Source organism: Secundilactobacillus silagei JCM 19001 (assembly GCF_002217945.1).
Lineage (GTDB): Bacteria > Bacillota > Bacilli > Lactobacillales > Lactobacillaceae > Secundilactobacillus > Secundilactobacillus silagei.
Genome location: NZ_BCMG01000014.1, coordinates 1 through 57671, shown reverse-complemented (window position 1 = coordinate 57671; position 57671 = coordinate 1). Strand labels below are relative to the sequence as shown.

Below are 57671 nucleotides of genomic sequence, written 5' to 3'. Positions count from 1 at the left end.
CACCGCGGTACAGGCGGTTAATTTAAGATAGTCACCGATATCGGCAATCTTTCCTGTATGTAAAATTCGTTTCACGAAATCATTTCGCCTCCCTCTTCATAATGCTATTGTAAAGTAATTTATCATTTAGATAAACGTCCCATAACGCAAAAAGCAGCGTCATTCGCTAACGAATGACGCTGCTTACCTTTAATTTAATGACAGCTAATTATTCTCACGTCTGTAAGCTAACAGTTGCTTACTGATGCCCTTGGTCTGATCATAAACCTGCGCGTAGATCTGATGCAGCTGATCATACTTCTTAGCATTATCAGGATTGGGTACGTAAGTCTTGCCAAAGTGGACAAATTTTTCCGCACACTCCTGGAAGTTCTTGAACCAGCCGAGACCAACAGCGGCAATCATGGCAGCACCCATACCGGGACCCTGTTCGTTAGTTAAGCTAACCACTTTTTTATTAAAGATGTCAGCTTGAATTTGCAGCCAGAGTGGACTCTTGGCACCACCGCCAATGGCAACGACCGTATCAAACTCCTTATCGTTTTCATCATAAATATCCATGATATCTTTGAATGAGAAGATAATGCCTTCCAATACGGCGCGGACAAAGTCGACCTTCTTGTGAGTGCCGTCAACTCCTGTAAAACTCCCCCGGATATCGGCATCTGGGTGCGGTGCCCGTTCGCCAACAATGTATGGCGTATAAAGTAACCCGTTAGCCCCCACTGTCGACTTAGCCGCACTATCGACCATGTCGTCAAAGGATTCGTCACTGGCAAAGGTCTTCTTAAACCAGTTCAGCGAATATCCCGCTGCCAGCGTCACACCCATTGAGTAGTATGAATCCGGAATGGCGTGATCTTCAAATTGGAGCACCCCATGATAATCAACCGTTGGATCTTCTTCATACTTTAAAACAACACCGGAAGTTCCAATACTTGAAAGGACCATGTTAGGTGATAGGATACCGGCACCAACCGCCCCAGCAGCATTATCAGCAGCACCGCCAAAGACTTCGGTATGCGTATCTAGACCGGAGAAAGTAGCGAAACTGCTGGAGATCTTACCAGCTGAGTCAATGGATCGCATCAGTGGTGGGCACATGGACATTGGAATATCGAAGGCATCACAGATTTTTTGACTCCATTGGCCATTTTTAACGTCTAGCAAAACGGTCCCGGTAGCATCCGAATAATCCATGCCCAACTTACCCGTCATCCGATACCGCACGTAATCCTTTGGCAGCAAGAAGGTCTTAGCCTGTTTCCAGATGTCGGGTTCATTTTCCTTGACCCACAGCATCTTCGGCAACGTAAAGCCTTCCAGTGGCTGATTCTTCGTAATATCGACAAACTCGGAACCCATCTTGGCTTTAATTTCTTGACACTGCTTCGCCGTCCGGGTATCGTTCCAGAGAATGGCTGGGCGCAAAACCTGGTCATTTTCACCCAACAGAACTAACCCATGCATTTGACCGGAAAAACTGATCCCAGAAATTTCTTCGGGCTTAATGTGATCATCCAAAATCAATCTCACGATAGCGACAGTCGTTCCTGAAACCCAGTCTTCGGGATTCTGTTCACTGTAACCTGGCTTGGCCTGAATCAGTGGGTAATCGAATGCCTGCTGAGCGACGATTTCGCCGTCCCGGTTCATAGCGGAAACTTTAACGGCGCTGGTTCCCAAATCAACGCCTAATACGTATTCGTTCATAGTAAATTACTCCTTTATACCATTATACCAACAAAGAAGCAGTCAGCAGACAATCGGTCCACTGGCTGCTTCTTTTTAAAATTACATTATTTTAAATCGGCTTATTTGCCTAAAACGTTAACAATGTAATGGTTGATCGTATCCTTGATTTGTTCCAAGTGATCTGAAGAAGTTGCGGCACGTAATTCAGCTTGGGTCTTGTCAAGTGAGTAATCTTCAAGGGTCTTGAAGGTTGCCTTACCACTTTCGATGTCGGCACCAATACCTGAATCGTATGAGCTGTAACGTTCCTTAACGATGTTTTCAAGAACACCGTCTTCCTTCATCTTCATAGCAACACGCAGGCCGGCAGCAAAGCTATCCATACCTACAACGTGGCCATAGAAGAGGTCGTTTGGTTCAAATGATGAACGACGAGGCTTAGCATCAAAGTTCAAGCCACCACGAGGGCCGATACCGCCGTTTTCAACAACTTCGTACATTGCAGCAGTTGTTTCGTAAAGGTTTGAAGGATATTCATCAATATCCCAGCCGATCAGCTTATCACCCTGGTTGGCATCCAATGAACCAAGTAAGCCAGCTTCACGAGCAACACGGATTTCGTGTTGGTAAGTATGGCCAGCTAAGTTAGCATGGTTACCTTCCAAGTTCAACTTGAAGTCTTTGTCCAAGTCGTATGTCTTCATAAAGGCAATGGTGGTAGCTGCATCAAAGTCGTATTGATGAGTTGTTGGTTCCTTAGGCTTTGGTTCGAGCAGCATTTGTGCATCGAAGCCAATTTCGTTGGCGTAATCCTTAGCCATATGGAACATCTTAGCAGCATGTTCTTGTTCCAACTTCATGTTGGTGTTCCAGAGTGATTCGTAACCTTCACGGCCGCCCCAGAAGACATAGTTTTCAGAACCGACACGCTTACCAATTTCTAGACTGTGCTTCAACTGAGCAGCAGAGTAAGCAAAGATGTCAGCGTATGGTGAAGTACCAGCACCAGCAACGAAACGAGGGTTAGTGAACAGGTTCGATGTGTTCCATAAGACCTTTAAGCCACTAGTCTTTTGGTAATCCACGATCCGGTCAACGACTTTGTCCAAGTTCTTGTTGGTTTCACGTAAGGTGTCACCTTCAGGAGCTAAGTCACGATCATGGAAGCAAATGAAGTCGTTCCCTAATTTTTGATAGAATTCAAAAGCATATTCAACCTTAGCTAAGGCGTTGTCCATTGGATCAGTGTACTTGTCGTATGGACGCATTGCAGTACCATCACCGAATGGGTCTACCAAACGTTGATCAAATGTGTGCCAGTAAGCAACGGCGAACCGCAGCCAGTCACGCATCTTTTTACCGCCGATAACTTCGTCTGGGTTGTAATAGTGAAATTCAGCACCAGAACCTAAACTAGAATTACCAACATACTTAATCTTATCCATGTCCCATTTCTGTTCAGCCATGAAGAAGCCTCCTAAAATATATTTAAATCAAAACTTAAAATCAAATTAGATTAGTTTGTTCAAACAACCAACTCACAAGTCTTAGTATAGCGCTTACATTCTAGAATGCAACCCCTTTTAGATTTAAATCACATGAACTACACCCTTAATCCCCAGAATACCAGGTTTAAATGACCACAAAAAAATTCAGGATCATTAAGCGATCCTGAATCTAACTCTATAAGATGACGGTCTGTGCACCAAAATTCAATTTGGCATCTTCCATCCCTAAAACTTCCCGAGTGACTAATGCACAGCCACCCAGCAAAGTCGCGTAATGGGAATTTTTAGTTAATTTGATTGGTACCCGTATTGACGGTGCCATTTGCGCGTAGAAGCTTTCAATTTGCGGTTCTAGTTCCGGCAAAGCTTCTATTAATGGTGAGTTCAAGAAAATCACATCTGGATCGAAGTTATTTGCTACGTTATAGATAATGCCGGCAACGTTTCTAACGAAACCCCTTAAAGCTGACTTAGTTACCTGATCATCTGCTTTGAACAGTCTGACCACATCTTCACGGGTCATGTTATCAGCATGTTTCTTGTCCTGAATTTGAGTAATAATTGCATCTTCAGAACAGTAATCTTCAACTTTTCTTGGTTCTCCATCCCAATTGCCATCAATGGAAACTGACCGGCCGATTTCACCTGCCTCACCATGGATTCCTCGATGAAGATTTTGATGAATGATCAGACCAGCACCAATCCCACGGTGAATGCTGATCGTTACCATATTAGACAACTGCTCGTTAGCCTTATTAAAATCCCGCTCGTAGACAGCAGAAACGTTGGCTTCGTTCTCCAGCAAAACCGGCACTTGAAACTTCTGTGTATAATAATCTTCCAAATCCACTTGGCTCATATCCAAGAATGGTGAATAAGTTACTTTATTATGATCAACCGTTCCGTGAATGGCAAAGCTGATGCCTAAAAGTCCATGGCTTGAGTGATCGTTAGTTGATATATTTTCTAACTCAGCATCAATTAATGGTAAAATTTGTTTAAGCGTCAGTCCCTTAACGTTAACTTGCTTATAAGATAACACATCACCAGTTACATTATTTTGCATAGCATGTAGATGACGGTACCCAAAATCAAAGTTCATGGTATAGCCGTATTTTCGGTTGACCGCCAGCAGTACGGGTTTCCGGCCGCCGACGTTTGACGCGTCGCCCTCACCAAGTTCTTCAACGTACCCCTGGTCTTTTAAATCTCGGTATAGAGCAGAAACCGTTGACTTGTTAAGTGCTAGATTCCGTGAAATTTCAATTCTCGAAATTGGCTGATGGTTGAATACTTCGGCAAAGACTGATTGAATATTTTGTTGATGAAGCTGCATTCGATTACGAACTGCACTCGACATTTTGTTTCCCCCCTTTGGTACTAACGCTATTTTATTGTACACTATTGTTAATTAAGTCTACAACTGGGGTCTAAATACCCTGAAAATAACACATTAACGTTCTTCATTTTAATAACCATAACATATTCTTAATAACGAAAAAAAGGAGTTTTTCATGAAAATCGCAGAATTTGGTGTCGAATCCTGGCTTAATCAGTGGGAAAAAAGCGCCAAGTATGACATTTCTCAAAGCACGATCGATTCAATGACCATTACCGAACTACTTAAAATGACGGGTGATGATCCCAGCGTCCTTTACGACCAGTTATCACACGTCAAGATGAACTATGGCTGGATCGAAGGCTCACCAGAATTCAAAGCCCAGGTCAGCAGTCTTTATGACCATGTGAAACCAAACCAGGTCCTGCAGACCAACGGTGCAACTGGTGCCAATTACCTCGCCCTTTATTCACTGATTGAACCTGGTGATCACGTTATTAGTGAATACTCTTCCTATCAACAATTGTACGATATTCCGCGCTCACTGGGAGCTGAAGTCGACTTTTGGCACATCCATGAAGCCGATAACTGGTATCCAGACATTAATGAACTGAAGCGGCTCATCCGGCCAAATACCAAAATGATCTGTTTGAACAACGCCAACAATCCAACTGGTACTCTGCTAGACAAAAATTTCTTACAGCAAGTGGTTGCTTTAGCGAAAACGGTTGGTGCCTATATCCTCATCGATGAAGTCTATCAGCCGTTGGACCATCCGGAAAACTTTACGTCCATCGTCGATCTTTACGACCGTGGTATCGCCACTAACTCGCTGTCAAAGACCTATTCATTTCCTGGTGTCCGCATTGGCTGGACCGTCGCCAGTGATGCAGTTTCAGATTTATTTAGAAAATACCGCGACTACACCATGATCTGCGGTGGCGTCTGGAACGATATTTTAGCCGTCTACATTCTGCAGCATAAAAACGTCGTGCTTGCCCGCAACCGCAAGCTGGTTTTACGCAACCTGGAAATCTTTAAAAACTGGGTAGCATCCGAGCCGCGGGTCAGTGTTGTGCTCCCTCAAGCCGTTTCCACATCGTGTGTTAAATTCGACATTCCCGAAACCACTGAAAGTTTTTGCTTACGACTGCTAAAAGAAACCGGCGTGCTATTAGTTCCAGGGGAGCGTTTTGACTTGCCAGGACACGCTCGTTTAGGGTATTGTACTGATGAAACAACTTTAAGAATCGGACTCAAAAAATTGTCGCAATTTTTACGCCAATTTGATTAAACCTTACGGAGGCAAAATATGGCAGCAAATGAAGCGTTACTCATTATTGATTACACGAATGATTTTGTGCATGATAAGGGTGCTCTCACCTGTGGCGGGCCGGGCCAAGTGCTGGAACCAGCCATCATCAAGCTAGCCAATCAATTTGAAGCAGACGGCAGCTGGGTCATTTTACCCACTGACGTTCACACGCCAAACGACCCGTACCATCCAGAAACCAAGTTATTCCCACCTCACAATGTGCGTGGCACTTGGGGCCGGGAGTTCTACGGCGAACTTAAGCCGTGGTTTGAAACACACCAAAACGATGACAAGGTTTATATGTATGATAAAACCCGCTACAGCGCGTTTGCTGGTACCGATCTTGATCTGCGTTTACGCGAGCGTCATGTGGATACCGTCCATCTAGTGGGGGTCTGCACCGATATTTGCGTGCTGCATACCGCCGTGGATGCCTATAATTTAAACTATAATATCGTGGTTCACAAGGATGGCGTGGCAGCCCTGACGCCAGCTGGACAGGAATGGGCATTAGGTCATTTTGAACACGTTCTTGGGGCTAAAATTGAGTAGAAAAGAGTTTTTCGATGCAACCGTACTTCAACAAAGTTACTCAGGCTGGTTATGATAAAATTGCAGCTGAAATTGAAGCTGCTAAACAGGATCGACCCGGTAAAATCAAAGCACTTTCAGACGCCCGGGCGCTGGGCGACCTGTCAGAAAACGCGGAATACAGTGCCGCTAAGCGTGACCTGCGCCACCTTGAAAGTCGTCTACGCTATTTAAAAAAGCAGCTCAAATACGCGCAGGTCTATGAACCAGCAGATAACGCGGTGATTGAGATTGGTAAAAGCGTCACGCTGCAGTTTGAGGATGACCAGTCTAAAGAAGTGTTTGAACTGGTGGGTAATCCTGAAGCTGATATTGCCAATAATAAGATCTCGCTGTCTTCCCCCATTGGTCAAGCACTGCTAGACCATACTACTGATGACGTGGTAACGATCAGTTCACCGAATGGCGATTATCAGGTAAAAATTTTAGCTGTTAAAAAAGTGATTAGTTGATAAAAATCGAAAATAGCCAGTCAAATCATTCCTAACTGAAAATGATTTGGCTGGTTTTTTTGATTATTTTTCTCTAATTTACCTGTCAAACACAATATGTAAAACCATTATACAAAATATCTTTACTTTTTGTACGATATTACGCAATTATGTATTGTTCAAAAAAAATACAGTGTTACGATTAAGTTAGTGTAACCGCTAACAATTTTACACATCTAACGATTTGAAAGAAGGAATTTGAATATGGAAGCAATTGTAATTAAACAATTTGGTTCAGCAGATGAGTTTTATGAAACTGAGGTTGATCTGCCTCAAGTCACTGATGACACTGTTTTAGTCGGTGTCAACGCATTCAGTATCAACCCAATGGATGTCGCTGCCCGCATGGGTATGCTGCAAGCACCATTCTCTGATAATTGGAGCTTCCCACTAGTCTTAGGCTGGGACTTCGCCGGTACCGTTGCTAAAGTTGGTAAAAATGTTACCGGTTACAAAGCTGGCGACCGCGTCTTTGGCGGTATCCCTTCAGATCACGCAGCTAATAACGGTTCTTACGGCCGATTCGTTGTCACAACACCCGATACCATGGCCAAGATTCCGGCTGGTTTGTCCTTCGACCAAGCCGCCGCTTTACCAGTCGCCGGCGGGACAGCATATGAAGGCATCGTTGAAAATTTGAAAGTAAAGCCTAACGATACGGTCTTAGTCCAAGGCGGTGCTGGTGGCGTTGGTCTGTTTGCCGTTCAAATTGCCAAGGCTCAAGGTGCTAAGGTGATTGCAACTGCTAGTGCTCCGCACAACGAGTTATTAAAACAATTGGGTGTGGATCAAGTCGTGGACTATCATAAACAAACTGTTGGCGATGTCGTCAAAGACGTTGATGCCGTTTTCGATACTGCTGGTGATATTGCCGGTGGCCTGACCGCACTGAAATCTGGTGGTAAGCTTGTCACAGTTGGCGGCCAACCAACGCCTGAACAAACCAACCTACCCGATAAGTCCGTTAGTTTCCAATCCACCCATGCAACGACTGCCACTTATGAACATGTTGCCGCCCTGGTGACTTCAGGCAAGGTGAAAATTCAACTGCAAACTCTACCACGGTCAGCTGATAATGTGATCGACGCTCAAAAACAAGTTGAAGCGCATCATATGACGGGTAAGTTCGTCATTCACGTTAAGGACTAATCCTTTAATCAACATTATAAATAGAATCGTAAAAACGACAGCTAGTTTTCCAAATTGGATACTAGCTGCCGTTTTTACTAAAGTTTTATCTTTAACTAAATTATTGTCGTAATTTTTTTAACTCGTTTACCGGTAAATAAGGCCACCATCAACCATAATGGCTTGTCCAGTAATGTAGTCAGCCTTTTCACTGGCTAAGAAGGAAACTAAGTTCGCAACGTCGGCTGGTGTTTCACCACGACCCAAGGCAATCCCTGCAAGATAGCTCTTAATTGATTCACCAGGTGCCACGTTGTGCAACTCACCCAATTCAGCATCGATCTGATCCCACATTGGTGTCAGCACGATACCTGGGCAATAAGCATTAACCGTAATCTTATCTTGAGCTAATTCTTTAGCAGCAGCTTGCGTTAAGCCACGAATGGCAAATTTAGTTGCTGAGTAGCCACCTAATAATTCAAAGCCTTCATGACCGGCAATTGAAGAAGCGTTGATGATCTTACCCGGTGTCCCCTGCTTCTTGAATTGGGCAGCTGCGGCTTGAATGCCAAAGAGCGTTCCCTTGACGTTAATGTTCAACAAACGGTCCATATCCTCTTCTGTAGTGTCACAAACCTGTGCCACGTGAGCGATACCGGCGTTGTTAACGAAAACGTTAAGTTGACCTAATTCAGATACCGTCTTAGTAACTGCATCGAAGACTTGCTGCTTGTATTGAACATCCGCTTCAATGGCAATTGCCTTGCCCCCATCGGCATTGATCTTATCGGCAACCTTTTGAACCTTTTCCAAATGACGGCCAGCAAGCGAAACCGCAAACCCATCCTTGGCGAGTTGTAAAGCAATCCCTTCACCAATACCTTGACCGGCACCCGTAATTAAAGCTACTTTTTCATTTGCCACTATAATCAGCTCCTACTTGTTATTTTTTTCACAACTAAATATACCTGAATGTCTTTCATTCGTCAACGATTTAGTGCAACTTGTTAGATTATATTTTCATGGCATGGCTTTATTAGCGGTAATTTGTGTGGATTTACACAATATATGATATTAATTTAAAAAGCAGTCAGGATCATCAGAGATTGATGATTTTGACTGCTTTTTTGGATTTTTACTTTTACATAGCCTAATCGGGCTACTTCGGGCAGAGAGTTGCATGTAAGTCAGGCGGACATAAATCCAAGTGCGGGATTTTTGCCCGCCTGCCTTACACTCCACTCTCTAACCGCCCTCATTCGCACCTTGCCTCTTGCCTAATCGGGCTGCAACAAGCAGAGAGCTGCATGTAAGCGGGTAAGGACATAAATCCAAGTTCGGGATTTTTGCCCTTACCCGCTTACACTACGCTCTCTAACCGCTTGTTTCCGCACCTTCTAGGCCGTTGGATCCACCTTTTTTTCAACCCAGCCTAAAACGACATCCAGAATAATCGCCATCAGCGCCGTTGGTAAAGCACCCGCTAGAATAATGGCCGTCCCATTCGTAGCGTTCGTCCCACGAATGATGATGTCCCCTAAACCACCGGCGCCCACGAAGGTCCCGATAGCAGTAATCCCAATAGCTAACACCAGTGCATTTCTTAAACCGGCCATAATCACTGACAAGGATAACGGAATTTCCACTAACCTGAGCAGCTGAATTCGCGTCATCCCCATACCAGTTCCGGCATCTAACAGCGCCGGATCCACGTTACGCATCCCGGTATCCGTATTTTTGATAATTGGCAGCAGTGAGTACAGAAATACCGTCACAATCACGGTATTCACACCCAAGCCCAAGCCAATCATAATAATTGACAGCATCGCTAATGATGGAATGGTTTGAATCACGTTAGCAATACCGATCACGATGCCATTTAACTTTGTATGATGCGCAATGAAGATACCGATCGGAATACCAACAATTGCTGCTAAGATCACACCGTACACTGAGATCAAGAAGTGACGGTTAAACTGTGCCAGAACGTAGGAACCGTTATGAGCATAATAGTAAATGAGCTGTTCCCAAAGATTCATATGCGCCATTAATTGCCGCTCCCTTCAAAGTAATGATGTTGCTCAAGATATTGCTTGGCAACCACTTCTGGTTCCATCAGGTCATTATCAACTTCATAGTTCAGTTTTTGCATGGTCTTCAAATCAATTTTACCGCTTAACTTCGCAATCACTGGTTTGAGTTCCGGATGCTCTTTGAGCACTTTATTCGTTGCCACAGCACTTGCGGTATATGGCGGGAAGAAGTGCTTATTATCTTTTAGCATCTTCAAATGATAACTATCAACCCGGCCATCCGTTGAATAACCCAATATGGCATCCATTTTTCCAGCAGCCACCGCATCGTAAACCAGCCCGATCTGCATCGGGTGAACGGCACCAAACTTATAGCCGTACGTCTTTTGGAACCCATCATAGCCATCACCTTTACGGTTCAGCCAAATTTGGTCGATGCCGACGTTCATCTTACCAGCAACCGGTTTGAGATCACTGACAGTATTTAAGTGGTCGCGCCTGGCAGTCTTTTGGGTCACCATCCAAACATAGGTATCCGCGAACCCGTACGTCTTAAAGTAAGTCATATGGTATTTATTCTTAAAATAGGTTTCAACGGTTTTCGTCGCTTTTTGCGGGTTTCGTTCAACCGGCCGACCCATGATCGTGGTTAAATCAGAACCGATATAGCGAATAGCTGAAATATCAGCTTGGTTATTTTTAAGCGCGTTAAATGACACGTTAGCCGACCCTAGATTATTAATAATGGTCGTGTGCAAGTTCGTATCATGTTCAATCATATCTTGAATCATATAGGACATGATCTGCTGTTCAGTCGTATTTTGTGAAGCAATCCGGATCGTGTCGCTGCCAGTTCCTGCTAATCCCGGAAACCCGCAGCCGGCTAGTCCAATCATTCCTAGTAAGGAGAAGCCCAGCATGATCAGCCATCTTTTGATGTTTTTCACGGTTTCCCCTCCTATCCTTCTGTTGTCTGTGGCGTTAACGCGGTTTCAACTTTGCCTAAGACCCAGTCAACCAGCAACGCTAGAATAATCACCGGAATTGAACCACCGAGGATCAGATCACTGCGGTACAGGTTTAATCCGTTGAAAATAAAGTCACCAAGCCCGCCGGCACCAATGTATGACGCCAAGGCAGCCCAGGCAATCACGTAAGTCGCTGACAGCCGGATACCAGACATGATCACCGGTGCGGCCAGCGGCACTTCAACTTTGATGATCGATTGCCAACCGGTCATGCCCATGCCCTTAGCTGCGTCTTTCAACGTAGGATCCACATCGTTCATGCCAATATAGGTATTTCGCAAAATTGGCAATAACGAGTAAATAAATAGCGCAATGATCGCCGGTTTAGCACCGATCCCAAATAACGGAATCATAAAGGCTAATAAGGCCAGCGCCGGAATGGTTTGCAGCATACTGGCAATCGAGATCACGATGCTAGCGGTTCGTTTAGTTCGCGTCAAAGCAATCCCTAACGGCACCGCTACGATTGTACCCAGTCCCAGTGAAATACCTGAGATATAAATATGCTGCCAAGTCTTCCCTAATAACGACAGGCCATAGACGGACAAAAAATGCATCATTTGGCGTCACCACCTTGATCTGCAGTAGCCGCATCCGCCTTGGTGTCCTCGCTATCATCCTTTTTATCTTCATCGCCCCAAAGCGCATCGTAAACAATGTCCACTAAGGCGGCCCGGGTCACGATACCGACTAATTTATTGTCGTTATCCACTACGGGAATGTTCTTAAACCCGCGCTTTAAGATCCGTTCAACGGTATCACGTACTAAGGAATCTGACTTCACGTAGAAAACGTCTTCGTGCATGACGTCACCGACACTAGTAGCCGTCTTAAAGTTATAGTCAATATCTTCAATATCGATGTAGCCCTTCAACGTACCGCCATCGTCAGTGACCAGCAGCGAATCGACTCGCCGGTCATGCATCATTTTCAAAGCTTCTTTTAACAGTTTATCAGGCGTAATAGCCGCCACGTTTTTTAGCATGACTTGACCAACTGTGGTAATACTTGGCCGGGCTTGAATTAGCCGGTCCTTACCGATCAGGTTTTCCACGAATTCATTGGCTGGGTGCCGTAGGATTTCGTCTGGTGTTGCCACCTGCATGATCTTGCCACTATCCATAACCACGATTTTGGTGGCTAATGTCAACGCTTCGTCCATATCATGGGTCACAAAAATAATCGTCTTGCCTAAACGTTCCTGCAAGTCTTTGATCAAATCCTGTAATGATTCACGGGTGATCGGGTCCAAGGCACCATAGGGTTCATCCATTAAAATGATGTCTTGGTCAGCTGCTAAGGCCCGCACAACACCGATTCGTTGCTGCTGCCCACCTGAAAGTTCAGAGGGATAGCGATTCAGAAATTCCTCTGGCAGATCAACTAACTTGATCATTTTCTTAGCCCGTTCGTTCATTTTATCCTGTGGCCACTTCAGTAAACGTGGCACTAAGGTAATATTTTGGCGAATCGTCATGTGGGGCATGAGCCCGATGTTTTGAATCACATAACCGATTTTTCGCCGCAACTTAACGGGGTCCATCTGGCTAATATCTTTGCCATTGATTTTGATCGTGCCGGATGTTTGCTGCAGCATCCGGTTGATCATCCGCATAGTGGTTGTTTTACCAGATCCAGACGTCCCAATGAAGCATACGAACTCACCCTTATCAACTTCTAGGTTAAAATCCTCGACGGCAACTTTACCACCACTGTATGTCTTGTTGAGATGTTCCATTGATAAAAACATCGGTTTTATCCCTTCCTCTCCGCATCAATCATGAACAAATGTCTAAAAACATTTGGCTTAATTGTACCACTTATGCATTCTGACATAAATTTATAAGGCGCTCACCTGAGCGACTAAGAAGCCGTCAAACGAGTGATTCAGCTTAGGATTCAGTCAGTAACGTAAGCGCTTTTATTGGACTTTTAGCAGTTAGTTAGTATAATTAGATTGTGCACAACTCAATCCATGAAATGGGGTAATTTTAATGGCAAAAAAACTCTATACCACAACGATGATCAACAAGGGCGGCCGTGCAGGTGAAGTTTGGTCTAATGATCACAAATGGGATTTCAAAATTGGAACGCCCGGTATCGATAAGGAGTCAACCAATCCTGAACAGTTATTCGCAGCTGGCTTTGCTTCCTGCTTTAATGGTGCTTTAGACTTAGCCTTACAGCAAGCTGGCATCTCTGCTGAACCCACTGTTCGTGCAAAAGTCTCCCTCTATCAGGAGGGCGATGAGCCTGACTTCCACATTGGTGTTGATTTATTCGGTCACATTGACGGATTAGATGAAACTGAAACTAAAAAATACATGGCAATCGCTGAAACAATCTGCCCTTACTCCAAAGCAACGCGCGGTAATATCGAAGTTACGGTGAATGCTGAATAAGGGTCAACTAAAACCGGCTCATCAGGTTAATTAAATCTGATGAGCCGGTTTTAATTTATGTGCTCAAGTTAAGCCCAAAAAAGTTTTGTAAACTACTAAAGGTTTAGTAATCAGCATTTAGCAAACTGGTTTTACTTATTGTAAGACTATAGATACAGCTTTTATATCTATTAAATAAATCTATTTTATATAATTTCACCTCATTGCCTCATTTATTCCTTCATGAAAGGGCTTGCATTTTAAATCACAGGTGCTTATAATGCTTTTTAGGTTAGTTGCTTTCATAAACCAACTTATCAAATACCAACTCACACTGTTCCAACTCACATTTTAGATTTTTTAAATTGCGTTTTGAAAGCGGTTACTGCAATTATATTACTTTCGTACACTGTAACTAATCGTCTATCTTGATAGGGGGATTTGTCTATGTCTAATGCAGGTACTACAAAGCAACATCACTTACCCGTGAGCGTCATATATTTCTTTGGCGCTTTAGGTGGTCTGCTTTTCGGGTATGATACCGGTGTTATTTCCGGTGCCATGCTGTTCATTGGTCACGAATTAAATATTGCCAACGGTTCATTCCAGTATGGTTTCTTAACCGCATCTACTTCAATCGGTGCCGTTTTTGGAGCCTTCTTCATTGGGCCATTATCAGATAGGTTTGGGCGTCGGCATTTGCTGATCACAGCCGCAATCATCTTCTTCTTTGCCGCTTTAGGTTCAGCCTTCTCGCCTGAATACATCGCCTTAGTTTCATTCCGGTTCTGCTTAGGTATCGCCGTTGGTGCCGCATCATCATTGATTCCAACGTACTTAGCCGAACTTGCCCCAGCCGAAAGACGTGGGACTGTCGGGTCCTTGTTCCAATTAATGGTTATGACCGGTATCTTCTTTGCTTACGTGTTTAACGAATGGTTCTCACCACAGGGTGGGTTAAACCTTTCCGAAAGTATCAGTTGGCGTTGGATGTTAGGGTTAGCTGCCGTTCCTGCCGCTATCCTTTGGATTGGTGCCATCTTCTTACCTGAATCACCTCGTTTTCTTGTTCGTAAACATGATGAGAAAACTGCGCTTGCAGTATTGCGTCAATTTAACCCAGACGAAAAAGTCGTTCAAAAAGATTTAAGTGACATTAAAGCTCAAGCTGCTATTCCTTCTGGTGGCTGGAAAGAATTATTTGGTCCAGTTGCTCGTCCCGTATTAGTAATGGCTTGTGGGTTAGCTATTCTGCAACAGGTCATGGGTTGTAACACTGTTCTGTACTATGCCCCAACCATCTTTATCTCAGCTGGGTTCAGTACTCACTTTGCCCTACAATCACATATTGTTATTGGGATCTTTAACGTGATTGTCACTGCGATTGCCGTAAGTATCATGGATAAAATTAACCGTAAAACCATGTTGATCGGTGGTGCCGTTGGTATGGCTGCTTCACTGTTCATCATGTCAACTGCTATGTTACTGTTACACGCCGGTAATGGGAACTTGGGTTCATGGATCTGTGTCATTGCTTTGACACTCTACATCGCCTTCTTCTCAGCAACTTGGGGGCCTGTAATGTGGCTCATGATTGGTGAAGCCTTCCCATTGAACATTCGTGGGTTAGGTAACTCATTTGGTGCCGCTGTTAACTGGTTCGCTAACTTCTGTGTTGCTGAAACCTTTACTGTCCTGTTAGTTGCCTTCGAACCAAAAGGTGTTGCTAACCCAGAAGGTCAAGGGATCGCACGTCTGTTTATCGTTTATGGTCTCTTCTGTGTCCTGGCTATCTGGTTCGTGCACAAGAAGGCTATTGAAACCCGTCACCGTACACTTGAAGACATTGAATCTGGTCTTCGTCAACGTGCTGCTGACAAGGGTTATGATCCAGAAACTGGTGAACTTAAAAAGTAATTAGTTTTGGATATATCCAATAAGGCTTAAATGAAGAGAATCTAGACTGTAATTATACGGTCTGGATTCTCTTTTTGTACCTATATAAGGACGATTGAAATGAACCGTTTGTCACATAACTTAATCTCCTAGTAATTGTCAGTTAACATAACTGCAACATTTCCCGTGTATGCTGTTTGATAGTGATTAATAAATAAGGGGATTTTTAAAAATTATGTCAAAAGCGAATATAAAAATGAAACTAGCAGCATTCTTATTGATTTTCGGGTTCGCCTTTGGAATGGGCACCAACTTTACTTCAAGTATCAGCACACAGACGCAAACAACGACTGCCCAAGCTTCAACTCGAGTTTCTTCTAGCCAAGCTAAGCAAATTGCTAAAATTAACGCTAATCTATCTAAAAACCAAAAGGCAGCCAAGCACTGGATTGCCTATCACGAATCACGCTACAGCTACACTGCTCGTAACGGTAACTGTTATGGCCGTTACCAATTACTAAGAGGTTATTTGCATGGTAACTACAGTCCAGTCAACCAAGAAAAGACAGCTAACAAGTACGTTAGTGGTCGTTATGGCACTTGGACCCACGCTAAGAGTTTCTGGCAAGCACATCATTGGTACTAGAGTGCAACAACAGGCGCTTTTCCCCAGAGTATAAGACGAAAAAATATGATGACAGTCGTTTTTGACTGTCATCATATTTTTTTTGACTTATACGGCCGGGGCATGCCGGCTTGGCGCACGTTTCAACTCAGCGAAAGTAGCGCGCACCGTTAGATTTCTTGTTTTCCCAAACTATTTCTTCATCTTATCAACTTTCTTAGACAGCCGGGAAACTTCCCGCGTTAACTGTTTGATCTGCTTAGTCAAAGCTTCATTTTGCTGCTGTTGGGCATCCGCTTGGCCGGTCCGATCAGTGAAGAAGTCGGTGATCGTACTGGTCAGCAAACCAATAAAGCCCACACCGCCGAGCATTAAGACGGCCGCAATCAGTTTACCCCACGCGGTATGCGGTGAATCATCGCCGTACCCCACAGTCGTGGCCGTGGTGATTGCCCACCACAGTGACTCTGACAGCGTTTGGTGTTCCACGATGGAGAACAGCAACGCGCTGATACAGATAATGACCACACTGATGGTAAACAGATAAATGAACCCGGTATCGTAGGTAAAACGGTGAAAGTCCCGAGTCCATTTGCCAGAGATTCCTAACTTCCAGAAGATGTGATGTGTGCGGATCATGCGAAATATTCTGGCCAGCCGAAAGAGTGAAAACGCTGGGTGCATCGGCAAGATACCTAATAGATCAAAAGCGTTGTTAATCAAAAACCATTTCCGATTTTTGGTGAAAATCAGCCTGACCACATAGTCGATGACGAAAAACGCCAGTAGAACTTGAAAGCTAATGTAGCCAACGAGTCCTACCTTCACCTTTAGCATCATTAAAGTTGCTAAGACACTGGACGCAACGGCTAGAATCGCCACAATGCTATGATAAATGACCAACCATCTTTCTTGCTGTTTTTTGGTTACATTACGCATGTTACTTCGTCTCCTCAGTACCATAAATCGTCTTCAAAGTACCAATATCACCCGATGACAATTGCGTGTTTCCTTGATCAACTGGATACATCACGGAATTCCGATAATGACTATGATCTAATCCCAAAGCGTGTCCCAGTTCGTGAATGGCAACTGATTTTCTGATTGCTGCAGAGGGATAATACACATTTAATCCCGCCCGAGCGTGGTTCGCCGTATAGGCGTTCCACCCCGTCTGCTGGATGATCTGCGGACCACCGTGGCCTGATTCGATCATGGTCGTGTTACCATTACTTGGCATCTGCTTCGAGTAAACGAAGAAGGTAATTGAGTTTTGACGATCTGTCCCGGTACCTGGTACCAGCTTGACGATCCCCGTTTGATTGTAAACATTAACGGCGTTTTCAAAAACCGCCTTCGCTCCAGCCGAAACGTTATCATCAAAATGATAATAATAAGTTCGCGACAATTTCCGATTTTGAACGATCGATTCAATCGGCGTATCGCTCGCTGACGTTTCGGACTTTTGTGTCTGTTGCGTCGTTGTTTTAAAGTTAGGATCAACTTTTTCGATCACCTTATCGATTTCACCGGTAAAATTAATTGGTGCCGGTTTTGAATCCAATGCCATTGGCACGAACACAACCGCTAAACCTAATGTGACCCATGTTAACCAGCCTTGATACCGCACAGCAGACACCTCCTTGAATTGATTAATTAAACCTAGATTACTGATTCTAACGGTAAAGGTCAATTAATCTGGGGTAATTACACTAAATTTTAAGTGTTTTATGAAAAGCTTTGCTGTTATTAAATATTTTCGTGCCGTTTTTAGCTTATAAGTCTATAATGAAATTAAATATCATTATTTTATTAGGGAGGTTTTATTTTGACAAAAAAGGGTTGGAAAAGGGCAGTTACAGTTATTTTAGGGGCAACGTTGGTTGGTGGCATCATTGTTGAGACACCTAATGCAGTAACCACAACACAGGCACAGGCATCAAAGAAAATTCCATATGCGCAATATCAAAGTGACATCAACGGTATCAAAGCAGCGTTGGGAAAAGCTTCGACCGATGTCCAAAGTAATGTAACTGGTGATTTTCCAGATCCAAACGATAAGGATGCCTACATGCAGAATGGCAGTTTTGATAATTACCTAGGTAATTTAAGCGCTGCTGTTGATTATAATACAGATACTAAAGAACAAGCGAGTGAAAACCTGAGTGCCCTCGTTGCAACTTATAATGTCTTTAGAAATCGACTAACCTCAGGTGAACAGAGTCAACTGGAATCTATGGCCAATAAAATTAATGGCGAAATAGCAGTCTCCACTGTTGATAATGGTTATGGTGATATTTCAGATAACTTAAGTGGTTATGCTGATGCTCTAAATAGCGCGGTACTAGACTATGGTAATAATTACGATAGCGTTGCTAACAGGCCAAAAGCAAAAAAGAGCTATATTTCCAAACTTTCTGTCAAGAAGTCTTCAAAGAAGAACGTTAAAGTAACGGGTACTGCCAGACTTTACAGATCTGCAAACTACGCACGTATCAATACCTATAAGGGTAACAAATACGCTAAGTTAAGCGGGCACAACTTCAGCAAAACCGTCTATGCACCAAAAGCGAAAACGGTAAAAGTTACCGTTGGACATTACAGCCACGGTCACTTTACCTCAGTCACTAAAACTAAAACAGCGCACATTAAATAATTAAATGATTTATCGTCAAGCACCTCGATCATCCTGATCGAGGTGCTTTTTAGTCAAAAAAGCCGATAGAATTTATCCATCAGCTTTCAACTTTATTTCACCTATTCACTCAAATGATTCACCGTACAGGTCACCAAATGATCATCCAAAATACCCAACGCTTCCAGCCAAGATTGAACAATGGTTGGACCCACAAACTTGAATCCGGCTTTTTTCAGCGCCTTACTAACCTGCTGAGATAGCGGTGTCTGCGCTGGCACTTCCGCCATTGACGGATACCGGTTCACAACTGGCTTATCATCCACAAATGCCCATAAATAGGCATTCATCGTCTTACCCGCTGCGTGCCATTTTACCAGTTGCCGGGCGTTATAAATGATGTCCTTGATCTTCAGCCGATTACGGATAATCCCCGCATCATTTAACAACCGGGCGACATCGTTATCATCGAATTGCGCAACCTTTTCAACCTCAAAATTAGCAAACGCCGTCTTAAAGTTCGCCCGCTTATTCAACACGGTCTGCCAGCTCAACCCCGCCTGCATCATTTCCAATGTCATTAGCTCAAAGGTTTCGCGTTCATCGGTTGTTGGTACGCCCCACTCATAATCATGGTAGTGTGTCATTAATTCATTGGTATTTTCTGCCCAGTCGCAACGCGTCATGTGCATTCTCCTAGCGATTAAGAAATCTTTTCAGCCGCCATCAGCTTCGTCAAATAATCGTGACTAGCTCGCATTTCACGGCTGTCATTTTGATCAGCGAGATCAATTTCGTAGATATTAGTGGCTTTCGGATTGACGACTTTCATGACCCGTTGCCAGTCGACCTTCCCCTTACCTAACTGCAGGCTATCATGGTGTTCGCCCATGGAATCGACAAAGTGGTAGTGCACTGTTTGCGGTGCCAGTCGTTCAACACTTTTAACGAGTTTATCGTTATCGCCATGCAACACAATAAAGCCATGACTGATATCGTAACAAAGACGGTAATGATGGGCCATCACTTCTTTTTCAATTTCATCATCGCCATAGTCAAAGGCTGGTGAAATCGAATTTTCAAACATCACGTGGTTACCGCCTAATTGCTGAAAGTAATCCAGCCGGTCAAAGATCACTTTGCGCCCCGTTTTTAAATCACCAAAAGCGTTAACGACGGCATCATTGTCGGAATAACCACCGTGAATGAGGACTTGCACATTTAATTTAATTGCCAGTTCGATCAACGCATCCGCACTGGCCATCATAAATTTGTAGCCATCCGGATCCTTCAACGCGGAGACCGCGACCTCATTATGATGGTGATCATAAGCCATCGGATGGTGAATCACAATGTGTCGCACACCAGTCGATTGAACGTATTTGATCATCTCTGCCAAATGAACTAACCCATTTTTTGTCATATCATGTTCATCCGTATAGAATTCAAACACAGACGGATGGTATTGCAACCGCTCATTCGTCTGTTCTAGTGATGTACTTGCTTTTAAGCCTAAATTCGGCATCATTTAATCATCTCATTTCGCCTTTATTTATACCACTGCTGCTAGTGAATAACGATTATTTCGCACTGCACCGTGCTAAACATAACAAAATGTTAATACTTATAGAAATAATCAGCTATTAACACAAAAAGCACATCTGCTGAAATCAGCAAATGTGCTTTTCGATTTGTTACCTATTATTCAACGAATTATCGGTCTGATTTACGTTTCTTGATTCCAACCAGTCCTAATAAACTCATTAACGCTGTGCCGACTACTGCTAGCCATGAAGACTGCTGCTCATTAGTTTGCGGTAATTGACCCTTTGCGGTGGCATTTTGCTGCGTTGCCCCTGTCAAAGTCTTGGCATCAGTAGCACCACTTACAGACGTACTGCCTGTCTTGGCTGCGTTACTGCTGGTTACCTGCGTCATTGCGTTAGCAGATTGACCACTAGCCGTCTGTTTCAGCGAATCACCAGAATAGTTGTTAGCTGCCTGTGCGACCGTCTTTTCGGCACGGTTGCTGGTTACCTGTGCCAGCGTATTGCTAGTTTGATTGCTGGTTGGTCGTGCAACCGTCTTTTCAGTGCGACTACTAATGTCCTGTGTTGTCGCATTGGTTGAACGGCTGCCAGCACGTTTGGCCGTCTGGCTAGAACGGTTACCGGTTTGCTTAGTCTTGTGATTAGTCGCTTGCGATTCAGAAACCGCCTTTGTTTCGGTTTCTTTCGTCGCTGAACCTTTCTGCTGTCCAGAACGGGGCGTTGCCTTGGTTGCGGAGCTCTGCGCCTTAGTTGCTTGTTCACCAGTAGTGGTAGATTTGACTGCTTGAGTTGGTGAATCTGTAGTAGCAACTGGTTGCGGCTCAACGGTGTAACTACCTGGTACGGTCGTGATCGTGTAATTAGGATTCGACTTGGGTGCCAGCGTGACCGTTATTGGGTGAACCCCAACATCACCATTGGTTCCGTAATTCAGTTGATAGCTAACCGGAGTCCCCTTTGCTGGAACACCAGTGACCGTCGCTTTGGCCGTGCCAGTGTACGGCTGACCGTCATCAGTTTTGGTCAGACCGTTGGGTGCTGTAATCATCACAGGTGCCGGTGTAATCGTTAAATGACCAGCTGTAATATCGCTTAATGCAATCGTATAGTTTGGATTCAACTGCTGTAACTCAGTAAATCCAGCTTGACTCAATGTCACATCGTACGTACCAGCATCTTCGCTTTGATCTGCACGAGTAAAGTCAGCAACAGTCCATTTAGGTGCCGTTAATTTAACAGGCACTGTGACCGTGTAATCAGCTGGATCAGTGGTGGTATCACTGTCATAAACCTTAGTCTGACTGCCGATTGCCACTGTACCAAGCTTAGTTTGTGCGAGTGCAACTGGTTCAATGACGAAATTACCAGCCACCTCGTTTTCCGGACTTGGCGTAATGACATAGTTCGGGTTAGCATCTTGTAACTTCTGCCAGCCAGCAGCACTTAATGTGACTGGATATGAACCAACGTTTTCGGATGACCCTTGACGAACAAAGTCTCCAGCGGTAAATGTCGGCTGATTCAGCTGTGTACCTTTAATTATAACTGGGTAGACGCTAGGATCATTAGCTGGCTGTCCGCTATACTGCCGGTAAACTGAATCAATGAAGAAGCGGGACTGCGGTGTAGCTGGCGTGATTCTCAAACTGCCAGCCGTCGTTTTGACCGTGTAATTAGGATTATCCCCAAGCGTCACGGTAATTGGATAACCGCCATTCTTAACGTTGATATCTTGGCTGATATCAGTCAGTGAATAGTGCAGCGCATCCGCCTTACTACCCGTTGGCCGTCCAGTAACCTGAGCCACATCAGCGTTACCCATATACGGATTGCCATCATAGGTCTTAATCAGGTTCGGCGCGGTGATCGTAACTGGTGCTGGTGTGATGACTAACAGACCGTTTTGAATCGATTTCGCATCCAGCATGTAGTTTTTGTTTGCCTGCTGCAACTTAGCAAGTCCTTGACTGCTCAACGTAACCACGTGGTTGCCGACATTTTGACTGTCGGTGACCGTGGTGAAATCAGCAGCCGTAAACGTTGGTAAGACTAAATCAGCGTCATCGCTCGGCTTTAAAACGGTATAGGTGGTTGGATCCGTACTGTTATCGCCATCGTAGACCTTAGTTGCGCCTTGAACCACGACGGAATTAGCCACCTGTAAATTATCTGCCGGACTCTTCGCATTGATTGGCGCAGCAGCCGTGTTCGCGGTTGCTTGGCCCAATGCTTTCGGCGTAATCGTTAACGAACCAGCAACGAGGTTAACCGTGTAATTACCAACATTTTGACCATTCGCTGCCGTTATCGTGTAGGTGCCAGCATCCTTGTCACCGCTGATATCGGTCAGCGTGAAGGTTGGCTGATCACCATGAGCTGGTACACCGGTAATTGCTACCACGTCCTTATCACCGACGTACGCCTGACCATCGTAAGTCTTCGAAATGGTTGGCGCGGTACGGTGATTGGCGCTGCGGTGATCACTTGGTGGCCACCAGTGACATCAGCTGCCGTCACTTTGTAATTTGGATTGGCAGCCTGTAAATCAGTGACTCCCTTAGTACTCAACGTCACCGCATAGCTACCAACGTTTTGACTTGAAATACCACTCAAATCAAAATCATCGGCTGTCCATTTTGGCGCCGTCAATTGCTTATTCAGGGTCACTGCATACTGCGTTGGATTCGTTGTTGCTGTTCCGTCGTAAACCTTAGTCTGATCTTGAACCGTAATGCTGCCGGCCTTCAGTGACGCTTGGTTAATGGTCAACGATCCAGCATGAGTTGTGATTGCGTAGTTTGGATTATCACCTAACGTAACTGCGATTCCATAACCACCAGGCTTAACCGCAGTATCTGAACTGAGATCAGTCGTTGAATAATGTAAGGCATCCGCTTTACCAGTGGTTGGTAAGCCGGTGACAGCAGCAACGTTATCGCTGCCAGCATAGGCTTTACCGTCATAGGTCTTGGTCAACGTTGGCGCGGTGATCGTAACTGGTGCCTGTTTAATCGTTAGTGTACCGTCAACATACTTAATCGTGTAATTGCTGTTAGCATCCTTAAGTGTTGCTTTAACGGTATACGTACCGGTATTGACATCCTGGCTGATATTAGTGAGGTTAAATACTGGTGCCGTAGCTTTCGCTGGCTTATCAGTCACGTTAGGCTGATAAGTCTTATTATAAGCAGTGCCATCGTAAACCTTGCTGACGGTTGGTGCCGTTACCGTGATTGAAACTGGCGTAATGCTGAAACTGCCAGTCTTAACATTATTCGCTGTAAAGCTGTAGTTAGCGTTGGCATTATTCAGATCTTGAAGTCCCTGCTGACTAAGCTCAACCGTGTAGGTGCCCACATCTTGATCATCTGATGATAATTTAAAGTCATCAGCCGTCCATTGCTTAGGTGCCGAAACACCAGTTGGTAACGTTACTTTGTATGTCTTAGGTGTTGTCGTCGCATCGTTATCATAAACCTTAGTTGCTGTTCCAAGCGTCACGGTACCTTGATCACTCTTAGTTACCGTGAACGTGCTTGGTACAGTGGTTACCGTGTAATTCGGATTATCATCATTAATAACATTTAACGCATATGAACCAGCATTAATTGCGTTAGCTAGTGATGATAAATGATACTTCACAGTAGCGCCCTTAGCTGGCTTACCAGCTACCGTGGCAGTACTGTCAGAAACGGTATAACCGCTACCATCGTAAACTTTAGTCAAGCCTGTTGGTGCACTGATGGTTATTGGTGCTTGCTTGATTGTTAATTTACCAGCAGTCGGTGTAATCGTATAATTGCGGTTTGCAGCAACTTTACTATCAAACGTAATACCAATATCATAATCGCCTGCATTCACATCACTGCTCGTGTCGGCCAATTGATAAATCGGTGCCTTGGTACCAGTTGCTGATGCTGGCACACCGGTAACTGTCGCTTTCAAATCAGCGCCAGTATAAGTCTGACCGTCATATGTCTTCGTTAACGTTGGCCCAGCAATCGTAATGGCCGCTGGATTGATCGTTAATTGACCATTAACAACACTGGCATTACTAATATCATAGTTGGCATTGGCAGCCTGCAACTTCTTAAGGCCACTAGCCGTCAAATCAACTGCATAAGTTCCCACATCTTGACTCTTAGCCGCAGTCGTATCAAAGTCGGCTGTCGTTAAATCAGTTGGTACCGTGAGACTTAGATAACTAGCTGCATCCGCTGGGCCAGCCAATGTAAAGGTTGGCACGTTGGTAGCATCATTATCGTAAGCCTTTGTCGCGTTGCTGATTGTAATCGCGTTGGTGATGGCTTTAGGCGTAATCGTTAATTGCCCTTTGGCAGTCTTTATATTGTAGTTGGCATTCTTGGTTGAATTTGCTGTAATTGCCAGATCATAGGTACCAGCGTTTACATCCTTAGCTACGGAAGTCATGGTGTAAACCGGATCATCACCCGTAACTGCACCACTAACAGCAGCCTTTAAATCAGTTCCTGTGTAAGCTTGACCATCGTATGCCTTGCTGACGGTTGGCGCTGTAATGGTGACATCTGCCTTGTTGATCGTCAAAGTACCACTCTGAACATTTCCAGCAGTCACTGTAAAATTAGGATTATCCTGATTTAATTTAGCAATCCCAGCTGCGTTCAACGTGACTGCATAAACGCCAGCATCTTGACTTGTAACTTTTGTGGTATCAAAATCAGTCGCATCTAGTTGCGTCGTCTGGTAACCCGCTGGTCCCGTAACGGTGAATGTTGGCATATTAGCAGCGTTATTATCATACGTTTTAGAAGCATTGCCGACTGTAACTTGACCAGTAATTGGTGCCGCTGCAATCGTTAATTGACCATTCTTAACCGTGACGTTGTAGTTGGGATTCGTTGCGGCATCTGCTGTAACTGTCAGAGTATAGGTACCAGCGTTCACATCCTTAGCTACAGAAGTAATGGTATAAGTTGGATCATCACCCGTGATTGCGCCAGTGATAGCTGGCGTTAAGTTGCCACTATATGCCTGACCGTCGTAAGTCTTGCTGACAGTTGGTGCTGTGATTGTGACATTCGCCTTATTGATCGTCAAAGTACCATTCTTGGCAGTTATCTTGTAATTTGGATTCTGCGTTGCGTTTGCTGTAACTGCCAGCGTATAGGTACCAGCGTTGATATCGTTGGCTACGGAATCCATGGTATAAACCGGATCATCACCGGCAACTGCACCGCTGACATTGGCTTTCAAATCAGTACCAGTATATGCCTGACCGTCATAAGTCTTGGTCAGCGTTGGTGCAGCAATGGTAATGTCTTTAGGCGTGATTGTGAGTTGACCAGCCTTAACACTGTCAGCTGAAATGACGTAGTTCGGATTATCTTTTTGTAATGCGGTAATCGCAGCACTTGTTAATTTAACGTCATACGAACCCACGTTTTGACTAGCAGCCGCTGAAGTATCAAAATCAGCCGCCGTAATGGTTGGCATCGTGAAGTTTGGATAATTAGTCGCATCCGGTCCAGTCAGCGTAAAGGTTGGCACACTGGCTGCATTATTATCGTAGACTTTACTCTCTGAATTAATAGTGAGCGCTTGTGAAATCGTCTTAGGCGTAATCGTCAAATGCCCAGCAGTCGGTGTAATCGTGTAATTATGGTTTGCGGCGGCTTTGCCATCAAATGTGATGCCAATATCATAACCGCCAGCATTCACATCGTTGCTGAGATCAGCCAACTGATATGCTGGTACATCGTTGCCAACTGTACCATTAACCGTAGCCTTCAAATCAGTTTCTGTGTAGGCTTTACCATCATAAGTCTTAGTTAACGTTGGTGCAGTAATCGTAATAGTCTTAGGCGTAATTGTAAATGAACCGGCTTTAATACTGGTCATATCAAATACATAGTTCGGGTTAGCCTGCTGTAATTTAGTTAATCCAGCTTGACTTAACTTCACTTGATAAGTACCAGCGTTTTGACTAGTGATACCACTGTTATCAAAATCAGCAGCCGTCAAATCTGTCGGTACCGTGAAGTTGCTGTCGCCAGCTGGTCCCTGCAGCGTATCCGTTGTCGGATCATTGGCTGCGCTGCCGTTGTAAACTTTACTGCTTCCACCCAACGTAATCGTATCTGCAGCCAACGTCTTAGGGTCGATCTTCAAAATTCCACTAACAGTTTTAATATCATAATTCGGGTTAGCGTCCGCTTTAGCCGTTACCGTAATTGGTGCATCCGTCGTGACATTCACATTAGTTGGCACATTGACCGTGTAAACTAGGTTGGCACCTGTCGTAACTTTATTGGCTGTTGCTGTCACTGGCTTACCATACTGTTTACCATCGTAAGTCTTTTCAGCATTTCCGGCTTTAATGGTCACTGCTCGTTTATCAATGATCAATTGACCACCAGTAATGCTATTTTTATCAAGAACATAATCCTTATTAGCAGCGTTAATTTTATCAATTCCAGATTGCTTCAACGTTACCGTGTAATCACCAACATTCTGGCTCGTAACGCCGTCGTTATCGTAATCGTCAGCAGTGAGTGTGGTTGGAATAACTAATCCAGCATACTGACTGTTAGCTGTTAACCCATACGTCTTAGGATCAGTGGTTGCATCACCATCATAGGTTTTATGGGCAGTTGCAACCTGAACCGCATTGGCTGTCGCAGTCTGCGGTGTGATTTTAAAGCTACCATTATTAATCGTAAACGTGTAGTTTGGGTTAGCCGTAGCATCAGCAGTAATCGTAATCGCATACGTACTACCAGCATCAACATCTTTGCTGATATCGTTAACGGTGTAGTTGAGCGCAGCACCATTTTTAGGCAAACCAGCCACTGTAACGAGTTTTGTTGGATCAGTTGAATACGCTTTGCCGTCATAGACCTTTGTGGCATTGGTTGGTGCCGTTAAGGTGATTGGCGCTGCCGTAATCTTCAACTGACCAGATTTAATACTATTGGTATCAAGTGCATAATTCTTATGAACACTCTTAATCGCATCAATCCCAGTTTGATTTAACGTTACCGCATAGCTACCAACGTTTTGACTGGTCGTTGCAACGTCAAAGTCTGAACTAGGCAATACCTGATCACCAGTTGATAATTTTACCGTATAACTGGTTGGATCAGTTGCACTGTCATTGTCATAGACTTTTGTGCCAGCCTGAATTGCTGCCGTTAACTTCGCTGGTGTAATCGTAAACGTACCGGCTTTGACATCATTAGCGTCCACTTTATAGTTCGGGTTAGCTGCCTGTAAATCAGTCAGTCCTTGGGCACTCAACTTAACTGCATAGTCACCAACGTTCGCGCTGGTAATACCGCTCAAATCAAAGTCAGCGGCTGTCCAGCCAGCCTTTGGTGCAGTCAAATTCGAATTCAAAGCGACATTATACGTCGGTGCGCTAATTGTTGTACCATCGTAAGTCTTAGTCTTGCCCTGAACCGCAATGTCACCAGCGGTTAATGCCGCTGGATTGATCGTTAATGTGCCATCAGCATACGTAATTGTGTAGTTGCTGTCAGCATTCTGTGGCGTTGCTTTTACGGTATACGTACCGGCATTGACATCTTGACTGATATTAGTGAGGTCAAATGCTGGTGTCGTAGCTTTCACTGGCTTATCAGTCACACTTGCCTGATAAGCCTTATTACTATAAGCAGCTCCATCATAAGTCTTGCTGACGGATGGTGCCGTTACCGTAATCGGTGCCGGCGTGATATTGAAACTGCCAGCCGTAACGTTATTCGCTGTAAAGCTGTAGTTAGCGTTTGCATTATTCAGATCTTGAAGCCCCTGTGCACTCAGTTCAACTGTGTAAGTGCCAACATCTTGACTGTTTGATGATAATTCAAAGTCGTCAGCAGTCCACTGTTTGGGTGCTGAAGCGCCAGTTGGTAAGGTCACACTGTAAGTCGTTGGCGTTGTCGATGCATCGTTATCATAAACTTTAGTTGCATTTCCAAGCGTCACAGCAGCTTGATCATTTTTAGTTACCGTGAATGTGCTTGGCACAACGGTTACCGTGTAGTTCGGATTACCATCATCAATCACATTCAACGCATATGAACCCACGTTAATTGCGTTAGCTAGTGATGACAAATGATACTTCACAGTGTCGCCTTTAGCTGGTTGACCAACTACTGCAGCAGCATCAGAAACGGTGTAGCCCTTGCCGTCATAAACTTTAGTCAAGCCTGTCGGAGCGCTGACCGTTACCGCAGCTTTAGCAATCGTAAAGTTACCAGCCATAACATTGCCACCGGTAAACGTGTAATTGCTGTTAGCCGCTTGTAAATCAGCCAGTCCTTTGTCAGTCAACGATACCGTGTAAGTCCCAGCATTCGTTTCAGCTGGTAAATTGAAGTCAGCAGATGTCCAGCTTGTAGGTGCTTTGACACCAGCTGGCAGATTAACTGAGTATGTTGCAGCAGTCCCATCGTAGGTTGTCGGCGCTGTCGCTGTAACGTTTACCTTAGTCGTCGTATTGGGCGTGATATTAAATTTACCGGCTGTAACATCGCTGGCAGTTACTGCATAGTTCGGGTTAGCTGCCTGTAAATCAGCTAGTCCTTGAGCACTCAATTTAACTGCGTAATTACCGACGTTCTGACTGGAAATCCCAGTCAAATCAAAGTCAGCAGTCGTCCAGCCATTGGTTGGTGCAGTCAATTTCGAACTTAAGGTCACACTATACTGTGTAGGGTCACTGCTTGCAGTCCCATCATAAGCCTTAGTCTTCCCCTGAACCGTAACGTCACTAGCCGTTAAACCAGCTGGCGTAACGATCAACTGACCGGGTGTAATGCTATTTTTATTAAGCACATAATTCTTGTTGCTGCTGTTAACAGCATTAATCCCAGTTTGATTTAACGTCACGGTATAACTACCAGCGTTTTGACCAGTAGCTGCCATACCGCTAGTTGTTTCAACGTCAAAGTCTGAACTAGGCAATGTCTGAGCACCCGTTGATAACGTCACGGTATAACTGGTTGGATCAGTCGTACTGTTATCATAGGCTTTCGTGGCATTCTGAATTACGGCCGTTTGCTTTGCTGGTGTGATCGTAATTGCTCCTGCAACGGTCGTAATCTTGTAGTTCTCGTTACCCTTAGCGTTAGGAACCACTGTTGTCGTGTAGGTACCCACATCTTGAGCGTTACCGTTAACCGCAATCGTGTAGTCTGGCGTTGCTTTCAAAGTCGTGTTATCAGAAGTAACCGTCCCCGTTGTTACAGAGACCGGCGTGCCCGTATATACTGTGGTTTCACTTGGTGCTGTGATCGTGATTGGTGCTGGCGTAATGACATATAAGCCATTTTGCACGTCTGTGGCGTCAAACGAATAATTCTTATTAGCATCTTTCAATGCCTGCAAACCGGTTTGATTCAACGTAACCTGATAAGCACCGGTATTTTGTGAAACTGCCGTGGTATCAAAATCACTAGCATCAAGCGTTGGTATCGTAAAGTCGCTATATTGGCTGGGTGCTAAAACTTTAAAGGTTGAGGCATCCGTTGCTGCACTACCGTCATAGACCTTAGTACTGCCTTGAACCACGATTGAAGTTGCTAACTGCAGATTCTGACTAGCATCAGTCGAGTTAGCTGGCGCTGTTGCTGTATTAGCAGCGGCTGTCGTCAAGATTCGTGGATTGATTGTAAGCTTGCCAGCCGTAATATCAGCCCTAGTGACTTGATAATTCAGGTTAGCTGCCTGTAAGTCCTTAATTCCTTGATCACTTAAAGTAATGGTGTAATCACCAACATTTTGGCTCGTAATACCGCTTAAATCAAAATCAGCTGCGGCCCAAGCTGGTGCCTGTAACTTCTGGTTTAATTTCACACCATATTTATCACTAATTGCAGTGCCATCGTAAGTCTTGGCATTGCCCTTAACCGTAACGTCACCAGCTGCCAATGCTACCCGGCTAATTGTGAAGGTAGCAGGTTTAATATTCGTGTTGGTAAATTCGTAATTACTGTTGGCTGCCTGTAAATCGGCGCGTCCTTTGTCACTCAGCGATACCGTGTAAGTCCCGGCATTCGTTTCAAATGGTAAATTAAAGTCCTCAGCCGTCCAGCTTGCAGGTGCGTTAACACCAGCTGGCAGACTAACTGAATACGTTGCAGCAGTCCCGTTATAAGTTGCAGGCGCTACTGCCTTAACACTGACATCAGTAGTCGTATTTGGGGTAATTTTTAAAGTACCGTTATTAATTGTAATTTGATAGTTCGGGTTATCCGCAGCCTTAGCTGTAACTGTAATCGGATAGTCGGTTTGATTAACATTCACTGCATCTGAATCGGTTGTCACTTGATAAACCAGCGCAGCACCCTGATCTGGCTTACCGGTGACCGTTGCTGTAAGCGGCTGCGCATAAGCTTGTCCTGAATATGGCGTGGTGACGTCAGTAGCACTGATTGTCACTGGTGCTTTGGTAATCGTAAATGAACCAGCCTTAACGTTCGCACTAGTAATTTGATAATTCTTATTTGCCGCTTGCAGGTCAGCAATCCCCTTTGAACTCAAAGTAACTGAGTAAGTGCCAGCATTCTTAATTGCGGTTGCAGTGGTGCCATCTGATGATGTTAAAGCAAAGTCAGCAGTCGTCCATTGAGGTGCCTTTAGCCCTCTTGATAAGGATGTGGTGTACTCGGCAGGATCTGTGGTAGCTGTCCCGTCATATTGTTTAGTACCAGACACGCTAACTGTAGCTGTCGTGTTAGGGGTAATTTTAAATGCCCCAGCCGTGACGTCCGCTAACTTTAAGGCGTAATTGGTATGCGCTTTTTGAATGTCAGCAAGTCCATTACTATTTAAAGTGACGGCATACTGGCCAACATCTTGACTCGTAATCTGGGTAGTATCGAAATCGGTGCTTGGCAGATCAGCTACTTTTTCACCCGTCGATAAGGTGACCGCATAGCTCGTTGGGTCAGTCTGACTGTTACCATCGTATGCTTTAGAAGCACTTGCCACCGTGGCTGTAACAGTCTCCGGTGCAATGACGAATAACCCATTTTGCACATCTGTGGCGTCAAATGAATAATTCTTATTAGCATCTTTCAATGCCTGCAAACCGGTTTGATTCAACGTGACCTGATAACTACCAGCATCCTGTGAAATAGCTGTCGTATCAAAATCACTAGCATCAAGCGTTGGTATCGTAAAGTCGGTATACTGACTTGGTCCTAAAACTTTAAAGGTTGAAGCATCCGTTGCTGGCTTATTGTCATAAACCTTAGTACCACCTTGAACCACGATTGAAGTTGCTAACTGTGGATTTTGTGCTGAATCAGTCGTATTGGCTGGTACCAGTGCGGTGTTAGCCGCAGCAGTCGTTAGCGCTTTAGGTGAAATGGTCAACGAACCAGTTTTAGAAGTATCAAAGGAAACCGCATAGTTTTGCGCCAAAGCCGCTTTAATCGCAGCCTCACCGCTAGCGGTCAATTGTACCTGATAAGTTCCGGCATCTTTGGCAGTTGGTGTTGCAGAGGTTAATTCAACATCGTTAGCTTTCAAGGCATAGTTGCTGCCATCTGGCAATGTAACTGTATATTTGGTTGAGTCAATTGCCTGAGCACTGTTCGAATACGTCCTAGTGTCGCTACCGCTTAAGCCAAGCGTTGCGTCCTTTAGATAAGGCACCTTAACAGAAATGCCCGTATCACTAATTGGTACAGCAATTGTAGTGGGTGCTTTAAACGTATAACCCGTCTGAGGGGTCAGTTTGGATTCATCCACCGTTGTGCCACCCACTTGGGTAACGGTTAGATCTGTCAAGCCAGCAATCGTATTACCATTGCTGTCAACTGGCACTAATGTCACCGTAACGTCCTTTAGCGTATATTGAATTTTCAACGGATCAGCATTCGTCGTTGCCGTTTGAGGCACCGTATAAGTGCTACTTACCGCATTATAACCAGCTATAGTTGGTGCTGTTGCCGTTGTACCAACGTACCCTGTCTCAGGAAACAGCGGTACCGTTGTGATCGGCTGATTGCTGGTATCTACCGCCTGCAACATATAAGTAATTTGCTTTTGATAGACAACCTTAAAGCTTTGATTATTCGTTGTTAAAATTGTAACGTTTGGTTCTTTAGTCACATAGCCCAAACTAGTGTAATCAGGTGTATCAACCGTTGCGCCAGCCTTGGCATGGCCGGTCACTGTACTAATCCCTGTTACCCCAGTAATTGGATTTTGATTAATATCAACTGGAACGATCGTGTAAGACAGCAGTGATGAATTTAGTGTATAAGTGACCGTAATCGGTTTATTCGTCGTTGTATCCGTGGCAGCATTAGCGGCCGTAAACATATTAGCAACCGTTGCTTGATCCGGTGTGTAGTCGGTCACTGTTGGTGACACTTGTGAATAAGTCCCGCCAACGACCCCAGTCAGCGTTACCGATTGAGGTGTTGCCGAATTTGCACCCGTATAGTTGATTTTTACGGTTGCCGGTTTCCCAGTGTACTTAACGATATACATATTAGCAGTTGGATCCGCTGAATAAGTGCCGCTAACAGTCGCTTGCGCTGCCGTGTAACCAGGAATATCAGCTGCGGCTACACTAAAGTTCGTGCCATACTTACCAGTCACCGTTTGTGGCTTATCCGTGCTGGCCGTGGTTGAATCAAGGCCAGTATGCTGAATCGTGACCGTCACATCAATTGGTGCGTAGGTCACTGTAAAATTAGTTTGACCCTTGTTTTGATAGACGCCAGTAATAATTGCTTGATCCGGTGTGTAGCCCGTAATGGTTGGTGAAACGAGACTATAAGTATCACCAATTTTGACGCTTTGGGTCTGAACGGCCGGAATTTGGTCAGTCGGCAGACCGGTGCCAGCGTAATTGACCGTAATGGTTTGTGCTTGGGTTGTATATTGCACCTTATAGCTGGTAACGCCCGGCTTCGTGACGAGTGTTTGACCAGCGACTTGTGAATAACCTTCCGCACTGTAATCCGGTGTTGCAATGGCAGCATCCGTTTTAGTCGTCCCATTAGTCATGCTCAAACCAGCAATCACATTGCCGTTCTTGTCGACTGGAATGATGGTGTAGCTGTTGTCATTAGCGGTATAGGTAATGGTTTGGGCCAAACTGCCTGTGTTACTGTAAACACCCTTTAAGATAGTGGCATCGGGTGTATAACCCGCAATGGTCGGTGCATTTACCGTATAAGTGCCGTCCGTTACACCAGTCTGTATTTGAGCAGCCGGTGTGACATCAGTTGGTAGACCAGCATAGGAAACGGTTACTTTTGAAGGATTGGCAATATATTTAACGTTCACTACTGGTATCGGCTTTGATGCAGTCGGCACGGTTTCAGCATTCTTTACAACGGTATAACCCGCGTAGGTTGGATAATCGATTGCATTGCCCGTTTGACCGTTATATTGAGTTGGTGCCAGGGTAACAATTGGATTACCGCTTGCATCAACGGGCTGAACCTTGTAAACCTTTGTATCAGCCACATATTTAACGGTAAAGGCACCGTTAGTAGCAGTTGCTGGACCATAAGTCCCCATAATCGTTGTTTGATCAGGGGTATAGCCCGCAATCTCAGGCGAATTGATCTGATAACTTTCACCAGTAGTCCCCGTTGCCATATTTGGAGTTGGTAATGAATTCGTTGGTAACCCAGTGTAGGTTACACTGACATGGTATTGATTAGCGGCGTACTGTAATTGATAGCTCGTCACGCCAGCTTTAGTTGTTGGCATCGTTTGACCAGAGACCAATGTGTAACCGTCATAAGTTGGTGCGGCAACACTGGCATCGGTCTTGCTAGTTTCGTTAGTTGCTGGCAATGCAGCAATGGCCTTACCAGTACTATCTACTGGAACGACCTGATAACTGTTGTCACTAGCAGTGTAATGAACCGCCACTTGTACCGGCTTAGCATTTTGAGTATAAGTACCGCCAACGGCAGCCAGATCGGCTGTATAACCCGCAATGACTGGTGTGGCAACGTTATAAGTGCTGCCAACTGCACCCTGTTCAATCGCAGTCTTGGGTGTCAGATTAGCTGGCAGGCCAGTATAGCTCACCTGGACGTTGCCGACATTCGCCTGGTACACGGCCTTCACGACTGTGCCATCGGTTGCTGGTGCAGTCATGCTAGTTCCTGTATAGCCAGCCTGAGCTGGTGCAGCAACCGTCGCTCCAATCTGTGAAGTGACCTGCTGCGGTGCTAACCCAGCGATAGCTTGCCCCTGAGTGTTCACTGGCTGAATTGTGTAATGAACTTGATTCGTATAATAAATGACAATGTTATTGACGTTATTGTTTTCAGTTGCGGCGTTTAAGACTTCGTTTGTGACTGATAGCGAATTGGTGCCTTCACTGGTCACAGCCTTCACGAATTGGTAACCGTCAATGACCCGCGGTGCAAACGTATGGGTGCTTAAATCAGTCGTTTTATCAACCGTAATCGTATCCCCAACGTCAACATTAGTAACATCTTGAGAATGAATGGTCGTTTGGGTGCCGTTATCAGCATCAACGTAAGTGAATCTGACGGGCATCGTGTTGACTGTCGCGGTAAAGCCACCCTTACCGGAAATATCAGCAATTTCAACGGCTCGCTGGTCGGTTTTATTAGAGCCACCGAGACTACCAACCGCGGCAAACGCGGCAATCGACATGGATTGGTTTAAAACGACATCTGGATATAAGACGCTTCCTTGATTGTTTTTGGCCGTACTTTTCGCAGTAACTGAACTAGTTGTCAGCGTTTGAACCTGCTGGGTCCGGGCAGCGTCCGAATACGTGGTATACGTAAAGCTCCCAGTGACCATATGATTTTTACTGTCAACCGTTGCCGGAGTCCATACTAACGTGGCGTACTCGTCATTGGGAACTGAGCTGCTAGTACTAGAAGCCCAAGTTGGCGTTGTCCCGGACAAAATACCCTTAGCATCCGTTTGTCGCACAACTAGTTGTCCCCATGCAGTATCAGCTTTACTGCCATCAACATAGCCATCCCGGCCAATGAAGGTCGTATTCGGCTGACCATAAATTCCAATATCAGCAGATGGATCACTACCTTGGCCAACCCCAGATTTTTGTGGATCAACGGGTTGCATAATAAAGCCGATACCACCACCATTACCAGAAGCTTGAGATTTTAGTTCAGCAGTAAAGGTAAACGCCTGACTGGTATCAATTTGGTTTTTGAAAACCATGGTTCCAGCCGTGGTTGGTGTGTTAGCAGGAACTAATACGACACCGCCTTGACTAATAGTAGACGTGGTGTCTGACGCGGTTGGCGTACCAGACCCCTTTTTAACGATCTGCTCAGCCTTAAAGTTCGCATCAACTTGATCAGGTGTAGTCAGTGCTACCTTGGTCTTATCGGCCGTGGAAATCGTGCCGTCAGGATTGACGTTAGCGGGGTTGGTTCCGTTTAAGGTCGCCGTTGTAATTTGGTTAGTGGTTGTTGCTTGAGCAGCCTCAGTTGAATTCGTCACGGGAGCTGCTGGTGCTGGAACTGTTGCTGGGCTCGGCTTTGGAGTGGTTGCAGCTGCATTATTTGGAGTACCATCAGCAGGCGTAGTTGGTCCCGTAGCCGTCTTTTCAGCAGTATTCCCAGTATCAGTTGTACCCGCATCATTAGTCTTTTCCTGATCAGTCCCAGAATTGTAACCAGAACTCTGCCGGCTTGTATCATTAACTGTCTGTGTGGTATTGATAGTTGACTGATCTGTACCGGCCGCCTCGGCGTGAACCATCGGTGCTGACCACAACATCCCCGTCATCAGTACGATACAGGCAAATGCCCATGTACCGCCACTCTTATACATTTTGTAATGCTCTTTGCGGTCTGTTGCTGCTTTGTTCAACAACAGCCTTTGTCGTTTAGTCATACATACCTCCGTTTATTGACTTAATTAAAGTCATCGTTTACAAATTCAAATAATTTGTCGAAGTTTGTAAAAACAACGTTTCTTTGTTCATTAAAATTATTTAACCGTAGCCAAAAGAGCCTCGTTACACCTGTCAAAAATAACCCATAACCACCTCGTTTGTTTTTTGATGGTCATGAGTTACTTTTGACAGCTAAGGCTGACTATATGTATTTAATTATTAACGAAACTTTATTTCTATCTAATCATAGCACTTATAATCTTTTTTAAAACCTGCTTGACCATTAAAAGCAATTAGTTTGCCTAGAATAGTTAATGCCTATAAGTATTTCAATAATAATAGTATCAAAAAAGCACATCTACCACAAAATGGCAGATGTGCTTTTTGAATCATTTACGCTTTAAACTGTTGATCCTTCTTTACGGATGAACGCTTTTTTTGCGCATGATGTTTCTTATTCGTCTTCTTAGTCGACTTTTTGATTGTCTTCTTAGTTGCTTTTTTGGCCGTCTTCTTTGACGAACCGTTTAATTTTGCTTGGTTAACAAAGCCAAAGGTCATAATTGTGTGTAGCATTTGCGACGTAAAAACGCGAACGTGCTGACTCAAATATACGATTGCTGCGATTGGCGTCAACTGCATCTGAGCAGTCGGCTGTGGCTTAGCTACGTTCGTTGTCGCTGTTTGAACAACTGGGCGCGCCACAATGGTGTAACTACCCGGTACCGTGGTGATCGTGTAGTTTTGATTCAATGCTGAATCAAACGTTACCAACACTGGGTGAACACCCACGTTACCGTTTGTACCGTAGTTCAGTTGATAGGCAACTGGAGTTCCATCCGCTGGCACGCCGGTCAATGTCGCTTTGGCGTTACCAGTGTATGGCTGACCATCAGCAGTCTTTGAGATACCGCTTGGTGCGATGATCGTCACAGCAGCCGGGGTAATCGTTAAATGACCCGCAGTGATATCAGCTGACGTAATCGTAAAGTTAGGGTTTGACTGTTGCAATTTATCAAGCCCAGCTTGACTCAGTGAAACAACATACGATCCGGCATCTTCACTCGCATCTTGCCGGGTAAAATCAGCACTGGTCCAACTTGGCGCCGTCAATCCAGTCGACAAGGCAACCGTGTAACCCATTGGATCAGTGGCGGCATCACCATCATAGACCTTGTTTTGATCACTAACAGTAATACTGCCTAAATCAGCTTGCTTTAGTGTTGCTGGTTGAATGACCAAGTTACCTGGCACCACGTTATCGGCACTAGGAGTCACTACAACGTTCGGGTTAGCAGCTTGTAATTTTTGCCAGCCAGCAGCACTTAACGTCACTTCATACGAACCAACGTTGGTAGATGTGCCTGTTCTGACAAAATCACTTGCTGTCCATTGCGGCTGCGTCAGCTCGCTACCTTCGACTCTAACCGGATAAACCGTTGAGTCGTCAGTAGTATTACCGTTATACGTCTGGTAAACCGCATCGATGAAGAATCTAAACTGCGGTTTCATTGGGTTAATCGTCAGACTACCATCTGCCGTTGTCACAGCATAGTTGGAATTATCACCCAGTGTTACTGTGATACCGTAACCGCCGTCCTTCACGTTAACAGCCTGACTGAGATCAGTCAGGGAGTAGTTCAGTGCAGCCCCATTAGTTGGCAGGCCAGTGACTGTCGCTACATCATCAGTACCTGAATAAGCTTTGCCATCATAGACTTTAGTCAAGGTTGGCGCCGTAATGGTAATCGGTGCTTTGCTAATAACTTGGTGGCCGCCTGTAACATCGGCAGCAGATACCTTGTAGTTAGAGTTAGCCGCTTGTAAATCAGCAACCCCCTTAGCACTCAACGTCACTGCGTAACTGCCAACGTTTTGACTGGAAATACCACTTAAATCAAAGTCATCAGCTGTCCATTTTGGTGCCGTTAATTGGTTACTCAAGGTCACAGCATACTGCGTCGAATCCGTAGCAGTCGTCCCATCGTAAGTCTTCGTCTGATCTTGAACCGCAATACTGCCAGCTTCAAGCGATGCTGGGGTGATTGTTAACGCCCCAGCTTTGGTTGTGATTGCATAGTTAGAATTATCACCCAACGTTACAGCAACCGCATAACCGCCATCCTTCACGTTAACAGCTTGACTGAGATCAGTCAGTGTGTAGTTTAGTGCTGCCCCATTAGTTGGTAGGCCAGTAACCGTTGCTACATCATTACCTGAATAAGCTTTGCCATCATAAGTCTTAGTTAAAGTTGGCGCCGTAATGGTAATCGGTGCTTTGCTAATAACTTGGTGGCCACCAGTAACATCGGTAGCGGATACCTTGTAGTTAGTATTAGCCGCTTGTAAATCAGCAATTCCCTTAGCACTCAACGTCACTGTATAACTACCAACGTTTTGACTTGAGATACCACTCAGATCAAAATCATCAGCTGTCCATGTTGGTGCCGTTAATTGATTATTCAAGGTAACAGCATACTGCGTTGAATCCGTAGCGGCCGTGCCATCGTAAGTCTTCGCTTGATCTTGAACCGCAATGCTGCCGACTTCAAGTGATGCTGGAGTAATGCTGAAGCTTCCAGCCTTAGCGTTAGCTACCGTGAAGCTGTAGTTCGTATTAGCCGCATTCAGGTCTTGAATCCCCTGAGCGCTCAACTGAACATCGTATGCCCCAACGTTTTGGCTGTCTGAGGACAATTCAAAATCATCAGCTGTCCAGTTTGGTGCACCAACCCCTGCTGGCAACGTCACAGCATAGAGCTTAGGCGTAGTAGCAGCATTGCCATCGTACACTTTAGTGGCAGTTCCAAGGGTCACGGTTGCTTGGGTATTCTTAGCGACCGTGAAAGTACTTGGCACAACGCTCACCGTGTAGTTCGGGTTATCGTCAGTTCCAATCACGTTTAACGCATAAGAACCTGCGTTAACGGCATCAGTCAGTGATGATAAATGATACCTCACATCAGTACCATTGGCCGGTTTGCCGGTAACAGTGGCTGCACTATCTGAAACTGCGTAGCCACTACCGTCGTAGGCCTTACTCAAACCTTGTGGTGCTGTAATCGTAACAGCTGCTTTGTTGATTGTTAACTGACCAGCGTTAGTGTAGGTCACCGTGTAGTTACCGGCATCCGCCGACGTGATTTTTGCCATGATTGGCAGCGTGCCAACGTTAACCTGCTGACTAATATCAGTTAGGCCAAAAGTTGGTTGCGCTACGCCTGCTGGCACACCGTCAACGACAACTTGATCGTCTTTACCTGAATAGGCCTGGCCATCGTAAGTCTTCGTCAAAGTTGGTAACGTCACCTTCAATGGTGCCTTCGTGATTGCAAATGAACCAGCTTGAACACTGCTCATATCAAAGACGTAATTACGGTTAGCCTGCTGTAACTTAGCTAAACCAGCTTGACTCAACTGCACCTGATAGTTGCCCACGTTTTGACTAGTAATGCCGCTGTTATCGAAATCAGCAGCCGTCCAGTCCGTTGGCACGGTGAAGTTAGTGTCATCAGCTGGTCCCTGCAGCGTGTACGTTGCCGGATCAGTGGCAAAATTACCGTTGTAAACCTTACTGCTGTTGCTGAAGGTGACTGCGTTGGCAGCCAGCTGTTCAGGGGTAATGGTTAATTTCCCGTTAGCAGTCGTAATTTCATAATTAGGATTATCAGCCGCATTAGCCGTGACGGTAATTGGTGTCGTTGATGCATTCACACCAGTTGGCACGTTGACTGTATAAACCAGTTTGGCACCCGTATCAACCGTATTCGTTGACGTTACGCCAACCGGGTCACTGTACTGCTTGCCGTCAAAGGTCTTCTCAGCATCCTTGGCTGTAATGGTCACTGGCCGCTTGTTAATGGTCAATTGACCGCCAGTAATGCTGTTGGTATCGAGGACATAGTTGGCATTAGCAGCGTTGATCTTATCGATTCCGGATTGCTTCAAGGTTACCGCGTAACTACCAACATTCTGGCTTGTAACGCCATCGGTATTGAAATCGTCAGCCGTCAACGTTGCTGGAATCACTAGTCCGGCATACTGACTGTTAGCGGTCAATCCATACGTCTGAGGATCAGTCGCTGCATCCCCGTCGTAGGTCTTTTGCGCGTTAGCAACTTGAATTGCGCCGGCTGTTTCAGTCTGCGGTGCGATCGTAAAACTACCGTTGTGAATGGTAAACGTGTAGTTTGAGTTGTCCGTTGGGGTGATCGTCATGTCATACTTGCCGACATTCAGTGCTTGGCTCAAATCATTGACCGTAAACTTCACTGGTGTCCCGTTAGCCGGTACATCGGAAACAGTAACTAGCGCTGCCGGGTCAGTTGAAAATACCTTGCCGTCATAAATCTTCGTCGCGTTAGTTGGTGCCGTTAAAGTAACGTTAGCTCGTGTAACGTCCAGACGACCAGCTTGTACATCAGCTGATGCCAGACTGTAGTTAGGCTGTGCTGCTTGAATGGCGGCAAACCCATCAGCGTTTAACGTTACCGCGTAACTGCCAACGTTTTGACCGTCAGCTGCCGTTGCGACGTTAAAGTCCGCACTCGGCAATTTCAGATCACCCGTGGTCAAATGCACGATGTATTCTTTAGGATTAGTTGCGCTGTTGTTATCATAAACTTTTGTAGCACTCATAACCGCAGCGGTTGACGGTGCTTGCGTAATCACAAAATGACCGTTCTTGATTGCACTGCTAGTCACGTGATAGTTACCGTTAGCGGCTTGTAAATCGTTAATGCCCTGTTCACTCAAACTAACGATGTAACTGCCGACGTTTTGGCTGGTAATACCGCTTAAATCAAAGTCAGCACTAGTCCAGCCCTTAGCTGGTGCTGCGAGTTTTTGGCTCAAGGTCACCGTAGGATCAGTGGCTGCCTTACCATCGTAAGTCTTGGTACTGTCGTTAACCGTAATGTCACCGGCTGACAGCGGTGCTTGGGCAATGGTAAAGTTACCAGCTTGCACGTTGTCACTGGTAAATTGGTAATTACTGTTGGCTGCTTGGAGGTGAGCGATACCAGTCGCACTCAACGTCACCGTGTAAGTCCCGGCGTTGGTTGGTGCTGACAAATTAAAGTCCGCTGCCGTCCAGCCCGCAGTTGAGGCCTTCACCCCAGCTGGAAGTGTCACTGCATAGTTCGCAGCAGCGCCATCGTAGGTCTTCGAAGCACCCGCTACGTTAACCGTGGCGTCAGTCATTGGCGTGATCGTTAATGTTCCGGATTTAGTGGTGATCGCGTAGTTCGGGTTATCGCCTAACGCGATATCGATTCCATAGCCGCCAGCCTTAACGTCACTCATTTGACTCAGATCAGTCATTGAATAGTGCAGCGCATCCGCTTTGGTAGCAGTTGGCAGGCCAGAAACGGTTGCCACGTTATCGTTGCCAGCATAGCCTTTGCCATCGTAAACCTTAGTCAAAGTTGGTGCCGTAATCGTAACTGGCGCTTGGCTGATTGTTAATTGACCAGCATGATAGGTGATCGTGTAGTTATTGGTTGAATCCTTTAAAGTTGCATTCAGTTCATAAGTCTTGGCGTTAACATCCTGACTCAAATCAGTCAGGTCAAATGATGGTGCAGTCGCATCGGCTGGTACACCCGTTACTTGAGCCTGATAGTCACCGCTGTAAGCCGTGCCATCATAGACCTTAGTTAAGGTTGGTGCCGTGACCGTAATGGCAGCTGGAGTAATGCTGAAACTGCCGGCATGCACGTTGGTTGGCGTAAAGCTGTAATTGCCGTTAGCAGCGTTGAGGTCTTGAAGCCCCTGCGCGCTAAGCTGTACGGCGTAGGTGCCAACGTCTTGACTGTTTGATGATAATTCAAAGTCAGCCGCCGTCCAGTTTGGTGCGGAAACCCCTGCTGGCAACGTCACACCGTAAACTGCAGGCGTAGTTGTCGCATTGTTATCATAAACTTTCGTAGCTGTTCCAAGCGTTACGGCTGCCTGAGCATTCTTAGTCACCGTAAACGTCCCTGGCACAACGGTGATCGCGTAGTTCGGGTTATCATCCGTCCCAATAACGTTTAATACATATGAGCCCGCATTAACCGCATCCGTCAGTGATGATAACTGATACTTCACGGCGTCACCATTTGCTGGTTGGCCGGTTACCGTGGCTGCATCAGCCACCGCGTAGCCCTTGCCGTCATAGACTTTAGTCAAGCCTTGCGGTGCAGTGATCGTTACTGGTGCCTTGTCGATAGTGAAAGTACCAGCCTGAAGATTATTGTTAGTAATTTGATAGTTTTGGTTAACAGCTTGCAGGTCATGAAGCCCCTGCGCGCTTAACGTTACCGTATAATCACCGGCGTTTACCGCGTTGGTGGTTTGTCCATCGTTCGCAGTGACCGTAAAGTCCGACGCGTTCCAAGTTGGTGCAGTCAAACCATTTGATAAGTTAACTGAATAGCTAGTTGATTGCCCATCATAGGTCTTTTGCGCACCATTAACGCTGACCTGGCTAGCCGTATTAGGTGCAATGACGAATAACCCAGTTTGCACGTTAGCTGCCGTGATCTGGTAATTAGCGTTAGCTTGTTGCAGTGCCGCTAACCCATTAGCGGATAATTTGACCGCGTAGTTGCCCACGTTTTGACTGGTGATGCCGGTCATGTCAAAATCGTCTGCCGTTAAGGTTGGCACAACAAAATGAGCTGCCTGACTTGGTGCTAACACCGTAAACGTGGCTGGATCAGCGTTAGTTTGACCATCGTAAGCCTTGGTGTTGCCTTGAATCACGATGAACTGATCCTGTTGTGGATTGTTTGCTGGATCATCTGCGTTAACCGGTGCGTCAGTCGTGTTGGCTGTAGCCGTTGTTAACGTCGCTTTGTTGATCGTTAATTGACCGGCCACCGTGCTGATCACGTAGTTCTGATTAGCAGTTTTATCCAGCGTCACCGTCAAAGCGTAACTGCCAGCGTTGATTGCATCACTAATTGAAGTGGTGGTAAATACTGGCTGGTTAGCGTCGGTCAACTTAACGCCAGCTAATCCGGTAACCTGCGTGTCAGCCGTGGCATTGGCAGCATCAGCCACACCATCGTAAGTCTTAGTGTAGGTTGGCGCCGTAATCGTAATCGCCCGTGGGTTGATCACAAACAGGCCATCTTGCACGTCACTAGCATCGAATGAATAGTTAGTGTTAGCGGCTTGTAATTTGCCTAAACCACTAGCGTTTAAGGTCACTTGATAGCTGCCGGCATTCTGCGAAATAGCGGTTGTGTCAAAGTCACTAGCAGTTAAATCAGCCGGTACCGTAAAGTCGGTGTACTGACTGGGTGCTAACACATTAAAGGTTGGTGCATCCGTGGCGGCGTTGTTGTCGTAAGTCTTGGTACTGCCTTGAACCACGATTGAAGCTGCTAACTGTGGGTTTTGGGCAGCATTCGTTGCGTTCGCTGGTACCAGTTCGGTATTCGCTGACGCAGCGGTCAAAGCCTTCGGTGCAACGACCAGTGAACCGGTCTGCGCATCGTCAAATGCAACCACGTAGTTTTGGGCTAAAGCATCTTTAATGGCAGCCTTGCCACTAGCCGTTAACTGAACCTGATACGTGCCGGCATTTTGGACCGACGCTGCACCAGAAGTCAATTCAACGTCACTGGTGTTCAGTGCGTAACTGCTGCCATCTGGCAACGTCACGCTGTACTGTGCTGGTTTAACGTTTTGAGCGCTACCTGAATAAACTTCAGTGTCACTGCCGCTTAAGCCCAGAGTAACTTCCTTTAGGTAAGCCACCGTGGTCGAAATGCCAGTGTCGCTAATCGGCACCGCAATCGTGTTGTGCGCTTTAACTTGGTAACCAGCTTGCGCCAACGTTGTTTCATTTAGCTGAGTGCCACCAGCTTGCGTAACGGTCTTCGGTGCTAGGTCGGCAATCACGTTACCGTTGCCGTCAACTGGGACGACCGTTACAGTAACGTCCTTTGGTACATATTGAATTTGTAGTGGGTTGGCATTCGTCGTTGCTGTTTGCGGTACCGTGTACGTGTTGCTAACCGCGTTGTAACCTTCAATTGCAGTCGGCGTGATGGTTGAACCAACGATGCCCGTAGCGTTGATGATTGGTCGGCTACTGATTGGCTGATCATTAGCGTCTACCGCCTGCATCGCATAGGCCACTTGGCGTTGATACTGCACTTTAAAGGTCTGAGTAGCTGTATCAGCAACCGTAACATCTGGTTGCGCAGCCACGTAGCCTAAATTAGTGTAATCAGGTGTGGCAACCGTTGCGCCAGCCTTGGCGTGGGCTGTGACTGAAACAAGTCCTGCCACCCCAGTAATTTGGTTACTGTTCACATCAACTGGCACGATCGTATAAGTCCGCAGTGATTTATTAAGAACATAGTTGACCGTAACTGGTTGATTGGTTTTTGAATCGTTTGCGTTAGCAGCCGTAAACATCCCGCTAACTTGGGCTTTATCTGGCGTGTAGTCAGTCAAGCCTTGTGGTGTCAGTGAATAAGTCCCACCGACTACCCCAGTCAAAGTCATTGATTGCGGTGTCTGTGAATAAGCACCCTTAAAGTTGACTGTAACTGTCGCTGGTTTACCAGTGTACTTGATAGCATACATATTAGCCGCGTTATCCGCTGAAAAGGTTCCCGTAATCGTCTTCTGATCCGGGGTGTAACCCGCAATATCAGCCGCGTTGACGCTAAAAGTAGTCCCATATTTGCCAGTCACCGTTTGCGGTGTGTCAGTCCCAGCTGTAGTTGAATCTAAGCCGGTATGCTGAATCGTAACCGTCACGTTGATTGGTGCGTAGTTGACCGTAAAATTAGTCTGACCCTTGTTCTGATAAGTCCCGGTAATGATCGATTGATCAGGGGTATAACCCGTAATCGTTGGTGATACCAGGCTGTAGTCATCACCGATTTTAACGATCTGCGTCTGCGCAGCCGGCGCCGTTGACAGGCCCGCATAGTTAACCGTGATGGTTTGGGCGTTAGTTGTGTAGTGAACCTGGTAGTTCGTTTCCCCGGCTTTAGTGATCAGCTGAGGCTGACTAGGATCTTGTAAATAGCCAGCTGCACTGTAGTCTGGTGCAGTGATCGCAACATCGGTCTTCGTCGTACCACTAGTCAGGCTCAAACCGGCAATGACCTTACCGTTCTCATCAACTGGCGTAATCGTGTAACTGTTGTCGTTAGCGGTATAGGTAATGGTTTTAGTCAAAGCGCCGGTGTTGCTGTAAGTCCCCTTTAAAATAGTGCTATCTGGGGTGTAGCCAGCAATAGTTGGTGCCGTTACCTGATAAGAGTTATCGGTCACGCCAGTCTGCGTTTGCGCAGCTGGTGTGATGTCGGTTGGTAGACCGGCGTATTGAACCGTTAACTGTGACGCATTGGCTACGTATTTAACTTTAATTGTTGGTGTTGGGTGAGCTTCAGCTGGCACGATTTCGTTATTCTTTGAAACGGTGTAGCCAGCGTAAGTTGGATAGTCGATGACATCACCTGTTTTACCGTCATATTGCTGTGGCGCTAAAGTTGTGATTGCGTTGCCGTTGCCATCCACTGCCTGAACTTTGTAAACCTTGGTATCAGCGGTGTAATGTACTGTAAAAGTACCATCCGCTGCAGTTGCTGGGCCATAAGTGCCCGCTACTGAGGCTTGATCAGGGGTGTAACCGGCAATTATCGGTGAGCTGACCTGATAGGCCTGTCCGGTAGTCCCCGTTGACGTTGCTTGAGTCTGCGTCAAATCAGCTGGTAGACCAGTGTAATTAACACTGACCTGGTATGAGTTAGCCGTGTAATGCAACTGGTAGCTATTAACACCAGCTTGCGTCGTTGGTATTGTTTTATCTGCCAGCGTGTAACCAGCGTAAGTTGGTGCGGCGATGTTGGTATCCGTCTTACTAGTTTCAGTAGTCGCAGGCAAAGTGGTAATGGCCTTACCAGTACCATCAACTGGAATAATTTGGTAACTGTTGTTGCTGGCGGTGTAATGAACCGTTAACGGTGTTGCGCCTTGAACATAAGTGCCTTCAACGGCAGCTAGATCCGCGGTATAACCCGCAATAACAGGTGTTGTCACCTGATAAGTGCCACCAACTGTACCATTTGCAGTAACCGCAGTCGGTGTAATATTAGCCGGTAATCCTGCATAGCTTACTTGTACACTGCCTTTATTAGCCGTGTAAACTGCCTTCACAATCGTGCCGTCAGTGGTTGGTGCCATGATGTTAGGTGTTGTATAGCCATCATGAGCTTGTGCTGTCACTTGTGAGCCAATTGTCGACTTGATCGTTTGTGGTGCTAAACCAGTGATATTATTCCCCTGAGCGTCCACTGGCTGAATTGTGTAGTTCACTTGATTCGTATAAAAAATGTTAATGGTGTTAGCTTCATTATTTTGCGTTAATGAGTTTAATACAACGTTGTTTACTGATAATGACTTGCCACCCTGGCTGGTCACGGCTTTAACGAATTGATAACCGTCGATCACCCGTGGTGCAAAGGTGTTAGTGCTTAAATCAGTGGTTTTACCGATACTAATGGTATCCCCAACGTTGACGTTAGTGGTGTCTTGATCGTGAATAGACGTTTGCTTACCATCATCGTTTTCAATATAAGAAAACTTAACTGGCATGGTGTTCACTTTGGCAGAGAAACCACCACTACTAGTATTGCTCTTGTCACTCGGATCGACGATTGAAACTGAACGCTGATCGCTATCGTTTGTGTTAGCGTCAGAAAGTTTTCCAACCGCGGCAAATGCTGCAATTGAAACGGACTTGTTTAACGTTACAGATGAAGGACCACTGGTTTTAGTAGTGCTTGAATTAGTCGTGATCGTCTGAATCTGAGATTTCTTTGTCCGAGCCGCATCGCTATAAGTCGTATAGGTCAGCGTCCCTGTTACGGTATTATCAGTATTGGTCGTTGTTGGTTGCCAAGCTAAGGTGACGTATTCCGTCAGCGGAACATTTGACTTTTCACTTGAAGCCCATGTAGGCGAAGTTGTTGTTAAATGTCCAGCCGCATCCGTTTGACGAACCGTTAATTGATCCCACTGAGTATCAGCTCTAGCAGGCTTACTGTCTGTATCGGGATACCCATCTCGGCCAATAAAAGTGGTGTTAGCTTGACCAAAAATACCAATATCAGCCGATGGATCACTACTATCATCGACACCAGCCTTTTGTGGATCAACAGGTTGTAAAATGAAACCAATACCACCACCATGCCCTGCAGCTTCTGATGTTAAAGTGGCATTAAAGGTAAATCCTTGAGCGGTGTCAATCTGGTTTTTATAAACTAAGGTTCCTGCTACATTAGATTTTTTGGCAGGCGTTAAGATAACGCCGCCATCCTTAATAGAAGTAGTAACATCTTTAACCGTTTTTTCCTTAGCATTCCCAACAACTTGCTCAGCCTTAAAGTTAGCCGTGACCCCATCAACCGTGTTGACTTGCGTATTCGTCTTATCAGTCTGTGAAATAGTCCCATCAGCCTGCATATTAGCAGGGTTGGATCCATTTAAATTAGCCGTGGTGATTTGGGTGGGAGTTGCTACAGTGTTAGCAGCTGTAGTGCTTACTACATTATTAGTAACAGCCTTTGTAGCATTAACAGGTACAGTGTTTGCCTGCTTAGGCTGAGGCGTTGCACTTGGTGTGACTGCACTTTGCGGTGTAGTAGTTGCTTGTTTAGCTTGAGGTGTTGCACTTGAAGTGACTGCACTTTGTGGTGTAGCAGCTGCTTGCTTAACCTGAGGTGTTGCACTTGAAGTTGTTATACCTTGAGAAGCAGTACTCTGACCAGCTGTCTTCTGTGTGGCTGCTGGCGTTGCGGTACTGCCATTTGCTGGCGTAGTTGTGCCATTTTGTGTTTGTGCAGCACTATCAGTAGTAGTCTGAGTAGCGCCACTATTAACGTTATCTAATTCTGTAACCTTACTTGTTGTTGATGTTGTGTCGGCTTTTGCCGAGACAGTTGGCGCAGCCCAGATAATACCTGACAATAAGGTAATACAGGTAAACGCCCATGCAGCGCCACTTTTATACATCTTATAATGTTCTTTGTGTTCCGTTTCTGCCTTGTTTAACAACATTTTTTGTCGTTTTGTCATATCTCGTGCCTCCGTTCGCTGACTCAATAAAAGTTGGCAATCACAATTCTTAGCTGCGATGAACTCATCACATATTAAGCTTGTAATAACAACGTTTATCTGTTCTTTTACGTTATGAATATGAGCTAAATAAACCGTTAGAAAAAAGTCAAAAAAACATAACTCACGGCTGATTAATTGATTTAACAGCCATGGGTTATTTTTAACTAACGCTGACAATCACTTTCAATTGCTAAAATCATACTTATTGATAGGTTAGCATAACACTTATATTGAAAATTGCACGCCCGTTTTGTACCAATTGGCAGCCACTTTAACTCATAGAATTCAAAGATTACATGTTGTTAACGCCACCATCGCCCGTGAGACAATCTTTTTAAATTGTTCAAAATATCATTATTCTTTTTAAAATGTTTAAAAGAATATTTTTCAACTATTTAACCTTAATTTTGAATAACTAACCGTCTAATAAAATATTTCTTACCACTACTAATCTAGTTGTACGATTCCCGTTCAGTAAGCGTTGCCATCAGCTTATTAAACAGCTGTTCATCATCTTTAATCGGTACTAGACTTGTCACGCCCTTGGTATTCTCGTAAAATTATCTTAATATCAGGTTTTCATTTTTAATCGATCTATGAGGGGGAATCATCATGAAGAGAAACCTCTGGGGAGTCGTGATTGTCGCCATCGCAATTATTGGGGTAATTGCTGGCGGACTGGTTCATTCGCTGAATCCACCGGCCAAGCAGACCGCTCAGTCTCGTATTAAGCAGCAACCGAATAAAAAACCAGTTAAAAAAACTAGTCAATCTTCGGCTAAGACACAAGTCAACCAACCGCCAACACCGAGTCGGGTCGTTTCAAAAGTGCTTTATAGCCCGCAGTTGCACCGTAACTGGCGCTACCGGGTGTACTTACCGCGTAACTACCAGCGCTTAAAGTCACAGGGCACCCATTTTCCAGTGATCTACATGCTCCACGGACTGTATGGTGACGAAACTAACCTCACCGCGCAGGCACATTCCAAGGCCTACTTAGATCAGCTGGTCACCCAAAAGCACTTACCCGTGGTCGCCATCTTTCCAGACGGTGGTAATTCCTTCTACTTAAATACCACTAAGGAGAAGCTGGAAAACGCCATGATTGATGACTTGATTCCGCAGACGACCAAAGCCTATCAGTTAGCTGGTCAATCTAAGCGGGCTATCGGCGGCATCTCCATGGGCGGTTACGGGGCTGCGCGGTTGACATTCCGCCACCCGCACCTCTTTTCAGTAGACGCGCTGATTTCGCCGGCCATTTGGCAAAAGGTCCCGCCGACCGTGCAGACGAACAACCAGATCGATGCTTTCAAGGTCAACGGTACCTTTAGCCAGCAGACTTTCGAACGGGCTCAGCCTAGCCGCTATCTAGACAGCTATCTGCAGCAGGAAAAAGCGCCGGCTCATTTCTACATCGAAACCACCGCGCTGGATACCACCGTTCCCATTGCCGACGTTAATTTGTTCGTCAAACAGCTGCGACAGCACCAGCTCAAGCCAACTTATCAGGTCGACCACTTCGGCAATCACAACTGGCCGTACTGGAACCGAGCGCTGCCGAATGCTTATCGTTACATCTTCAATCAATTTAAATCTCAGAGGTGAGTCATATGTCAACGTGTCCAAATTGCGGGGCTAAAGTCAGCCCCGATGATGTTTTTTGTCAAAACTGCGGCTACCGACTAAAGCCAGCAACGACTAGTAAAAGTAATGAAGCCAGTTCAGTTCAGCCTGAACCACAGCCGACTGAACCAGAACAACCAAAATCAAAACCGGTTTCACCTAAACCAGTCAAGGCCACGCCAATCCGCAAGCGCAACAAGAATCGTCAGAAACGGTCCCATAAAAAGGCTATTTGGTTCAGTTTAATTGTCATTATTATTTTAATTTTGGCTGGTACCTACTTCTATGGCGCCAGCAAGTACAGCAAATCCAAGCAGGTGGATGACATGGTTACTGCCATGCATGACAACGATACGGATGCCACGGTCAAATACATGACGTCCACCGATCCCAGTCTGGAAATTAACTCCAAGTCCATCAAGCCCTTTATGAGCTACCTGACTTCCGACAAACGTTACCTAGCGGATATGAAGTCCAGTCTGATGAGTAATGACCAGACCAGTGATGGCACCTTCAAATTAGTCACTAAGGGTCATCACCTCCTGTTCTTCCCGGCCTACAAGCTGGAAGTCGTTGCCATGTACCCGACTGTTCAGACCAACGTGGATCAAGCGTCCATCAGCCTGAATGGCCTCAACGTGGCCACTGCCAGCAACGACCATTATTCTTACAAAGCCGGTCCTTTGTTCCCTGGCCGTTACACCTTTAAATTATCCAGTACCGATTCGGACACCGATGGCCAGTCAGTAACGAAGAACCTAGTTTCGACTCAATCTAAGAACATCAAGGTCGATCTCTCAACACCGGATTCATCCGACAGTACTGACACCAGTGATCAAGATGCCGATACCAACGATGATAACGACAACGACAGTGATAGCAGCAGCCACAGTGATTCCGATGATTCAACGCCAAGCGACAGCAACTACGGTCATTTTGAAGAAGAGTATCACGGCAACGAACAATCCGGTATCGATGCTATTGCCGATCAGTACGGCTTTGACTACGATGATTACACCTACATCGTCAGCTGGCCGCACAAAGACGTGCTGCAGGTGAAGGCCTACAACAAGGATGATCACAGTTATGACAGCACTTACCGTTATGACCAGATCCACGACATTTCCAGTCAACTGGATGAAAGTTCTGGGAAGTTTAAAGAATAAATAACCCTTTAAATCAAAACAGCGCGACAATCTCCCACGTAGGAAATTGCCGCGCTGTTTTGATTTACAATAACACGTTAAAATTGATAGACTTTGGCTTCATATGGTCTTAATTCATCCTGCAGATCATCATCATAGTTCGAGATCAACAGTTTTTTTTCATCCGGCAACTCATACTGCCGGGTCAACTGCTTCTTGGTGAAGTTCACGATCACAAACAGCGTCGTGTCCGCGTTCTTTCTGGTATAAACGTAAACGTCTGGGTCGGATTCATTACCTGATAACAATTCGTACTTACCATCCGTGATCACCGGTAACTCATGGCGCAGCTTAATCAGTTTTTGATAGTAGTAGAAGACCGAATCAGGATCTGCTAGTGCCTGCTTAACGTTAACTTCCGGGTAATTTTGGTTCACTTTTAGCCAGGGCTGATGGTCGCTGAAACCAGCGTTTTTACTATCATCCCACTGCATTGGTGTCCGGGCATTGTCCCGGGAGTGAAATTCAATGTACTTCATCATCGTCGCTGAATCGATCAGCTTGTCATCGGTGACTAACTGCTTGTAACTATTGTGGGTCTCCAAATCTTGATAGTCGGCTAACTGCTTAAAGTGCGCGTTGGTCATACCGATCTCTTCACCCTCGTAAACGTACGGCGTTCCCTGCAAGAAGTGCAGCAACGTGGCTAACATCTTAGCTGATTTCACCCGGTACTTCGGGTCGTCGTTACCAAACCGTGAAACTGCCCGCGGCTGATCATGGTTATTCCAATAAAGCGAGTTCCAGGCATTGCCACCCAGATTTGTCTGCCATTTACTAAGACTGTTTCGGACTTCATTGAGTGTCACGTGACGGTCGTCCCACTTACCAAAGGCGGCTTTAGGATTGCCATCCAGTGACACGTGTTCAAATTGGAAAACCATGTTTAGTTCCGTTTCGTTAAGGTTTGCGTACTGTTCAGCGTCCTTCACTGAAGAACCCGGTGCTTCACCCACCGTGACCAGATCATGCTTGGCCATGACGTTTTGATGCATTTCCTGTAAAAATTCGTTTTCCCGGTGACCGTTCGCTACGATGGGTTCCACGTTAGCGTAGCGTTCACCATCAGCTAATTTGCCGTCTTGGTACTTAGCTGGCTTAGAAATGAGATTGATGACATCCATCCGGAAACCATCGATCCCCATATCGGCCCACCAGTTCATGATGTCATAAACGGAATGCCGCAACTTTGGGTTCTCCCAGTTTAGATCAGGCTGCTTAGTGGCAAATAGATGCAGGTAATACTGGCCAGAAGTTTCGTCAAACTTCCAGGCCGAGCCAGAAAAATATGACCCCCAGTTAGTTGGCTCGTGACCGTCAACGGGATCACGCCAGATATAGTAATCACGGTATGGATTCTCTGGTCCCTTGCGGCTTTCTTCAAACCATTTGTTTTCATCCGATGAATGGTTGACCACCAGATCCATCATGATCTTCAAACCGAGCTTATGAGCTTGCTTTAATAACACCTTAAAATCATCCAGAGAACCAAAGTCCGGCTGAATTGACCGGTAGTCGCTGATGTCGTAGCCATTATCGACATTGGGCGATTTATACATCGGGTTTAGCCAAATAATATCCGCCCCGAGTTTTTTAATGTAGTCCAGCCGTGAAATAATGCCCTGAATATCCCCGATACCATCGTTATTACTATCCTGAAAGCTGCGCGGATAGACTTGATAGACCACTGCATTTTGCCACCAATACTGTTTTGCCTGTGTCATGTTATATCCTCCGTATCGTTTACTCAAACGTTTGAGTAACTTGCTAAAATTTAATCGGCAACCTGCGTTACCGATGTGGTGACTCAAACGTTTGAGCTTTCTTCAAAAATAAATGGCGGTTCTTTAGCAACCGCTTACATTTTTCATTATAAGGACTTTTAATTTATTGTCAATGACTGCTATACTTTGAGTTGAATTCAAAACGGAGGATCAGCATGGCAACCATTAAAGACATTGCAAAACAAGCTGGCGTAACGCCCTCAACGGTATCGCGCGTACTCAATAACGCCGATGGCTATAACGAAAAAACCAAGACCAAGGTCTTAGAAATTGCGGCCAAACTGCACTACCAAAAAAACGAAGCGGCCTCTAATCTGGTGGCGAAGACCTCTAATCTCATCGGGGTGATCATCACCGATTCCAAAACTAGTTTTGCCGCGCCAATCATCGATAGCGTGGAAGACACCGCCTACACCAATGGCATCCGCATTCTACTGGCCCACTGCGGTTCTGGTGATCCTAAACGCTTACGCTTTTGTCTCGACCTGATGGCTGGTCAGAAAGTCAACGGGATTATTTCCGTGGCGGTCCAGTTCGATGCCACCAATCTGAAGCACCTCAACGCCATCAGCATTCCCCTCATTTCGCTAAACGTCACGGTCCCGCAGCATACTTCCATCACCATTGATGATGAACGCGCCGCTTACGACGGGACTACCTTTCTGATTAACCGCGGTTATCGTCACCCAGCGTTGGTTGGTGTGGCGCGCCATAATCCGCAAAATGGCATTCAGCGCATTACCGGTTACCAAAAAGCACTGCAAGCTGCCAACCTACCACTGATTCCGGATAACATCGTCGAAGGTGACTTCTCGTTCGAAGCGGGCCAACAAGCGGCTAAAAAGCTGTTAACTGGCGCTAATCGGCCTGACGCTATTTTTGCGGCCAGTGACGATGCCGCAGCCGGTGTACTGTCTTACGCCTATGAACACAGCATTAAGGTGCCTGACGAACTCGCTGTCCTGGGATTCGATGATTCCCACGTCGCTAAAATCGTGACCCCAGCGCTGACTACCGTCAAACAGCCCTTCTCAGAGATGGGCCGGATGGCGGTGGAGAAGATCATGGCGCATAGTACTGCTGAAAACATTACGGTGCCCTATCGGATAATGGAACGACAATCGGTTTAACGCAATTGGCAATCTAAAAAAGGATTCATTGAAATTTCACCATTAATTTGATACACTTGTGGTCGGCAACGGAAACTACGAGGAGGAATTCTACCATGCTGATATTTAATGACTATCCAGTTGGCGCAGCCGCTTTGCGCATCGTGTCGGCCCACGAGGCACTGATTGCTAAAGATATCCGCGCACTGGGCTTGTACCCTGGCCAAGACACGATCTTGATCGTCCTAGCACACAATGGTCAGCAGGCGCAAAACGCCTTGGCGGCAACCATGCAGGTGGATCATTCCACGGTGGCCAAATCGGTTCGGCGACTGGTCAATGCCGGATTAGCCGAGACTACGAAATCACAGCAGGATAAGCGGATGACCTTGGTTCAGCTCACACCAGCCGGCTTGACCCTAGCGAAGAAGGTCGAGCACATCTGCGATACCGCGGAAGAACGCTCCATTAAGGGCCTGACGGATGAGGAACAAGCGGCTTTCGTCAAGATTGCGGATAAGATTTGCAATAGTCTGACTGGAAAATAACTAATTGAATTGAAACACAAAAAAATCATTCCAGCTGAGGAATGATTTTTTTATTTACTCTAAAATTTCATGATTATCTGCTTAGATGTTCGGTAACCGCTGACCGTCTTTATAAAGCATCTTGACTGCTTCAAACAAATTTTCCTGATACTTCACTTGTAAACGTTGATTATTTTCAATTTGAGTTAGCGTTGATGTCCCGATTCCAAGCCCATTTGCAAATTGTCTGACCGACAATCCTAATGCCTGACGCAATGCGCGAATATCATCTGGTGTCAGATAGCCTTGGCGTTTTCGATAAGCATCAAAACTGCTCCTGACGTTTTCCATCGGATCATCAAAGTCGCCCCACAGCTCACCATCAGCAGCTTGCCAATAATGGTTTCTCACTGTTAGATCATCAATGTCTCTAACTTTAACCTTTTCTGATTGCCACACTTCTGTATATGGTTCAGTGGTTGCCGTTTCTGGGTTATAAAATTCTTTTATGTGTGCCATTACGATGCCCCCGTTCTTACCAATACTTAAACTCTAGATATTTTAGCCAATGATTTATTTTAATAAATTAGACATGCAATCTATCTGCGTAAAATATTTCCAGCACACGTTTCACAACCCCGATTTCAGCGCATAAATAAGAAGCGATGAACTCCCCCTAAAAATAGGAAACTCACCGTTTTTTAGTGATGCTCTGAATTTAATCTTTAGTTGCTAGATTGTGATTTTGTAAAATCAATAAAGGGTATATCTTGAGTACCTATGCTGGTTTGAGACGTAATATACGAAATCAAAGGTCTTACATATGACATCAGCAACGTGGCACCATTAACTTTTAAAAGCTGTTTCACATCATCATCCGCAATGGATCCACTGACTAAGAAGTCTGCGTTCATGGTAACTCGCAAGATAAAAGGAAGGTCTTCTTTTTTATCTAAATTCTTTTTATTTGTCACAGTTAATGTGACTTTCGATATCTTCTTTTCAACTTGACTATCATATTTAGGGCTACTAGCACTCACCATAATTTGATATTCTTGTTTCTGATTATTTTCTGAATGAAACTCTGGATTTATCGAAAATACCAAATCTTGAATACTTGGCCTATTAAATTGAAGATCATTACTTTGATCATTATTTGTGTTCATATTAACTATGCAGCTGTCGCTCTCAAGGTACTTTGTTTGAGCTTAATCTGCTCTCCTTTAGTATTATGACTATTAACAGTAGTATCAAAGATTTGATATTCTTCAGAATCATTTTCCCCTGTTTCATTTATCAAATAGCTAAATAAATCTAAATCAAATTCTGATGTACTATTTACAGAAACTGTACTTTGTGAAGCCGTCTGAAGATTAACAGAACTCTTCCAAACTGTCTCAGTGGGTTCCAAAAAATCTTCAGCAACATTGAGCTTTATTTCATTAGACTCTTCAAAAAAAGCTTTTTTCAATTGATCATCAGAAATCCAAGTTTCTGTGTTGAGAATTTCTTTAGGAATTTTCACAGATTTTGCATGCTTAAATAATGACATCACACCCACTCCCTTCACTAAATAGTTTGTTCAGAAATATTTTTAATTTTATCGCTATGTCTAATAACTAGTTCTCTGCCGTTAGGGATATTAGATACCGTTCTTCTTACAAAGGCAGTGTACGTTTCTTTTATAAGGTAATCAACATCCGAAAGATACCCACTATTTAGAGCTAATTCAATCATTATCCCGTCTCTATTCTTTCGAAGTTTAGTACCTGATAGTATAGCAGACTACAAGTGCACAAGTAAATTAAAGTAATTTCTTATCGACTTAAAAAAGCCCATTCCAATTGAGGAATGAGCTTTCGTTTTGTTCTAGAACTTCGCCGCAACTTCTTTAGCTTCTGCTTGTGCATCCGCAATAAACTTGTCAGCTTGATCTGGGAAGTGATCCATGCCTTCAATGCCAATCTTAGCAAAGCGCTTAGCACCGAGATATTCCAAGGCAGCTTGGACGTATTGGGTACCCAGGTCTTTACCTTCATACTTACCACCGGCAGCTTGAATGTGCACGAATGGCTTGCCAGGAGTCAAGGCAACGTGGCCAGTTGCGGTGTACTTGAAGGTCTCGCCCACCACCGTGATGGCATCGATCCAAGACTTCAATTGTGCTGGAATGGATAAGTTCCACATTGGGTTAGCCACGATCAGCTTGTCAGCGGCCTTGAACTGTGCCAGGGCGTCATTGAACTGACCCATGGCCTTTTGAACGTCAGCAGGTAAGTCAGTAAAGGCTGTGCCCTTAGCGAGTTTACCCCAAGCGTCCATCATCCCAGCATCGAGTTCTGGAAAATGAGTGGCGAATAGGTCTAAAGTTTCGATCTCGTCATCCGGATTCTTAGCCTTGTAGGTTGCTAAGAAGGTATCCAAGGTTTTGATGGTCCGAGATTTGTCACCGTTAAATGGATGTGCTTTGATTACTAATACTTTTGACATTTTTATTGTCTCCTTTTGAGTTGTTAAATTAATATGTGGTTGACCACTTATGATAGTGTACACCGTTTTTCGGTGGTCGGCAACTATTATGTTTAAAAAGGCCACCATTACCCGGTCAGATAATGGCGGCTTGACTGCAATTGTTATCAATAACTTGCTGTCAAAACAAGTTCATCTATGAAACGTTTCATGATTAGCAAGTTTATCCAGGTATTCCTGTGATACTCTGCGTTGCTTAAAGTAGTACTGCTTATCACGCTCATCGAACTGACGGACAACGTGAGCCGGATTGCCATACGCCAAAGAATTGCTTGGGATTGACTTAGTGACCACAGCACCAGCCCCAATCACACTGTTATCCCCAATCGTCACGCCAGGGCAGACTGTGACACCGGCGCCAATCCAAACGTTATTCCCAATCTTGACGGGAATGGCATATTCCGCACCAGTCTTCAGCCTGAGTTCTGGATCTAAAGCGTGACCAGCCGTGTAAATGCCAACATTACCGGCAATCAATACGTCGTCGCCGATTTCAATCAAGCCCGCATCTAGCAAGGTTAAATTATTGTTAGCGAAAAAGTTATTCCCAATTTTAGAGAGCGTAAAATATCTTGTGTAAATGCATAAAAGATTTCTGAATTGTATAGAAATAGGGAATGCCTTCCCTTATGATATTTAGTAACCACAGAAAACATCACAGGAGGCATTCCCA

General features: G+C 45.3%; 34 protein-coding genes (1 of these 34 running past the window's edge). 12 read left to right on the top strand and 22 right to left on the bottom strand.

Going from position 1 to position 57671, the window contains the following annotated elements:
- The 4 genes from CES79_RS11500 to CES79_RS11485 form a co-directional block, all read right to left on the bottom strand.
- Positions 1-75: the 5' portion of an acyltransferase family protein gene (locus CES79_RS11500; protein ID WP_408005814.1), read on the bottom strand. It extends 1020 nt beyond the left edge of the window; 75 of the gene's 1095 nt are visible here — the first part of the coding sequence; its start codon is at positions 73-75; the stop codon falls past the left edge of the window.
- Between the two features lie 129 nt (positions 76-204).
- On the bottom strand, positions 205-1713 hold the full coding sequence (gene xylB / locus CES79_RS11495; RefSeq protein WP_089137283.1) for a xylulokinase: 1509 nt from the start codon (positions 1711-1713) through the stop codon (positions 205-207).
- A 101-nt stretch (positions 1714-1814) separates the two neighbouring features.
- Positions 1815-3161 carry a xylose isomerase gene (gene xylA, locus CES79_RS11490; protein ID WP_089137282.1) on the bottom strand — a complete coding sequence of 449 codons (1347 nt, stop codon included), beginning with the start codon at positions 3159-3161 and terminating at the stop codon, positions 1815-1817.
- Positions 3162-3378: 217 nt separating this feature from the next.
- Positions 3379-4563, bottom strand: a complete 1185-nt coding sequence (locus CES79_RS11485) for an ROK family transcriptional regulator (RefSeq protein ID WP_054656238.1) — start codon at positions 4561-4563, stop codon at positions 3379-3381.
- 154 nt (positions 4564-4717) lie between these two features.
- Here CES79_RS11485 and CES79_RS11480 point away from each other — a divergent pair, with 154 nt between their 5' ends.
- The 4 genes from CES79_RS11480 to CES79_RS11465 all read left to right on the top strand — a co-directional run bounded on the left by CES79_RS11480 (position 4718) and on the right by CES79_RS11465 (position 8088).
- Complete coding sequence (locus CES79_RS11480; RefSeq protein WP_089137281.1) at positions 4718-5836, top strand: aminotransferase; 1119 nt, start codon at positions 4718-4720, stop codon at positions 5834-5836.
- A gap of 18 nt (positions 5837-5854) precedes the next feature.
- A complete protein-coding gene (locus CES79_RS11475) occupies positions 5855-6409 on the top strand; it encodes a cysteine hydrolase family protein (RefSeq protein WP_089137280.1) in 555 nt (184 codons plus the stop codon).
- A gap of 14 nt (positions 6410-6423) precedes the next feature.
- Positions 6424-6900, top strand: a complete 477-nt coding sequence (gene greA, locus CES79_RS11470; protein WP_089137279.1) for a transcription elongation factor GreA — start codon at positions 6424-6426, stop codon at positions 6898-6900.
- A gap of 243 nt (positions 6901-7143) precedes the next feature.
- Positions 7144-8088 carry an NADP-dependent oxidoreductase gene (locus tag CES79_RS11465; RefSeq protein WP_054656239.1) on the top strand — a complete coding sequence of 315 codons (945 nt, stop codon included), beginning with the start codon at positions 7144-7146 and terminating at the stop codon, positions 8086-8088.
- 126 nt (positions 8089-8214) lie between these two features.
- On the opposite strand, the gene CES79_RS11460 is transcribed toward CES79_RS11465, so the two are convergent.
- The 5 genes from CES79_RS11460 to CES79_RS11440 all read right to left on the bottom strand — a co-directional run bounded on the left by CES79_RS11460 (position 8215) and on the right by CES79_RS11440 (position 12878).
- The gene (locus tag CES79_RS11460) at positions 8215-8994 is read right to left on the bottom strand and encodes an acetoin reductase (RefSeq protein ID WP_089137278.1); all 780 of its coding nucleotides are present in this window, start codon (positions 8992-8994) and stop codon (positions 8215-8217) included.
- 470 nt (positions 8995-9464) lie between these two features.
- Positions 9465-10115: an ABC transporter permease gene (locus CES79_RS11455; RefSeq protein ID WP_089137277.1), complete on the bottom strand. Its 651-nt coding sequence runs from the start codon at positions 10113-10115 to the stop codon at positions 9465-9467.
- On the bottom strand, positions 10115-11020 hold the full coding sequence (locus CES79_RS11450; protein ID WP_089137291.1) for an osmoprotectant ABC transporter substrate-binding protein: 906 nt from the start codon (positions 11018-11020) through the stop codon (positions 10115-10117). The genes CES79_RS11455 and CES79_RS11450 overlap by 1 nt, the downstream gene beginning before the upstream one ends.
- A 38-nt stretch (positions 11021-11058) precedes the next feature.
- Positions 11059-11688: an ABC transporter permease gene (locus tag CES79_RS11445; RefSeq protein ID WP_089137276.1), complete on the bottom strand. Its 630-nt coding sequence runs from the start codon at positions 11686-11688 to the stop codon at positions 11059-11061.
- On the bottom strand, positions 11685-12878 hold the full coding sequence (locus CES79_RS11440; RefSeq protein WP_089137275.1) for a betaine/proline/choline family ABC transporter ATP-binding protein: 1194 nt from the start codon (positions 12876-12878) through the stop codon (positions 11685-11687). Before CES79_RS11440 ends, CES79_RS11445 begins: the two co-directional genes overlap by 4 nt.
- Positions 12879-13122: 244 nt before the next feature.
- Between CES79_RS11440 and CES79_RS11435 the strand changes: the two genes are divergently transcribed.
- The 3 genes from CES79_RS11435 (at position 13123) to CES79_RS11425 (ending at position 16051) form a co-directional block, all read left to right on the top strand.
- A complete protein-coding gene (locus tag CES79_RS11435) occupies positions 13123-13530 on the top strand; it encodes an Ohr family peroxiredoxin (protein ID WP_089137274.1) in 408 nt (135 codons plus the stop codon).
- Positions 13531-13956: 426 nt separating this feature from the next.
- The gene (locus tag CES79_RS11430) at positions 13957-15426 is read left to right on the top strand and encodes a sugar porter family MFS transporter (protein WP_054656243.1); all 1470 of its coding nucleotides are present in this window, start codon (positions 13957-13959) and stop codon (positions 15424-15426) included.
- 214 nt (positions 15427-15640) lie between these two features.
- Positions 15641-16051: an aggregation-promoting factor C-terminal-like domain-containing protein gene (locus tag CES79_RS11425; RefSeq protein ID WP_054656244.1), complete on the top strand. Its 411-nt coding sequence runs from the start codon at positions 15641-15643 to the stop codon at positions 16049-16051.
- A gap of 171 nt (positions 16052-16222) precedes the next feature.
- Here the strand turns inward: CES79_RS11425 and CES79_RS11420 are convergent, their stop codons facing one another.
- Together CES79_RS11420 and CES79_RS11415 are read right to left on the bottom strand one after the other, a co-directional pair.
- A complete protein-coding gene (locus tag CES79_RS11420) occupies positions 16223-16969 on the bottom strand; it encodes a potassium channel family protein (RefSeq protein ID WP_089137273.1) in 747 nt (248 codons plus the stop codon).
- A gap of 1 nt (position 16970) precedes the next feature.
- On the bottom strand, positions 16971-17660 hold the full coding sequence (locus CES79_RS11415; RefSeq protein ID WP_225362428.1) for a matrixin family metalloprotease: 690 nt from the start codon (positions 17658-17660) through the stop codon (positions 16971-16973).
- A gap of 198 nt (positions 17661-17858) precedes the next feature.
- Here CES79_RS11415 and CES79_RS11410 point away from each other — a divergent pair, with 198 nt between their 5' ends.
- On the top strand, positions 17859-18686 hold the full coding sequence (locus tag CES79_RS11410; protein WP_089137272.1) for a hypothetical protein: 828 nt from the start codon (positions 17859-17861) through the stop codon (positions 18684-18686).
- Between the two features lie 101 nt (positions 18687-18787).
- On the opposite strand, the gene CES79_RS11405 is transcribed toward CES79_RS11410, so the two are convergent.
- The 5 genes from CES79_RS11405 to CES79_RS11385 all read right to left on the bottom strand — a co-directional run bounded on the left by CES79_RS11405 (position 18788) and on the right by CES79_RS11385 (position 48176).
- Positions 18788-19351, bottom strand: a complete 564-nt coding sequence (locus CES79_RS11405; RefSeq protein ID WP_089137271.1) for a DNA-3-methyladenine glycosylase I — start codon at positions 19349-19351, stop codon at positions 18788-18790.
- Between the two features lie 17 nt (positions 19352-19368).
- A complete protein-coding gene (locus CES79_RS11400; protein ID WP_089137270.1) occupies positions 19369-20193 on the bottom strand; it encodes a sugar phosphate isomerase/epimerase family protein in 825 nt (274 codons plus the stop codon).
- A 185-nt stretch (positions 20194-20378) separates the two neighbouring features.
- Positions 20379-22616 (bottom strand): MBG domain-containing protein, encoded by a 2238-nt coding sequence (locus CES79_RS11395; RefSeq protein ID WP_089137269.1) that lies wholly within the window; start codon positions 22614-22616, stop codon positions 20379-20381.
- A complete protein-coding gene (locus CES79_RS11390) occupies positions 22610-36085 on the bottom strand; it encodes an MBG domain-containing protein (protein ID WP_089137268.1) in 13476 nt (4491 codons plus the stop codon). The genes CES79_RS11395 and CES79_RS11390 overlap by 7 nt, the downstream gene beginning before the upstream one ends.
- A 394-nt stretch (positions 36086-36479) precedes the next feature.
- Positions 36480-48176, bottom strand: a complete 11697-nt coding sequence (locus CES79_RS11385; protein WP_089137267.1) for an MBG domain-containing protein — start codon at positions 48174-48176, stop codon at positions 36480-36482.
- A 654-nt stretch (positions 48177-48830) separates the two neighbouring features.
- Between CES79_RS11385 and CES79_RS11380 the strand changes: the two genes are divergently transcribed.
- Together CES79_RS11380 and CES79_RS11375 are read left to right on the top strand one after the other, a co-directional pair.
- Positions 48831-49826 carry an alpha/beta hydrolase gene (locus tag CES79_RS11380; RefSeq protein ID WP_089137266.1) on the top strand — a complete coding sequence of 332 codons (996 nt, stop codon included), beginning with the start codon at positions 48831-48833 and terminating at the stop codon, positions 49824-49826.
- Positions 49827-49831: 5 nt separating this feature from the next.
- Positions 49832-51010: a TcaA second domain-containing protein gene (locus CES79_RS11375; protein ID WP_054656266.1), complete on the top strand. Its 1179-nt coding sequence runs from the start codon at positions 49832-49834 to the stop codon at positions 51008-51010.
- Positions 51011-51087: 77 nt separating this feature from the next.
- Here CES79_RS11375 and CES79_RS11370 read toward each other — a convergent pair whose 3' ends face one another.
- Positions 51088-52773 (bottom strand): glycoside hydrolase family 13 protein, encoded by a 1686-nt coding sequence (locus CES79_RS11370; RefSeq protein WP_089137265.1) that lies wholly within the window; start codon positions 52771-52773, stop codon positions 51088-51090.
- A gap of 215 nt (positions 52774-52988) precedes the next feature.
- Between CES79_RS11370 and CES79_RS11365 the strand changes: the two genes are divergently transcribed.
- Both CES79_RS11365 and CES79_RS11360 read left to right on the top strand, forming a co-directional pair.
- Entirely contained in the window at positions 52989-53963 is a 975-nt protein-coding gene (locus tag CES79_RS11365) for a LacI family DNA-binding transcriptional regulator (protein ID WP_089137264.1), read from the top strand.
- Positions 53964-54058: 95 nt separating this feature from the next.
- Positions 54059-54490 (top strand): MarR family winged helix-turn-helix transcriptional regulator, encoded by a 432-nt coding sequence (locus tag CES79_RS11360; protein ID WP_089137263.1) that lies wholly within the window; start codon positions 54059-54061, stop codon positions 54488-54490.
- 81 nt (positions 54491-54571) lie between these two features.
- Here CES79_RS11360 and CES79_RS11355 read toward each other — a convergent pair whose 3' ends face one another.
- The 5 genes from CES79_RS11355 to CES79_RS11335 all read right to left on the bottom strand — a co-directional run bounded on the left by CES79_RS11355 (position 54572) and on the right by CES79_RS11335 (position 57499).
- On the bottom strand, positions 54572-54988 hold the full coding sequence (locus CES79_RS11355; RefSeq protein ID WP_054656268.1) for a helix-turn-helix domain-containing protein: 417 nt from the start codon (positions 54986-54988) through the stop codon (positions 54572-54574).
- A gap of 206 nt (positions 54989-55194) precedes the next feature.
- Positions 55195-55635, bottom strand: coding sequence for a protein-export chaperone SecB (locus tag CES79_RS11350; RefSeq protein WP_089137262.1), 441 nt, complete (start codon positions 55633-55635; stop codon positions 55195-55197).
- Between the two features lie 5 nt (positions 55636-55640).
- Positions 55641-56021 carry a hypothetical protein gene (locus CES79_RS11345; RefSeq protein ID WP_089137261.1) on the bottom strand — a complete coding sequence of 127 codons (381 nt, stop codon included), beginning with the start codon at positions 56019-56021 and terminating at the stop codon, positions 55641-55643.
- 317 nt (positions 56022-56338) lie between these two features.
- Entirely contained in the window at positions 56339-56959 is a 621-nt protein-coding gene (locus CES79_RS11340) for an FMN-dependent NADH-azoreductase (RefSeq protein WP_159459495.1), read from the bottom strand.
- A gap of 171 nt (positions 56960-57130) precedes the next feature.
- Positions 57131-57499 (bottom strand): DapH/DapD/GlmU-related protein, encoded by a 369-nt coding sequence (locus tag CES79_RS11335; protein WP_369688688.1) that lies wholly within the window; start codon positions 57497-57499, stop codon positions 57131-57133.
- Positions 57500-57671: the final 172 nt, after the last annotated feature.

Coding starts and splice junctions, on each gene's coding strand:
- xylB (WP_089137283.1), bottom strand. CDS start 1,713: ATGAACGAATACGTATTAGGCGTTGATTTGGGAACCAGCGCCGTTAAA.
- xylA (WP_089137282.1), bottom strand. CDS start 3,161: ATGGCTGAACAGAAATGGGACATGGATAAGATTAAGTATGTTGGTAAT.
- CES79_RS11485 (WP_054656238.1), bottom strand. CDS start 4,563: ATGTCGAGTGCAGTTCGTAATCGAATGCAGCTTCATCAACAAAATATT.
- CES79_RS11480 (WP_089137281.1), top strand. CDS start 4,718: ATGAAAATCGCAGAATTTGGTGTCGAATCCTGGCTTAATCAGTGGGAA.
- CES79_RS11475 (WP_089137280.1), top strand. CDS start 5,855: ATGGCAGCAAATGAAGCGTTACTCATTATTGATTACACGAATGATTTT.
- greA (WP_089137279.1), top strand. CDS start 6,424: ATGCAACCGTACTTCAACAAAGTTACTCAGGCTGGTTATGATAAAATT.
- CES79_RS11465 (WP_054656239.1), top strand. CDS start 7,144: ATGGAAGCAATTGTAATTAAACAATTTGGTTCAGCAGATGAGTTTTAT.
- CES79_RS11455 (WP_089137277.1), bottom strand. CDS start 10,115: ATGGCGCATATGAATCTTTGGGAACAGCTCATTTACTATTATGCTCAT.
- CES79_RS11450 (WP_089137291.1), bottom strand. CDS start 11,020: ATGCTGGGCTTCTCCTTACTAGGAATGATTGGACTAGCCGGCTGCGGG.
- CES79_RS11445 (WP_089137276.1), bottom strand. CDS start 11,688: ATGATGCATTTTTTGTCCGTCTATGGCCTGTCGTTATTAGGGAAGACT.
- CES79_RS11440 (WP_089137275.1), bottom strand. CDS start 12,878: ATGTTTTTATCAATGGAACATCTCAACAAGACATACAGTGGTGGTAAA.
- CES79_RS11435 (WP_089137274.1), top strand. CDS start 13,123: ATGGCAAAAAAACTCTATACCACAACGATGATCAACAAGGGCGGCCGT.
- CES79_RS11430 (WP_054656243.1), top strand. CDS start 13,957: ATGTCTAATGCAGGTACTACAAAGCAACATCACTTACCCGTGAGCGTC.
- CES79_RS11425 (WP_054656244.1), top strand. CDS start 15,641: ATGTCAAAAGCGAATATAAAAATGAAACTAGCAGCATTCTTATTGATT.
- CES79_RS11420 (WP_089137273.1), bottom strand. CDS start 16,969: ATGCGTAATGTAACCAAAAAACAGCAAGAAAGATGGTTGGTCATTTAT.
- CES79_RS11405 (WP_089137271.1), bottom strand. CDS start 19,351: ATGACGCGTTGCGACTGGGCAGAAAATACCAATGAATTAATGACACAC.
- CES79_RS11400 (WP_089137270.1), bottom strand. CDS start 20,193: ATGATGCCGAATTTAGGCTTAAAAGCAAGTACATCACTAGAACAGACG.
- CES79_RS11390 (WP_089137268.1), bottom strand. CDS start 36,085: ATGACTAAACGACAAAGGCTGTTGTTGAACAAAGCAGCAACAGACCGC.
- CES79_RS11385 (WP_089137267.1), bottom strand. CDS start 48,176: ATGACAAAACGACAAAAAATGTTGTTAAACAAGGCAGAAACGGAACAC.
- CES79_RS11380 (WP_089137266.1), top strand. CDS start 48,831: ATGAAGAGAAACCTCTGGGGAGTCGTGATTGTCGCCATCGCAATTATT.
- CES79_RS11375 (WP_054656266.1), top strand. CDS start 49,832: ATGTCAACGTGTCCAAATTGCGGGGCTAAAGTCAGCCCCGATGATGTT.
- CES79_RS11370 (WP_089137265.1), bottom strand. CDS start 52,773: ATGACACAGGCAAAACAGTATTGGTGGCAAAATGCAGTGGTCTATCAA.
- CES79_RS11365 (WP_089137264.1), top strand. CDS start 52,989: ATGGCAACCATTAAAGACATTGCAAAACAAGCTGGCGTAACGCCCTCA.
- CES79_RS11360 (WP_089137263.1), top strand. CDS start 54,059: ATGCTGATATTTAATGACTATCCAGTTGGCGCAGCCGCTTTGCGCATC.
- CES79_RS11355 (WP_054656268.1), bottom strand. CDS start 54,988: ATGGCACACATAAAAGAATTTTATAACCCAGAAACGGCAACCACTGAA.
- CES79_RS11350 (WP_089137262.1), bottom strand. CDS start 55,635: ATGAACACAAATAATGATCAAAGTAATGATCTTCAATTTAATAGGCCA.
- CES79_RS11345 (WP_089137261.1), bottom strand. CDS start 56,021: ATGTCATTATTTAAGCATGCAAAATCTGTGAAAATTCCTAAAGAAATT.
- CES79_RS11340 (WP_159459495.1), bottom strand. CDS start 56,959: ATGTCAAAAGTATTAGTAATCAAAGCACATCCATTTAACGGTGACAAA.